Consider the following 57,003-nt stretch of genomic DNA (forward strand, 5'->3'; position numbering starts at 1 on the left):
ATGAGTCCGATCGTAGAGGCTGAGCGCGACACCGGGGAGGCTCGTGACACCTCGACGTTGCTGGCGATGAAATTGACACTCCAGCAATCCGCCGCCATGCTCGTTTGCAGGGCGGGATTGTCAACCGAGGGCTGGTTGTTGTGAAAAACGTGAGCAGAGCACTGGCATGTGGTGTGTCCGCTGTCGCCGCGGTTGCCGGCGTTCTTGTTGCTTCACCTGCGCTTTCGGCCGCCGATCCAGTCTCTGAAACTGCTCCCAAGATTGTCGCTTTCCCGGGCATGTCGATTGTTCAGGGGGACAGTCGGTGCACTCTTGGCTATGTCGATCCGGTATCTCGGATCGGCCTGACGGCAGGTCACTGCAATGCCACCGGATCGATTGTCGATCTGGCAGGCAATCGCGTCGGCGAGGTGCTGTTGATGAGCCGGAACCTGCCCACCGGTGGTGCGATCGGCCCCGGCGATGTCGTCTCGGACTATGAGGGCATGGCTTTCGCACCTGGTGTGGAGCTGAGCAGCAACTTGCCCAATGGTCTGGCGCTGCGGATGGCGCAGAATGCGGGTCCCGAGCCAGGCCTGCCGGTATGTCTGATGGGATCGGTGTCCGGCGAGACCTGCGGCAAGGTCGACGCGATCAACAACGGTTGGTTCACCATGACGGATGTCGGTGGGCAGCACGGTGATTCAGGCGGACCGGTGTACACGATCACCCAACCCGGCCAGGCGCTGTTGGTAGGTATCTATTCGTTGCGCTGGGGCGGGAGGCCCGCCGCCATGTCGTGGTCGGCGATATCGGCTCAGATGCAGTCGCAATTGGTGGCGCAGATGCCGGCCGCCGGGCCTGGTAACGGTGGTCCGGAACTGCCTGCCCCGCCTGTCCCGTCGGCGGTCCCCGCGGCTTCGTAGGTTTCGCCTACTCGTTTTCACGGTCTGCAGGTTGGGCGCATTGCGCTTTTCCTTCTGATATTGTGGCGCCGTTCTGGGGCCATATTACAATTTGCTGAGCCTTCAGATATTGCACAATGTCAACCATTGTGATCACGCTGAATTTGAAAGGCTGACATGAAGCGCATCGCTATTTTTCTTGCCGCACTCGCGACAGTCATGGGAGGTGCCGCGTGCTCTGGTAGCGATGGAGGCGGTGGAAACATCGTGCGTATCGGGACAACTGAGGCGGGGAAGGACTCGTGGGACGTCTTCGTCGACGAGGCAGGGAAGGCGGGAATCAAACTCGTCACCACTAACTTCACGGACTATGGCCAGCCGAACGTGGCACTGACGCAAAAACAGATCGATGTAAATTTATTTCAGCATCTTCGTTTCCTGGGTGAATACAACGTCGCCAGTAATGCAACGCTTGCACCGGTGGGCGCCACCTATGTGGTGCCGCTTGGTCTGTATTCGCAAAAGCACCGGGCACTCGCCGATATCCCTCAGGGCGGGCAGATAGCGATCCCCAACGATCCGCCGAATCAGGCCCGCGCCCTGTTTGTGCTGAAAGCGGCCGGACTCATCGCCCTCAAGGGTGGACGTGCGACACCGAGTGCCGCCGATATCGACAAGGGGGCCTCGAGGGTCACGGTGGCACTTGTCGACGCGGCTCAGACGCCGTTGTCGCTGAAGTCGATTGACGGTGCCGTCATCAACAACACCTATTTGGCGCAGTCGGATATCGATCCGAAGAGTGCGCTGTACGCGGACGATCCGACAAGTCCAGGCGCCGAGCCTTACATCAACGTCATCGTGGCGCGCGCCGAGGAGAAGGACAACCCCACCTATCAGAAACTCGTCGATGTCTTCCATTCTCCGGCCGTCACCGAGGCATATGCCAAGGAAAGCAAGGGAACTCAACTGACGGTGACCAAGAGTGGGCCGGACTGCGCGGCGATCCTGGGAAGGATCGAACAGCAGATCCGCAACGAGAAGTGATCAGGGAAATGACCGGCACCGCGCCGCTCATCCGGTTCGAGAACGTCACCAAGACCTTCCGGGTGGGCAAGAAAACGGTGGCCGCGATTGATGACGTATCCCTCGATATTGCCGGAGGCGAGGTGTTCGCCATGATCGGCTACTCCGGGGCGGGAAAGAGCACGCTGGTGCGCCTCATCAACGGGCTGGAGCGGCCCACCTCGGGTCGCGTTATCGTGGACGGCGCCGAGGTGAGCGCGCTGCGAGAGCGTGAATTGCGTCGCCTGCGTCGCGATATCGGCATGATCTTTCAACAGTTCAATCTGTTCAGGTCGCGCACGGTGGCGGGAAACATTGCCTATCCGCTCCGGGTGGCCGGATGGGCCGCCGAGAAGCGAAATGCGCGGGTCGCCGAGCTGCTCGAGTTCGTCGGGCTCGGCGACAAGGCGAAGAGTTATCCGGACCAGCTCTCCGGCGGCCAGAAGCAACGCGTCGGCATCGCACGGGCGCTGGCGACATCGCCTTCGGTCTTGTTGGCCGACGAGGCCACCAGTGCCTTGGACCCGGAAACCACCGGCGATGTACTGCGACTGTTACGCGCGGTCAACGATGAGTTCGGGGTGACCATCGTGGTGATCACCCATGAAATGGACGTGGTTCGCACTGTTGCCGATCGTGTGGCCGTGCTCGCCGACGGCAGGGTGGTGGAGACCGGAAGCGTCTTCGACGTCTTTTCCGCACCGCAGAGCGAGGCGGGCAAGCGGTTCGTCGGAACGGTGCTGCAGAACACTCCGAGCGGTGCCGATGTAGAACGAATAACACAGCGGCACAAGGGAAATATCGTCTCGGTCGAGATCAGTGAGGGTGTGCACATCGGCCCGGCGCTAGCGCACGCCACTGAGCTGGGTGTGCGTTTCGAAGTAGTTTACGGCGGCATCACCACGTTGCAATCCCGCTCCTTCGGCAATCTCACACTCGAACTCGAAGGTGCCGATGATCAAGTGGCTCAGGTTATCTCGGACCTATCCGAAGTGACGACGGTTCAACAGGTGGCACGATGACGACAAATTGGGACCGGTTGCGACCGCAACTGTTCGAGGCGTTTGGCGACACCCTGTACATGGTGTCGATCACCCTGGTGGTGGGCGGCCTCATCGGTTTGGGGCTGGGAGTGTTGTTGTACACCACCAGGTCCGGTGGGCTGCTGCAGAACCGGGTATTGCACACCCTGCTCAATGTCGTGGTGAACATCATCCGGCCCATACCGTTCGTGGTGCTGATCGCCGCGCTTGGTCCCATCACCCTCGGGGTGGTGGGGACGACGATCGGTACCACGGCGGTGGTGTTCGTGATGATCGTCGCGGCATCCTTCGCGATTGCCCGCATCGTCGAACAGAATCTGGTGACCATCGACCCCGGGGTCATCGAAGCGGCTCGCGCCGTCGGTGCCGGACCGTTGCGCATCATCCTGACGCTCTTGGTGCCGGAAGCGCTGGGGCCGTTGATCCTCGGCTATACCTTCGTGCTGATCGGCATCGTCGATATGTCCGCGATGGCGGGGCTGGTCGGCGGCGGCGGCCTCGGTGACTTCGCCATCGTGCAGGGTTACCAGCGCTTCAATTGGCAGGTGACGATCGTGTCTACTGTCATCATCATCGCGCTGGTCCAGGCGGCCCAATTCCTCGGAAACTATCTGGCGCGCAAGGCGCTGCGGCGGTAGTTACCCGGCAGGAGCCGGCGCGGGCGGTGCCGCGGGAGGCGGGGGTGTGCCAGGTGCTGCCGGCGCTGCTCCCTCGGGAGCCTCGGGGGGTGTCCAGTGCCATTGCTCGGGTGGAGGCGCCTGAGAGTCGTCGCCGAGGCCCGGAATCCGGGTGCCGGGCGGCGGGGCGGTGCCCGGGAGCGGCTCGTTGAGTGTCTCTTTGTTCCCGCGGTTGACGAAGCCGCCTCGATACTGACCGTTTTGGTATCCGTGCCAGAGGTGCTTGAGGGCCTCGGTCTTGGTCAGGTCGGCGTTCTCCTCGCCGGGCTCGACGTCAAACAGCTGTCCCTGCCCGGGTGCCGCGGGCTTGATGTTCTGCGGCATCAGGTATTGGTTGTTGAGCGCATTCGTATTGGGCGCTTGTTGTGTGTCGGGCGATGTGCCGGGTGCGGACGGGGTGCTGTTCTGCGCCAGCACGAATTCGTTGACCGCACCCTGCTTGAGGTCCGGCAGCGGCGTCGGCAGGCCGGCAGGCCCCTCGCCGCGGCCGGTGCTCTGTTCGAGGGGAGAGAAGAGGCCCTGCTGCGGCGGCAGATTCGCCGGCACATCGGGTGAATAGGCATCGCTGGTACCGGTCATGCCGGGCACCGGGGCCGGCGGGGGAGCCGGGTCGGCGGATGCAACCGCCGGGAACGCGAATATCGAACCCAGGGCGAACGCCCCCGCCGCCATCCGTGGGGTAGGTGACTTCCTGGCTGAGCGGCGGTGACTGCCCGTCACTGGCTTCTCCTCTGGGTTCGATACACGCTGTGTCTTCTGTTCTCCGTGAAAATCGAAAGACGTTGTATCAGAACGTCTTTGTCACACCGTAGTAGGCGACGATGTCATCGTTGTCCTTCGACGAGCTGGTCATCACCGCGTAGGAACGCAGGAAGGACTGCCCGACGCAACCATCGATCTTGATATGGACATCCTTCAGCGTGACGCGGGCTTCCTTGCCCTTGTACTTCTTCTTGTCGACGCTGACGTTGATGACCTCACCCGGCTGCGGGTGGACTTCGATGGAACCGGTGATACCCGCGCTCAGTGTGGGGACACCGGCGGCGCTGATCGCCGGTGTGATGCTGGCACCGCCGTTGAGCTTGACCCACGCCAGGCTGATACCGCAACCGATCTGGTAGCCGGCTTCCAGGGTGCCGCCGCCCAGGGTGGTGCTACCCGCTCCGGTCACCGACCCGGTGAAGGTACCGCCCACCAGGTACTCACGCGAGGACAGCGAGGTGGTCAGCGGGGGGATGGGCAGCTGGGTTTCGTCCTTGGCGGCGACCTTCAGGTTCCAGCCGTCGGGCGTGGTGACGATGCCCGGGTCCTCCGAGGCGACGATGCCGTTGTCCGGTGGCGGACCATCGGCGACCGGTGGCGCGTCGGCGACCGGCTGCACCGGGGCCGGTGGATCGCCGGGATCTGCGAGGGCGAACGGCGCGGTAACGGCCAGCGCGCACACGGCGGTGGCGGCGGCAAGGCTCTTCAACATGGGGGTGGCACCTCTCGTGCTCAGGAATGAGGAGTTCTGATGTGTGTCGTTCATCTGTCAGACAGCCTTGGTGACGCCCATGTAGGTGACCACGTCGTCGGTGTTGTCAGTGGAGCTGGTCATCGTCGCGTACGACCGGATGAAGGATTGACCCACGCAGCTATCGATCTTGATACGGAACCCGGTGATGGTGGTTCGGGTGGTCTTGCCCTCAAAAGTCTTCTTGTTGACCGGGACAATGGTGACCTGTCCCGGCTTGAGGTCGACCTTGACCAGGCCGTTGATCGGGAGGGAAACGCTCGTCAGGCCACCGGTTCCGAAACCGCCGGTGAGGCCGATACCGGCGGTCAGCTCGACGGGGCCACCCATGATGCCGCAGCCGATCTGGTAACCGGCTTCCAGCGATCCACCGGCGAGCTTGGTCTTGCCGGCACCCGAGACGGCACCAATGAAGCTTCCGCCCACGATGTACTCGCGGGACGAGAGCGCCGTGGTCAGCGGCGCGACCGGCAACAAGGTCTCGTTCTTTCCGGCAACGGTAACGGTCCAGCCGTCGGGGGTGATCAAGTTTCCTGGCTCGGCAGAAGCAATGAAGCCATCCGGCGGCGGAGGCGCATCATTGGCAACAGGCTGTGCGGGAACTGGGGCCGGATCTTCGGGATCGGCAAACGCGAGGGGCGCTGTCAGCGCGAGCGCGCAAACAGTAGTCAGCGAGACGAGACTTTTCAGCATGGGCGATAGGGCCTCTCAGGTCCGTTTGTCCGATATGGGAGCTGTCCCGACGAATGATTGGGTGGCTTTATGTCGGAACGGTAAAGGGACAGATAACAGTTAGCGCCCAATGTCTATCTATTTCGAACGTCTGCCCACACCGTTCGAACCGGCGTGATCGGAAGTTGAAAACTCATCTGCCTGGGAAATCATGTTCAAGGTGACAGATACCTCACTGTAAGCAATGTGACTGCTGAGGACGCTGGGGGTGCTAGTCGCAGATCACTTTCAACGCGTAGTGGAAATCCTTGCTGCCATCAGTTGTTAATTTGGCATTCAGGCTAGCGCCAGTCAGGGCGCCGTGGATTCCCTATAGTCAGATCCGAACGGCATCGCGTGGGTCCCACTTATGTGTCTTATGGTCTGTGGGCGGCGAGGCCGCTGGTCTGTCACGCAGTGTCGCGGAGTCCGCCCTCGTGCAGCCGATCATCTGGAGAGGAATCGATGAGGCTACTGAATATCCGCCGCTACCTGGCGGTTCCCGCCGTCGCCGCGTTTGCCGCGGGTCTTGCCGTAGCGCCCGGCTCTTATGCGGATCCCAACGACACCGGCCCCGGCGTGCCCATCCCGCCTCCGGCTCCCGCGCAGGTGGTGGATCAGCCCATCGCCGCGGGGCAGCCACCGGCCAGCGCCGAAGCTCCCGCGCAGCCTCTCGAGGTCCCGGCCGGCGACAGTGACGCGGCTGTCATCGCGTGTTCGAAGATGTCCAACGCAATGGCCTACGCCGCCACCAACTACTCGGATTTCGCTAACGAGATGTCGGTAGCTCAGGGTGACTACTCGAACGCCATTGCCGCCAATACGAATGTGGTCGGCCGGACCGCTGTGCGCGAAGCCGCAGAGGTGGCCAACGATGCCGCTAACACGCCCGGATTGGCTCCAGAGCTTGCGACACCCATGCACGCGTGGTCCGGTGACGCGTACAAGCTCGTGGTCCTGATGGGCCTGCGCATTGGGCAGGACTCTGTCAACGGCAAGGCCGGCGACCTCAACAAGGATGCCAACGATGTGCAGGTCGCCTGTGCCGCGGCGGGAACCCGAGCCTGAACGGGATTGCCCGATAAGGCCATCAAGAGGGGCGTGGCGGCAACGCTAGGCTTGTCGAATGTTCACAGGAATCGTTGAGGAGCTGGGCGAGATCCTGGGCAGGGAAGATCTAGGCGACGCTGCCCGTCTCACCGTGCTCGGCCCCCTCGTCGTCGAAGACGCGAAACATGGCGACTCGATCGCCGTCAACGGCGTCTGCCTGACGGTGGTCGACGTGCGCGAGGGAGGCGTCTTCACCACTGACGTGATGGGCGAGACGCTGTCGCGGTCCAGCCTGGACAAGATCGATACGGGCGCCAAGGTCAATCTGGAACGGGCGGCGGCGGTGAACAGCCGCCTCGGCGGCCACATCGTCCAGGGGCATGTCGACGGCACTGCGAACGTGCTGTCGCGCACACCGTCGGAGAACTGGGAAGTAGTGCGGGTCTCACTACCCGAGTCGGTGGCCAAGTATGTCGTCGAAAAGGGCTCGATCACCGTGGACGGGGTGTCGCTGACGGTCTCGGCGCTGGGACGGGACTGGTTCGAGGTGTCGCTCATCCCCACCACGCTGGGCTTGACCACCTTGGGGGCCGCGGTGGTGGGAACCGCGGTCAATCTCGAGGTGGATGTGATCGCCAAGTACGTCGAACGCCTGCTCGAACACCGGTGAGGCGCCCAACCCCCGGCGCACGCGGAAAGCATCAAGCCCGCTGCTAGTTCCACTGAGTGAACAGCGCGCGAATCGACGAAACCGCGGTGGTTCATAATTGAGATGCCCACACGCCCCTAACGAGAGTGGTCCCCATGACCAGGTTGGACAGCATCGAACGCGCTGTCGCCGATATCGCCGCCGGTAAGGCCATCGTCGTCGTCGACGATGAGGATCGGGAGAACGAAGGCGATCTGATTTTCGCTGCCGAGAAAGCCACCCCAGAGTTGGTGGCCTTCATGGTGCGGTACACCTCGGGGTACCTGTGCGTACCGCTGGCGGGGGAGGATTGCGATCGCCTCGGCCTGCTGCCCCAATATGCGGTGAATCAGGACAAGCACGGCACCGCCTACACCGTCACCGTTGACGCGAAAAACGGTATCGGAACCGGGATTTCGGCTTCCGACCGCGCGGCCACCATGCGACTGTTGGCAGATGCCGCAAGTGCCCCCGATGACTTCACGAAACCCGGGCACGTGGTTCCATTGCGCGCCAAGGAAGGTGGGGTGCTGCGTCGCCCCGGCCACACCGAGGCATCGGTTGACCTCGCCAAGCTCGCGGGACTACGTCCGGCCGCGGTGATTTGCGAGATCGTCAGCCAAAAGGACGAGGGCGCGATGGCCCAGACCGAAGAGCTACGGGTCTTTGCCGACGAACACAACCTGGCGCTGGTGTCGATCGCCGATTTGATCGAGTGGCGGCGCAAGCACGAGAAGCATGTGGAGCGGATCGCCGAGGCGCGCATCCCCACCCAACACGGTGAGTTCCGGGCAGTGGGATACACCAGCATCTATGACGACGTGGAACACGTGGCCTTGGTGCTCGGAGATATCTCGGGCCCCGAGGGCGACGGAAACGACGTGCTGGTGCGCGTGCACTCCGAGTGTTTGACCGGTGACGTATTCGGTTCGCGCCGTTGCGATTGCGGTCCGCAGTTGGATGCCGCGATGGAGATGGTGGCCAAGGAAGGCCGCGGCATTGTGCTGTACATGCGCGGCCACGAGGGCCGCGGCATCGGTCTCATGCACAAGTTGCAGGCTTACCAGTTACAGGATGCCGGCGAGGACACCGTGGACGCCAATCTGAAGCTCGGCCTGCCTGCCGACGCACGCGATTACGGTTTGGGTGCACAGATTCTGGTCGACCTGGGCGTGAAGTCGATGCGGCTGTTGACGAACAACCCCGCCAAGCGTGTGGGGCTGGACGGCTATGGATTGCACATCATCGAGCGGGTACCGCTGCCCGTGCGGGCGAACTCGGAGAACATCCGCTATCTGCGCACCAAGCGGGACCGGATGGGGCATGACCTCGCCGATCTCGACGATCACCCCGAGGCTGATGGCGCGTGAGCGGCGAGGGAATCCCGTCACTGAAGGTCGGTGACGCGTCCGGTATCAGTCTGGCGATCGTGGCCAGCACGTGGCATGAGCAGATCTGCACCGCGCTGCTTGAGGGCGCACAGCGGGTGGCCACCGAGGCGGGTATCGATCGTCCGACCGTGGTGCGGGTGCTGGGCGCCATCGAGATTCCGGTGGTCGCGCAGGCGTTGGCGCGCACGCACGACGCGGTCGTCGCACTCGGAGTTGTGATCCAAGGCGGGACACCGCATTTCGGCTACGTCTGCGACGCGGTGACCACAGGTCTGACGCGAGTCTCCTTGGATACCAGTACGCCGGTCGCCAACGGTGTGCTCACCGTGAACAACGAACAGCAGGCGATCGACCGTGCCGGACTGCCGGGCTCTGCCGAGGACAAGGGCGCCCAGGCGGCGGCCGCCGCTCTGGACACCGCGCTGACCCTGCGCCGGCTCCGTCAGCCGTGGGTGTGAGGCGTGGCCGACGCTGACTGGGACATTGTCCTCAAACCGCACTTGTCGCCGTATTTCGTGTACGGGGCCGCCTTCATCATCACGGCGGCGCATATCGCCGTAGGTGTGTTGTTGAAGATCTCGCCCAGCGGCGTCATCTTCAAGACCTCGGACCAGGTTGGCATCGCCCTGGTGGGCATCGTCATCGCCTGTGTGGTTCTGATGTTCGCGCGTCCGCGTGTGCGCGCTGGGGCGTCCGGCATCGAGGTGCGCAACGTGTTGGGGCCCAAGCTCATTCCGTGGCCCGAGGTGGTCGGGGTGTCGTTTCCGCCGGGTGCGCAGTGGGCGCGCCTGGATTTGGAGGACTTCGAGTACGAGCCGATGATGGCCATCCAGGCGATCGACAAGCAACGCGCTGTCGACGCGATGGATGCGCTCCGGGAAGTACTGGGCAAGTACCGCGGCTAGCTTCGCGGCCACCTGTGCGGAGGTTCTCCTATCCGCGGCCGATCAGTTATCTCGTGCAGTTTCCCCTCCCGGCGCCGAGGGCCAAGTATCGTGTGAATACCGGCCGTGCCTGCAAGAATGACAACGGCAGAGAGCTTGGAGATCGTGGCGACTACGAGAACAACAGGGCGTCGTGGGTTTGCCCGCGCGTCGCTGACGTCCGTACGTGACGCGCACGACCTCTTCGTGGCGGGCCGGGTAGATGGTTCGTACCTCGAGTCGATACCCCTGCCGCGTCTGGTGACCGAGAGCTGGCAGCGCAGCCTCGCGACCGGGGTCGACCCCGATCGCGGGCCTGGTGAAGCGGCTGCTGCGACGCACCTGACCGAATTGCGCAGCAGTCACCCGCTTGCCGGGGCCCTGCCCGTCATCCGTCGCCTGCTCGTGGATCACGCCACCGATTCGGGTGTGCTCGTCGGGGTCACTGCTGCCGACGGCGCGCTGCTCTGGGTGGAGGGTGATTCCGGGGCGGGCCGTAAGGCCGCGGCGATGAACTTTGTACCCGGTGCCGACTGGAGTGAACGAGCGGTGGGCACCAATGCCCCGGGTACCGCCCTGGCGCTGGATCGCGAGGTACAGATCAGCGGTAGTGAACACTTCTGCAGGCTTGTCCGGCCGTGGTCGTGCACCGCAGTCCCGATACATGATCCGCTGACCGGGACGCCGTTGGGCAGTCTCGATCTGACGGGCGGCGTGGAAGTGGCTTCGGCCCAAACCTTGGCCCTGGTGCGCGCCACCGCGGTTGCCGTCGAGCATTTCATCGCCCTGGAGTACCCCCGAAGCAGCCGACCAGAGGCCGAGACCGGCCCCCGGCTGACCGTGCTCGGCGCCAACCGTCCGGTTCTGCATATCGCCGACGGTGGGCACGCACATCGTCTATCCGGACGTCATGCCGAGATCTTGGCGCTGTTACTCCGGCATCCCGAGGGGCTGAGTGCAGACCATCTCGCGATGCTGCTCGACGAGAACGATCTCGACGTGGTGACCATCCGCGCGGAAATGTCGCGACTGCGCCGCATCGTGGGCGATGAGTTGATCGGGTCCCGGCCATATCGGCTGCTCAAGCACGTGCGAAGCGATATGGGCGACGTCTTCTCGGCGCTCCGGGCCGGTGATATCGCCACAGCCATGGATCACTACGCGGGGCAGCTGTTGCCTCGTTCGGCCGCACCGGCGGTGGGGCGGCTACGCCTGGAACTGAGTTCGAGCCTTCGCGGCGCCGTCCTGGTCAGCGGTGATCTGCATCTGCTGCGCCGGTGGCTCGACCTGCCTGAGGCGCGTGATGATCGCGAGGGATGGCAGGGGTTATACGACCATCCCGGCGTAGGCGCGATCATGCAGTCGGAAGCCCGCGGTCACCTCATCGCCCTGGATTCCGATCTGGCCTGAGTGCGGGCCCGAGCCGGGCCTAGAAAGTTGCAACCGTGCTGCAACGGGCCGAAACCTACCTTCAGTGATCACCGACACATCTGTCGCTTGAAGGTAGGAGACCTCCGTGACTGTTTATGCCCGCCCGGGTGCGCAGGGATCGCTGATGACTTTCGCATCCCGCTACGAGAATTTCATTGGCGGGCAATGGGTTCCCCCGGCCGAGGGGCGGTACTTCGAAAACCGCACCCCCGTGACAGGGGAGGTGTTCTGCGAGATACCGCGCTCGGGTGAAGTCGATGTGGAGAAGGCACTCGATGCCGCGCATGCCGCCGCGCCAGGCTGGGCCAAGACCTCACCGGCCGACAGGGCGCTCATCCTCAACCGGATCGCCGACCGAATGGAATCCAACCTGGAGTCCATCGCCGTGGCCGAGTCGTGGGACAACGGCAAGCCCATCCGCGAAACCCTGAACGCCGATATCCCCCTGGCCGTCGATCACTTCCGGTACTTCGCCGGTGTACTTCGGGCACAGGAGGGTTCACTATCGGAAATCGACGAGGACACCGTCGCCTACCATTTCCACGAGCCCCTCGGCGTCGTCGGACAGATCATCCCGTGGAACTTTCCGCTGTTGATGGCGAGCTGGAAATTGGCCCCCGCCATTGCCGCGGGCAACACGGTGGTGCTCAAGCCCGCCGAACAAACCCCGGCGTCGATTCTCTACTTGTTCTCGCTCATCGGCGATCTGCTACCGCCGGGTGTGGTGAACATCGTCAACGGATTCGGCGTGGAAGCGGGCAAGCCGCTGGCCTCCAGCAGCCGGATCGCCAAGATCGCGTTCACCGGCGAGACCAGCACGGGCCGCTTGATCATGCAGTACGCCAGCCAGAACCTGATCCCGGTCACCCTGGAGCTCGGTGGCAAGAGCCCCAACCTGTTCTTCTCCGACGTGATGTCTGCCAGTGACGATTTCCAGGACAAAGCCCTGGAGGGGTTCACGATGTTCGCATTCAATCAGGGCGAGGTCTGCACCTGTCCCTCGCGCAGTGTGATCCAGGCTGACATCTTCGACGACTTCTTGGGGCTGGCCGCCATCCGCACCAAGGCCATCCGTCAGGGCAATCCGCTGGACACCGAGACCATGATGGGTGCGCAGGCGTCTCATGAGCAGCTCGAGAAGATCCTGTCCTACATCGATATCGGTAAAGCCGAAGGGGCGCGGCTGGTTACCGGCGGTGAGCGCGCGGATCTGGGAGGCGACCTGGCGGGCGGGTACTACGTCACGCCGACGGTCTTCGCCGGGAACAACTCGATGCGAATCTTCCAGGAGGAGATTTTCGGGCCGGTGTTGGCCGTGACCTCGTTCGCGGATTACGACGACGCCATCTCCATCGCCAACGACACCCCGTATGGGTTGGGGGCGGGCGTATGGAGCCGCAACGGCAACATCGCCTACCGCGCCGGCCGGGATATCAAGGCGGGCCGCGTGTGGACCAACTGCTATCACCAGTACCCCGCGCACGCTGCCTTCGGTGGATACAAGCGGTCCGGCATCGGCCGCGAGAACCACAAGATGATGCTCGACCACTACCAGCAGACCAAGAATCTGCTGGTGTCCTACAGCTCCAAGGCCCAGGGATTCTTCTGATAGCCATGCGCAATATAGCCCGAAAGTGAAGTCATCCAACTGAATTGATCTGCAGAGAGCAAGGAAACAATATGGCGACCACCAGGAACGGCCTCGTCGAGGAGCATCTCGAGAGCGCGGACTATCTACGCAAGCGCCAACTCAAATCGGGCAGCGCGGGCTGGCTGCTGCTCGCCGGCCTCGGCGTGAGTTATGTGGTGTCAGGCGACTATTCGGGCTGGAACTTCGGTCTTGGCCAGGGCGGGTTCGGCGGGCTGGCCATCGCCACCGTGGTGATCGCCGGCATGTACCTGGCACTGGTGCTGGGCATGGCGGAGCTCTCGTCGGCGCTACCGACTGCCGGCGGCGGCTACACCTTCGCGCGGCGTGCGCTGGGGCCGTGGGGTGGATTCGCCACGGGTACAGCCATTCTCATCGAGTACTCGATCGCCCCAGCCGCCATAGCCACCTTCATCGGCGCCTACGTGCAGTCTCTGGGGCTGTTCGGCATCACCAACGGATGGTGGGTCTACCTGGCGGCCTACGCCCTTTTCATCGGGATCCATTTGTCGGGTGTCGGAGAGGCGCTGAAGGTGATGTTCGCCATCACGGCCATTGCCTTGCTCGGCCTGCTGATCTTCGCGGTCGCCGCCGCCGCTCATTTCGATATCCACAACCTGACCAACATCGCGGTGGACGAAAGTGCGGCCGGGGCCTCCAGCATCCTGCCGCACGGATACCTGGGTATCTGGGCCGCCATTCCGTTCGCCATCTGGTTCTTCCTCGCGGTGGAGGGTGTTCCGCTGGCCGCCGAGGAGACGGCGAACCCGGAACGCAATGTGCCGCGCGGGATTATCGCTGCCATCGCGGTGCTATTGGTTACCTGTGCGACGGCGCTGGTGCTCACCACCGGAGCAGGTGGTGCGGAGCAGATGTCGGATTCGGGCAATCCGCTGGTTGAGGCGCTCGGTCACGGTACCGCCGCCAAGCTGGTCAACTACATCGGGCTGGCCGGGCTCATCGCGAGCTTCTTCTCGATCATCTACGCGTACTCACGGCAGCTGTTCGCACTCTCTCGCGCGGGTTATCTCCCGACGGTTCTGTCGGTGACCAACTCGCGCAAGGCGCCCACGCTGGCCTTGATCGTCCCCGGCATCGTCGGATTCGCGCTGTCCTTGACCGGACACGGTGACCTGCTACTGAACATGGCGGTCTTCGGTGCCGCCCTCAGCTATGTGCTGATGATGGTCAGCCATATCGCGCTGCGGGTGCGTGAGCCGAATATGCCGCGGCCCTATCGCACGCCGGGTGGAATCGCGACCACCAGCTTCGCCCTCGTGGTCGCGGTGTTGGCCGTCATCGCAACATTCCTGGTCAATCCGGTCGCGGCGGGACTGTGCCTGGCAGTGTTCGCGGCGTTCATGCTGTACTTCGCCCTGTACAGCCGCCATCGGCTGGTGGCGAACTCGCCGGACGAGGAATTCGCGATGCTGGCGGAGGCGGAAAGCGAGCTCACGTGAAATATCGGCAGCAGGTCGCCGGGGCGAACTACGCCTTCGACGGGCTTGTGGATGTCATGGCCAAGGCGACGCCGCTGCGGTCGGGTGATGAGCTTGCCGGATGTGCGGCGGCCTCGGATGCCGAACGGGCCGCCGCGGCCTGGGTTCTCGCGGACCTGCCGCTCGACACCTTCCTCAACGAGGCGGTGGTGCCCTACGAAAGCGATGAGGTCACCAGGCTGATCATCGATAGCCACGACCGCCGGGCCTACGGTGCCATCTCGCACCTGACGGTCGGTGGTTTTCGGGATTGGTTGTTGGACAACGCGTCCCGAGATGATGGCGCCGAGCGGATTACCGCCGCCTCCGCGGGAATCACCCCGGAGATGGCGGCGGCGGTCAGCAAGATCATGCGCAATCAGGATCTGGTCGCGGTGGGCGCCGCCATGCAGGTGAGTGCGGCCTTCCGCACCACCGTCGGCGGCAAGGGCACACTGGCCACCCGCTTGCAACCGAACCACCCCACCGACGATCCGCGCGGAGTCGCCGCCGCGGTGCTGGACGGGCTACTTCTGGGATGTGGTGACGCCGTCATCGGCATCAACCCGGCGACCGATTCACCGGAGGCCACATCGGATTTGCTTCATCTGCTCGACTCCATCAGATCGCGTTACGAGATCCCGACCCAGTCATGCGTTCTCTCGCACATCACGACGACGATCGGACTCATCGAGCGGGGAGCGCCGGTAGATCTGACGTTCCAATCGATTGCCGGCACCGAGGGCGCCAATTCTGCTTTCGGAGTGGATATTGCGCTGCTGCGCGAGGGGCGCGATGCCACCAGGGCCCTACACCGGGGGACCGTCGGGGACAATGTCATGTACCTCGAAACCGGTCAGGGATCGGCCTTGAGTTCAGGTGCTCACCTGGGTACCAGCGGTAAACCCGTCGACCAGCAGACCCTGGAGACGCGCGCTTACGCGGTGGCCCGTGACCTCGAGCCGTTCCTGGTCAACACCGTCGTCGGATTCATTGGGCCCGAATACCTCTATGACGGCAAACAGATCATTCGCGCCGGATTGGAAGACCATTTCTGCGGCAAGCTGCTGGGACTGCCGATGGGTGTCGACGTCTGCTACACCAATCATGCCGAAGCCGATCAGAACGATATGGACACGCTGCTGATCCTGCTCGCCGCCGCGGGCGTGGCGTTTGTCATCACCGTTCCCGGCGCCGACGACGTCATGCTGGGCTATCAGAGTCTGTCGTTTCACGATGTCCTGCAGGCGCGCCGGACGCTGGGCCTGCGCCCGGCGCCAGAGTTCGAGCAGTGGCTGCATACCATCGGAATGGTCGACGATGACGGTCGCCTGACACCCTTCGACGTGACCAGCTCACCGTTGCGCGCACTGACCATGTCGGGCGCTCGATGACAACCGGTGATGTTGACCGCCAGAGGTTTTGGACAGAGCTGAGACTGAACACCCAGGCCCGGATCGGTTTGGACAGGGCGGGCAACGCGCTGCACACTCGCGACGTGCTGGACTTGGCTGCCGCCCACGCGACCGCTCGAGACGCTGTGCACGTGCCGCTGGATGCCGAGCGCCTCGCCGCCGAGGTCACCGGTATCGGCTTGGGGACGCCCGCCGTGGTCACCAGCCAAGTGAGTTCTCGGGCAGAGTATCTGCGTAGACCCGACCTCGGCCGGTTGCCCGCCGATTTGTCCGCGGTGCCGCCTCAGGCTGCTGACATCGGAATCGTACTGGCGGACGGTCTTTCGCCCACCGCCCTCATGCGCCACGGGGTTCCGCTGGTGCGCGAGCTCGTGCTGCGGCTTGGCGACTCGTACACGCTGGCCGCACCGGTGATCGCCACCCAGGCCCGGGTCGCGCTGGGCGATCACATCGCCGCGCAAGGGCGGTACCGCACGCTGATCGTCGTCATCGGGGAGCGGCCCGGGCTCAGCGTTGTCGACAGCCTCGGCATTTATCTCACGCATCTGCCCCGGCCCGGTTGTACCGACGCGGACCGCAATTGCATCTCCAACATCCACCCACCCGACGGGCTCAGCTATCGGGAAGCCGCGCACATCGCGGCCAGCCTGGTCAGTGGCGCGCGCCAGCTGGGGCGGTCCGGGGTGGCGCTCAAGGACACCTCGCGCGCCTCGGCCATCGACGACGCCGGGCAGGGCGCGCTGGGCTGATCGGACTGTTAGCCGGTGTCGCCCATGACGAGGCCCTCGCGGCGAGGGTCCGCACCGCCAATCCAGCCGGCTCCCCGCCGCACCAGTGCGGACAGGCCGCTGGATTGATCGGCGACGTCAACGGTATGCCCACGTGCGCGCAGACCTTGGACCAGTGAATCGTTGGCGCCACCATCAGCGGCATCGATATTGGGGTGCTCACCACCGACGTTCGTCTTGGGGGAGTTGTTGGCGCCGAAATCCACCATCGACACCGCCTGCTGTGGATCGAGTCCCCAGTCAAGAATGCCGACAAGGGTTTTCACGACGAACTGGATGATGACCGCGCCGCCCGGCGACCCGAGTGCCAACAACAGCGCGCCCCGCTTGCCGGACTCCGTGCGTTCGAAAACCAGGGTAGGCGCCATCGAACTGCGCGGCCGCTTTCCTGGTTGCAGTCGGTTGGCAACCGGAAGCCCGTCCTTGCCCACGGGCTCGACCGAGAAGTCGGTGAGCTGGTTGTTGAGGAAGAACCCGTCGACCATATGGAACGAGCCGAACGCGGATTCCACTGTCGTGGTGAGCGATGCGGCGTTGCCCTGGGCGTCGACGACGGTCACCTGGCTGGTGCCGTGTTCGGGGGTGGATACCGCGGCCGATGCCGGTACATCGAATTCACCGGGCTTGGCCACACCCATCGTCTTCTCGCCGGAGATCAGTTTCGCCCGTCCGGCCAGGTATGTCGGGTTGAGTAGCGTGGTCGGTGAATTGCCGGGTAGCGCAACAAAATCGGTGTCCGCAACGTACTTGTCGCGGTCGGCATAGGCCAGGCGTTCGGCCTCGGCTATGTAGTGCACCCCGTCAACTGTCGGCTTGCCGCCGTCGAGGTCGATATCGGTGGGCCGAAAGGACGCCATCGGGAAGTTCTGCAGGATCCCCAATGTCGCGGCTACCGCGATACCGCCCGAAGAGGGCGCCGGCATTCCACAGATTTCGTGGTCGCGGTACGTGGTGCACAGCGCTTGCCGTTTCTTGGTGGTGTATCCGGACAAGTCGGCGGTGGTCATCATGCTCGGGGTGCGCCCCGACGAAGTGTCTGCCGCCGCGGCGACGATGCCCTCGGCGATGGCGCCTTTGTAGAAGGCGTCGGGGCCATTGGTAGCAACGGCACCAAGGGTTTTCGCGTATGCGGGGTTGGTGATTCTTGTTCCCGCGGACTTGGCCGATCCGTCGGTGTTGAGGAAGTACGAGTCGGCTTCGGGGTCGAAGGCAAGGCTGGCGGCGGAATCTGTGATCGCGGCGGCGAGCCGGGGACTGATCTCGAAACCATCATCGGCCAACTGGACTGCCGGAGTGAACAAGTCGCGCCACGGTGTGGTGCCGTGCTCGGCGTGGACGTCGTGGAGCATCCGAAGGATTCCGGGTACCCCGATCGAACGTCCCGATGAGCGCACATCGGGCTTGGGCGTGGTCCGGTTGGCGTCGTCAACCCACCGCAGATAATTCTCGGTCGCGGCGGCAGGTGCGACCTCCCGACCGTCGTAGGTCTGCACGGCTCCGGTGCCGGCGTCGTAGTAAACGAGGAAACCGCCGCCCCCGATACCCGAGGACTGCGGTTCGACCAGTCCAAGCACTGCTTGCGCGGCGATAACAGCATCGGCGGCCGACCCTCCATCGCGCAGCACCTTGCATGCGGCCTGCGTGGCCAGCGGGTTGGCGGTGGCGACCGCATAACTCGCGGTACGTACCGCGGTCATCCCGGTTCGATAGCCCGTTGCCACTTCGGGGTTGGTGGAGATGTCTCGTTCGGGAGTGGCCTGGGCCGCACCGGTTTTCGTGATGGGGACACCGTTTGCGGTGATCCCGCAGGGTTCCGTCGTGCCACCCGGCCTGGTCTTCACGTCGCTGGCGCAGCCCGCGGACGCTAGGAGGGTGATCGAGGCGATGGCTAGCGCTCTGGTCAGGGCTCTCACAGTGCCATCACGTTATGCCATGGCGGGGTGAGTGGTCGACCTCCGTGATAGGTTCCGCGCGTGTTCGGAGGCGTGCCCCAGAGATCCGGATTCTCCGGACGGCAGCGATCAGCGTCCATCGCCGCGGTGCTGGCGACGGCTCTTGTCGTCGCGGGGTGTGGTTCGTCGCCCGCGCCCGCCCCAACCACGCGCCCCGGTGATGCGGGCGAGGTCGGCGGTGCCGCGGTCCCGATGACACTGCGTGTATCGGTCGACCAGCCGATGCGGGCCGTATTCAGTGAGCTGGCCAAACGATTCCAGATCGACCACCCGGGCACCCAGATACAACTGACGTTCAAACGCTCGCAAGAACTTGTCGACGCGCTGGATCAGGGCCCGGCCCCTGATGTGCTTGTCGTGGAAGAGCCCGACATGAACAAGGCGGTGCACGCGGGTCAGGTGAGTGATCCGGCAGCGTTCGCTGCCAACAGACTGGTGCTGGTCACGCCGCCCGGGAATCCGAATCACGTGGCCACGCTCAACGACGTGGCCCGGCCCGGGACGCGGATTGCCGTGTGTGCGCCGGAGCTTGCCTGCGGCGCGGCCACGGCGCGCGTTGCTTCGTCGCTTTCGGTTCAGCTCACTCCGGCGCTGACCGCGGATACCGCGAGTGCGGTAGTGGATGCGGTAGCCGAGGGACGGGCCGACGTGGGGCTCACCTACTCGTCCTATGCCAAGGGTGCCGACACCCGTGTGACGACACTGAGCTTTCCCGGTGACGCGGTATCGGTGGAGCGGTACTCGATTGCCGTCACCACGAAGTCGGAGAATCAAAACCGGGCCAAGCAGCTTGTCGACTCGGTGCGCAGCGGCGACGGCCACCGGTTCATGGCGAGCTTCGGTTTCGGTGCGCCGTGACCGGCGCTTCGGTGACGGGTTCGGCTACGTCGTGACGTCCACGGGGTGGTAGGAGAAACCGATCTCAACCGGCGTGTTGACGAGTTCGGGGCTTCGCGCGGAAAGCTTCACCCCGGCATCGGGATCGATCTTGACGGTCAAGGGGATATCAGTCCCACGGTCGGTGGTGACCTTGGGTGAGGCGAACATTCCCACCAGCGTCGACGGGCTTTCCCCCGCACCATCGGATTCGATCAGCAAGGTGGTGCCGTAGCGGACCCAGTGGGTGCCGGCGGGCAACTCGAGGCGCAGGTTGTATTCGAAGGAATCGGTCGGGTTCTTCTTCGCGATGGTGAAATACTCGCCGCCGTCGATCAGGGGTGTGATCGTGTAATCGGTGTCCGTCGACCGATACGTCGCCTCCCCGTCGGGTCCCCACTGTGCGGGAGACAGCGGAACGTCGTCGGGCAACTGGATCGTCAGCAGCTCGCCAGGCTTCCCGGTTCTCACGCGGATACCTTCCTGCGCAAAGACCGGGAGTATCGCTGTCCGGGAGGCGGTTTCGGATGCCGGTGCCGGCGTGGGGATTTCCGGGTCGGCCGAACCGATCGCGGGGGACGCAACAATCCCGCCCATCGCGATCAGGGCAACTGCCAGTGGGCCAGCGCTGAATTTCATCCAACTCGTCCTTATCTGTCAGCACGCCAGCGTGACGTGAGCGACCTTGGTGGACACGGGAACCGATGTGGGTCGATTGCGCATATCGCGTGCACCGGCCACATTGGATACGGGCGACTGCTGATTGACGGACTGGACTACGCAGTTGTCCTGATGTCCCGAGCCGATCCTCGTCACCGTCACGCGGTAGCCACTGGCCTGCAAGCTGTTGATGACGGCGTCGGCGTCATTGGCCGGAACGGCCAGCGCCTGAACCGCCGTGACGAGAGACAGGCCCGCCACCGCGGCGAGCAGTACGGGTATGGACCCCGCGGCGTATCTACGCACCGTTGCTACTCCTTCGCCCCTGCGTTGAGGTACCCCCCGAGGGTAGCAGTGGATCGCGGAAATAGTGCGCCGCCTGGTGAGTGGGGTTGTCGGTCCGTCGATGGGATTGGTCGTCGGACCACCGGACTAGCCTGGATACGTGCCCGATCCCTCGACCTATCGACCGGCTCCCGGCTCGATACCCGTCGAGCCGGGCGTTTACCGATTCCGTGATCCGCACGGACGTGTCATCTATGTCGGCAAGGCCAAGAGTCTTCGCAGCCGCCTCACCTCGTACTTCGCCGACGTCACCAGCCTGCATCCGCGCACCCGGCAGATGGTCACCACTGCGGGCAGCGTCGAGTGGACCGTGGTGGGCACCGAGGTCGAGGCCCTGCAGCTCGAATACAACTGGATCAAGGAATTCGATCCGCGCTTCAACGTCCGCTACCGCGATGACAAGTCGTATCCGGTGCTGGCTGTCACCCTCAATGAGGAGTATCCACGGCTGTTCGTCTACCGGGGTCCTCGCCGCAAGGGTGTGCGCTACTTCGGTCCGTACTCGCATGCGTGGGCCATCAGGGAAACGCTCGATCTGCTCACCCGGGTGTTCCCGGCGCGCACCTGCTCCAATGGAGTATTCAAGCGGCACAAGCAGATTGACCGTCCCTGTTTGTTGGGGTACATCGACAAGTGCTCCGCGCCGTGCGTGGGGCGCGTCAGCGCCGAGGAGCACCGCGAGATCGTGCTGGATTTCTGCGATTTCCTGTCGGGTAAGACCGATCGTCTGGCCCGCGACATGGAACGTGAAATGAACCGTGCCGCCCAGGAACTGAACTTTGAGCGGGCTGCCCGGTTGCGCGACAACATCTCCGCGCTGCAGCGGGCGTTGGAACGGCAGACCGTGGTGTTCGGCGATGGCACCGATGCCGATGTGGTGGCCTTCGCGGACGACGAGCTGGAAGCCGCCGTCCAGGTGTTCCACGTGCGCGGAGGCCGGGTGCGTGGCCAACGCGGCTGGATTGTCGAAAAGACAGGGGATCCGGGCGATTCCGATCTCGAGGGTCTGGTTGAGCAGTTCCTCACCCAGTTCTACGGGGATCAGGCCGATCTCGCCCGTGCGGCAGACAAGGATGCCGATGTGGTGCCGGTGCCGCGCGAGGTCCTGGTGCCGGTTCTGCCTCGGGACGCCGACGGGATGACCTCATGGTTGACCGGGCTGCGGGGTTCGCGGGTCTCCCTGCGGGTGCCGCAGCGCGGCGATAAGAAGGCGCTGGCAGAGACGGTGGAGCGCAACGCGAAAGAGTCGCTGGCGCAACACAAGCTCAAGCGCGCGGGAGATCTCACCACGAGATCGGCGGCATTGCAGGAGCTTCAGGACGCACTCGGTTTGGAGCAGGCGCCGCTACGCATCGAGTGCATCGACATCAGCCATGTCCAGGGCACCGACGTGGTGGCCTCGCTGGTGGTGTTCGAGGACGGGCTGTCCCGGCGATCGGACTATCGCCACTACAGCATCAAGGAGGCTGCCGGTGACGGTCGCTCCGATGACGTCGCCTCCATTGCGGAGGTCACCCGGCGCCGATTTGCCCGGCACGTGCAAGACGCACAACTCGATACCGCCGAACAGGCTCCAGAAGGTAGATCGCGTAAGTTCGCCTATCCGCCAAACCTTTTCGTTGTCGACGGCGGGGCGCCACAGGTCAATGCGGCCGCTGCGGAATTGAGTGAGCTGGGAGTCACCGATGTCGCGGTGATCGGTCTGGCCAAGCGACTCGAAGAGGTGTGGGTGCCGGGGGAGCCAGACCCGGTGATCCTGCCGCGAACCAGCGAGGCGCTGTACTTGCTGCAACGGGTGCGTGACGAGGCGCACCGATTCGCCATCACGTTCCACCGCAGTAAGCGGTCCCGGCGGATGACGGCTTCGGTGCTCGACGGCATTCCGGGGCTCGGGGAGGCGCGCCGGGCCGCGCTTGTCTCGCACTTCGGCTCGGTGGCGCAGCTCAAGAAGGCCAGCGTGGAGGAGATCACCGCGGTGCCGGGCATCGGCGCGGCAACCGCCGTCGCGGTGCGCGAGGCGCTCGTCGGAACTGACAGCTCGCCGGCGACTTCCGGTGCAACCGAAGCGGCACTGCCCGTCATGGTCGAAAATGGAGTCGATGACACTCGATCCCCCTAATCTCGCCAGCGCACCCGCAAACGCCGATATCGACGTCGTGCTGGTCACGGGCCTATCGGGCGCGGGACGCGGCACCACCGCCAAGGTGCTCGAAGACCTCGGGTGGTACGTCGCCGACAACCTTCCGCCGGAACTGATCACCCGAATGGTCGATCTGGGCCTGGCGGCCGGATCACGCATCACCCAGCTCGCCGTGGTGATGGACGTTCGATCCAGGGGCTTCACCGGCAACCTGGAGTCGGTGCGGGCTGATTTGGCCACGCGCGGAATCAGCCCTCGGGTGTTGTTCCTGGAAGCATCCGACGAGAGCCTGGTCCGGCGATATGAAAACAACCGGCGCAGTCACCCGCTACAGGGCGGCCAGACCCTAGCGGAGGGCATCGCTGCGGAGCGCGCCTTGCTCTCCTCAATACGGGCCTCCGCAGACCTGGTGATAGACACCTCGTCACTGCCCGTCCCGGCGCTGCGTGCGGCGATCGAGCGCGCTTTCAGCAGCGAGTCCGTCGCCCATATCAGCGTCACGGTCGAATCTTTTGGTTTCAAGTACGGCCTGCCGATGGACGCGGATATGGTCGTCGACGTCCGTTTCCTACCGAACCCGCACTGGGTGGATGAGCTGCGACCGCACACTGGCCAGCATCCTTCAGTGAGCCAGTACGTGTTGAGCCAACCCGGCGCGGACGAGTTCTTGGACACTTACCATCGGCTGCTGAACCTCGTGATCGACGGCTACCGGCGAGAGGGAAAGCGCTACATGACCATCGCGGTGGGCTGCACCGGCGGCAAGCATCGAAGTGTCGCGATCACCGAGGCGCTGGCCGCATCGTTGGCGCCCGATGATGACTTGTCGGTGCGTGTACTGCACCGCGACCTGGGGCGCGAATGAGCTCCGGTGTCGGTCAGGACCCCCAGCTGGCCCGGCGCGAGCCGCGCATCGTCGCACTCGGCGGCGGGCACGGTCTCTACGCGACGCTTTCGGCGGCGCGGCGGCTCACCCACGACATCACCGCCGTGGTCACGGTCTCCGACGACGGCGGTTCGTCCGGGAGAATCCGCTCCGAGCTGGGAATCGTTCCACCGGGCGATCTGCGGATGGCGTTGGCGGCGCTGGCCTCCGACAGCCCCCGTGGGCGGATGTGGGCCACGGCGATCCAACACCGGCTGGGCGGCAGCGGTGGCCTGGCGGGGCACCCCATCGGGAACTTGATTTTGGCCGGCCTCACCGACATGCTCGCCGACCCCGTCTCCGCGCTCGACGAGATGGGCCGCATGCTCGGTATCACCGGGCGGGTGCTGCCGATGTGTCCGATTCCCTTGCAGATCGAGGCCGATGTCTCCGGCCTGGAGTCCGACCCGCGGATGAGCCGGGTGATTCGCGGCCAGGTGGCATTGGCGACCACACCGGGCAAGGTACGCCGGGTGCGTCTGCATCCGGGCAATCCGCCGGCCACCCGGCAGGCGATCGACGCCATCATGGCCGCCGACCTGGTGGTTTTGGGGCCGGGATCTTGGTTCACAAGCGTGATCCCGCATGTGCTGGTGCCCGAGCTCTTCGCCGCGTTGCAACAGACACAGGCCCGCAAAGCATTGATCTTGAACCTTGCTCCGGAGCCGGGGGAGACGGCGGGCTTTTCCGCTGAGCGGCATTTGCACGTACTCTCGCAACACGCTCCCGAGTTCGGAGTGCACGACATCGTTGTCGAATCCGCATCGGCAGATGACACTGAACGCGATCATCTGACCAGGGCAGCCGCCTTGTTCAATGCGCAGGTTCAATTCGCTGACGTGTCGCGCCCTGGTACACATTTACATGACCCTGCGAAACTGGCGGCGGTCTTGGATCGGGTACGGACAGGTAGTGCGGCCGCGGCCGCTGGAACAGATGCCGAATCCACGGTGCGCCTGGCCGCGGGTGGCGGACGCACACAGCATGGAAGCCAGAGAGGGGACGCCACGTGGCGATGACCGCCGAGGTCAAGGACGAACTGAGCCGCCTGGTGGTGACTCAGGTCAGTAGCCGTCGCGCGGAGGTTGCGTCGCTGCTGCGGTTTGCCGGCGGACTGCATATCGTCAGTGGCCGCGTCGTCGTCGAGGCGGAGGTCGACCAGGGCAGCATCGCGCGCCGTCTGCGCAAGGACATCTTCGATCTGTACGGCTACAACGCCGTGGTGCATGTGCTGTCTGCCGGTGGTATCCGCAAGACAACGCGGTATGTGGTGCGCGTCGCCAAAGACGGAGAAGCGTTGGCGAGGCAAACAGGGCTGCTCGATCTGCGGGGTCGCCCGGTGCGCGGACTGCCCGCGCAGGTGGTCGGCGGCAGCGTCGCCGACGCGGAAGCCGCGTGGCGCGGAGCGTTCCTGGCGCACGGATCGTTGACCGAACCCGGCCGGTCCTCCGCACTGGAGGTCAGCTGCCCGGGACCCGAGGCCGCGCTGGCGCTGGTGGGCGCGGCCCGACGGCTCGGCGTGAGTGCCAAGGCCCGCGAGGTGCGGGGGAGCGATCGCGTGGTGGTTCGCGATGGTGAGGCCATTGGCGCCTTGCTTACCCGGATGGGCGCTCAAGACACCCGGCTGACGTGGGAAGAGCGCCGCATGCGCCGTGAGGTGCGGGCAACGGCGAACCGGCTGGCCAATTTCGACGACGCGAACTTGCGCCGGTCTGCGCGTGCCGCGGTCGCGGCCGCCGCGCGTGTGGAGCGGGCGCTGGAAATCCTCGGTGACACCGTCCCCGACCATCTGGCGGCCGCCGGGAAACTGCGTGTCGAGCACCGGCAGGCATCACTTGAGGAGCTGGGTCGCCTCGCCGAGCCGGTGATGACCAAAGACGCTGTCGCCGGCAGAATCCGGCGTCTGCTGTCCATGGCCGATCGAAAGGCCAAGACGGACGGCATCCCCGATACCGAATCGGCGGTCACCCCGGAACTGCTGGAAGACGCCTAACTGCTTGTTTTTTCGGTGTCCCTCGGGCGCTGTCGTGATCTTGTACTGTGTGGCGACGAAACGGTCGCCAAACCCGGGATGAGGCAACGGTCGCGATGAGATTGATCCTCGAACTGATCCGGCCCTATCGAAGGCTGATTGCCTGGATTTTCGCCGTTCTGGTGGTGCAGATCGCCGTGGGTCTGGCGGCTCCCTGGCCGCTGAAGGTTGTGCTCGACAGCGTGGTCGGGAACCACCCGCTGCCGGGTTGGTTGCACGGCCTTCTGCAGCCGATGCTCGGCGGCGAGGGACGGATGCACGTTGCCGGACTGGCCGCGATCATGTTGGTCGCCATTGCCGTGGTGGCCGCGATCGCGACATACGCGGCCAACTATCTGACCGAGACGGTCGGACAGCGCATCGGTAACGACCTGCGGACCCGGGCATACCACCACCTGCAGCAGCTGTCCCTGAACTATTTCGACACCCACCGCGTCGGACCCATCCTGAGCACCCTCACCGACGATGTCGACACCATCCAGGACTTCGCCTCGGCCTCCACGCTCGGCATCGCGACAGACCTGCTGACCATCGCCGGAATGTTGGTCCTGATGCTGTGGCTGCAGTGGGATTTCACCCTCGTGGCACTCGCGGTCGCGCCGCTGCTGTTGTTGTTCGTGTCTCGCATCCGCAAGTCCGTCAAGGCAGCCACTCATGAAGTGCGTCAACGGGAATCGGACATTGTGGCGGTCGCCGAGGAAGGCTTGCAGTCCATCCGCGTTGTCAAGGCATTCGACAGGGAAGAACTTCAGGAGCGTCAGCTGGCCATCGTCGGCCAGCAGGCGGTGAACGCGGCGCTGAACGCGCGACGGGTGAAATCGGTGGTGTCGCCCATTGTCGCCGTCGTGGTGGCCGCCTGCACCGCACTGGTGCTGTGGCGGGGATCGGCTCTCATCCTGGCAGGGGTGATGACCGCGGGGACCCTGACGGTGTTCATCGCCTATCTGACCTCGTTCTTCAAACCCGTGCAGGACCTGGCCAAGCTCACCAACACCATCGCCATGGCGTCGGTCGGGGTCGACCGCGTCAATGCCCTCCTCAACGCGGAGACGGCGATAGAGGAGAAGGCCGACGCGGTCGATCCGGGGCGTATCAGAGGCGCACTCAGTTTCGAGCGCGTGGCATTCAGCTACGACAGTGCAACCCCGGTGTTGCGTGACGTGACCTTCGAGGTGGAGCCCGGTCAGCTGGTCGGCGTCGTCGGGCATACCGGAAGCGGAAAATCCAGTCTGGTCAGTCTGATTCCGCGCTTCTACGATCCGAGCATGGGCACCGTCCGGATCGACGGTGTCGACTTGCGCGACTACAAGCTTCACGAGCTTCGCCGCCACATCGCCTACGTACTGCAGGACACGGTGCTGTTCCGCGGGACCATCCGCGACAACATTGCCTTCGGCCGGCCCGACGCCGATCACGAAGAGGTCGTCGAGATGGCCAAACTGGCCAACGCACACGAGTTCATTTCGGAGATGGCGCAGGGCTACGACAGCCCGGTCGGGGAGCGTGGACTAACCCTTTCGGGCGGGCAGCGGCAGCGCATCGGTATCGCCCGCGCACTCATCCGGGACAGTCCGATCCTCATCCTCGATGAACCGACTGCCGCGCTCGACGCGGAGTCCGAGCGCCTGGTCATGTCCGCGCTACAGCGGCTGATGCGAGACCGCACGGTGATCACGATCGCCCACCGCCTCAGCACGATTCGCGAGGCGGACAAGATCGTCGTGTTGGAGGAGGGGCGTGTCGTGGAGCAGGGCACGCATAAGGACCTGCTGACCGCGGGTGGCAGATACGCTGACCTGCATCGCATCCAATACGAGGACGAGACACCGTGACACGTTCGCTGATCATCCTGCCTGACGACTCCGCGAAGCCGGTTCTCGACGCGATCCACGCTTCCACCCGGTCGGTGCGCATCAAGATGTTCGCCTTCAGCCATCTGCCGCTGTTGGACGCCGTGGTCGCGGCCCACCGGCGTGGTGTCGACGTGAAGGTGATGCTCAACCCGGAACGTCGGGACGGAGAGACAGATAATGACGCCGCCCGGGACATGTTGCGGCAGTTCGGGATCGATGTGCGGGAGAGCAATCCCGCCTTCGATCTGACGCACGAGAAATCAATGGTCGTGGACGATGAGCATGCTTTCGTCGAATCACTGAACTGGACCGAGGAGAACTTCACCGTCACCCGCGACTACGCCGTCGTCACCCCCAGCGCCTACGAGGTCGCCGAGATCGTCGACTGCTTCGAAGCCGATTGGGCGCGTGAGGATTTCGATCCCGGCGCGGGGGCGCACCTGATCTGGTGCCCGTTCAACGGCAGGCACCGCATCGCCGATTTCATCGACAGCGCCAAGCACACCTTGTTCCTGCAGAACGAGCGTTACCAGGACCCGGTGATTATCGAGCGCCTGGTGCGGGCCGCGCATCGCGGGGTGAAGGTGCATGTCATGGCGCGCGCGGCGCATCACCTGAAGTCGGGAAAGCTACTCGAGGGCGTCAGTGGGATGCGGATCCTTGACGATGTGGGCATCAAGATCCACCGCCTCAAGCATATGAAACTGCACGCGAAGATGATCCTCGCCGATCACGAGCGGGCGGTGGTGGGTTCGATCAACTTCTCCCCAGGCAGTTTCGATCATCGACGCGAACTCGCCATCGAGGTGACCGACCACCACCTGATCAAGCGGTTGAACGAGGTGGCGCACCACGACTGGAAGTTCTCCGAGCCGATGGATCTGTCGGACGCCGGGTTGATCGCCGACCTGGTCGGTAGCGATTCGCGCGATGTCGACCAACTCGCCCTGCACGACCAGGACATCGATGGGTGAGCGGTAACTAAAACTATTGGCGAATTGTCGGAGCGCTTTCGTACTCTGGGTTGATGGGCTCCGCCAAGCAGTTGAAAACTGAAGGGGTCCTTGGGGAAATCCCCGGGGGCTCTTCGGGCGAGGAGCCACACCATCAGGCGTCTCGGCTCCCGCGCGCGTTGCGGCCCATGAGGCACCGTGATTATCGACTGTTGACGCTCGGCCTGGCGGTCACATTGCTGGGCAACGGAATGTGGACGGTCGCGCTCGTCTGGCAGGTCATCCGGATGGGATTGGGGCCGGCGCAGGTGGCTGTTGTCGGGACCACGTTCAGCGTGGGCCTGCTGATCAGCGTGCTGCCCGCGGGTGTGGCGGCCGATCGCCTGCCCAAGCTGTGGGTGATGCGGTGCTCACTGGCCATGCAGACCGCGTTGATGTTCACCACCGCGACGCTCGCTCTGACCGGCGTGGCGCACATCTGGCATCTGGCACTCAACTCGCTGTTGTTCGGTATCGCCGAGGGCTTCTACATCCCGGCCTACACCGCGTTGTTGCCACGCTTGCTTCCCTCCGAGGAATTGTTGGCCGCCAACGGTATTGAAGGTGTTCTGCGGCCGGTGATGCAGCTGGCCGCCGGGCCCGCGGTCAGTGCGGCCATCGTCAGTGTGTGGTCGCCGGGTGGGGCATTTCTGCTAGAGGGCATGCTCGTCGCCGCAGGACTGTGCTGTCTGCTGCTGGTTCGGCAGAAGCACGAGCCGCCGGCGTCGGCGGATGTGCGTCAGCATCCGTTGCGCCGGGCCCTCGCCGATTTGGCCGAGGGGTTCCGATACATGGTGCACACCACCTGGTTCTTCGCCATACTGCTGTTCGCGATCGGCTATGTGCTGGTGGTCGTCGGCCCCATCGAGATCCTGCTGCCGTTCGTCATCCGTGATCATGGCGGTGACCCCGGCACCCATGCCACGGTGCTGGCGCTGTTCGGTCTCGCGGGGGCGGTCGGTTCGTTCATCGTGTCGTCACTGCCGCTGGCCCGCCGATACTTGACGGTGATGATCCTGATGTGGGGAGCCGGCTCGTTGCCCCTGGTGTTCATCGGATTCACCGGACATGTCTGGATGATGGCCGTCGCCATGATCATCGTGGGCGGCACCATGCAGTCGGCCAACGTCATCTGGGGCACGTTGATGCAGCGCCGGGTGCCCGAGGAGATGCTGGGTCGCGCCGCCAGCATGGACTTCTTCGTGTCCCTGGTCGGTCTGCCGGCGTCCTTCGCGCTGGTGGTTCCCGTGGCCCATGTCATCGGCAACACGACGGTGTTCTTCATCGCTGGAGCCGCGCCTCTGGTGTTGGCGGTCCTCGCCCACATCGTCGCGCGACTGGGCCGGGACGAAATGGCACACCCCCTGGGCTAATGTGAGTGCCGATAACGGGTACACCACATCTCACACCGACAAAGAGGGAGCGCTACGTGACTGTCCGGGTAGGCGTAAACGGGTTTGGCCGGATCGGCCGGAACTTCTTTCGGGCACTGGACGCGCAGAAGGCTCAAGGGATCAACACCGACATCGAGATCGTCGCGGTCAACGACCTGACCGATAACGCCACCCTGGCCCACCTGCTGAAGTTTGACTCCATCCTGGGCCGGCTGCCGTATGACGTCAGCCTGGAGGGTGACGACACCATCGTTGTCGGCGACCACAAGATCAAGGCCCTGGAGGTCCGCGAGGGCCCGGCGGCACTGCCCTGGGGCGACCTGGGTGTTGACGTCGTCGTCGAATCGACCGGCATTTTCACGAAGCGTGACAAGGCGCAGGGCCACCTGGACGCGGGAGCCAAGAAGGTCATCATCTCCGCGCCGGCCAGCGACGAAGACATCACCATCGTGCTGGGCGTCAACGACGACAAGTACGACGGCAGCCAGAACATCATCTCCAACGCCTCGTGCACCACGAACTGCCTCGGACCGCTGGCCAAGGTGCTCAACGACGAGTTCGGCATCGTCAAGGGCCTGATGACCACCATCCACGCCTACACGCAGGACCAGAACCTGCAGGACGGCCCGCACAGCGACCTGCGTCGCGCCCGCGCCGCGGCCCTGAACATCGTGCCGACCTCGACCGGTGCCGCCAAGGCCATCGGCCTGGTGTTGCCCGAGCTCAAGGGCAAGCTCGACGGCTACGCCCTGCGCGTCCCGATCCCAACCGGATCCGCCACCGACCTCACTGTCGAACTCGCCAAGGCAGCCAGTGCCGACGAGATCAACGCCGCCATGAAGGCTGCCGCCGAGGGCAAGCTCAAGGGCATCCTGAAGTACTACGACGCACCGATCGTGTCCTCGGACATCGTCACCGACCCGCACAGCTCGATTTTCGACGCGGGATTGACCAAGGTGATCGACAACCAGGCCAAGGTGGTCTCCTGGTACGACAACGAGTGGGGTTACTCGAACCGCCTCGTCGACCTGGTCGGCCTGGTCGGCAAGTCGCTCTAGCCTCATGAGCATCAAGTCGCTCAACGACCTGCTGGCCGAGGGAGTTTCGGGCAAGGGCGTGCTGGTCCGGTCGGACCTGAACGTCCCGCTCGAGTACCTGGACGGCAACATCGCCCATATTTCCGATCCCGGCCGCATCGTGGCCTCGGTCCCGACCATCCGTGCACTCGCGGGTGCCGGGGCCAAGGTCATCGTGACCGCGCACCTGGGCCGCCCGGACGGCAAGCCGGATCCGAAGCTGTCGCTGGGGCCGGTCGGGGCCGCGCTGGGTGAACTGCTGGGTCAGCACGTGCAGGTGGCCGGCGACGTCGTCGGGACCGATGCGCTGGCGCGAGCCGAAGGTCTGACCGACGGTGATGTGCTGCTGCTGGAGAACATCCGCTTCGATCCTCGCGAGACCAGTAAGGACGACGCACAGCGGCTGGCGCTTGCGCAGGAACTGGCCGAGCTGGTCGGTGGCCCCACCGGTACCGGCGGCGCGTTCGTCTCCGACGGTTTCGGGGTGGTGCACCGCAAGCAGGCGTCCGTGTACGACGTGGCGACCTTGCTGCCGCATTACGCCGGCGGCCTGGTGGCCGCCGAGGTGGAAGTTCTGCGGGTGCTCACGGCCAGTACCGAGCGGCCATACGCGGTGGTCCTCGGCGGGTCGAAGGTCTCCGACAAGCTGGCTGTCATCGAATCACTGGCCACCAAGGCCGACAGTCTGGTCATCGGTGGCGGCATGTGTTTCACGTTCCTGGCCGCACAAGGGCTGCCGGTGGGCAAGTCGCTGGTGCAGCCCGAACAGATCGAGACCTGCCGCGACCTTCTGGACAGGTACGCGGACGTCATCCATCTGCCGATGGACATTGTGGCTGCCGACGCCTTCGCCGCTGATTCGCCTTCGGAGATCGTTGCTGCCGATGCAATTCCGGACGGCAAGATGGGCCTGGACATCGGGCCGGAGTCGGTCAAACGATTCGCTGCCGTGTTGTCCAATGCCAAGACCATCTTCTGGAACGGTCCCATGGGTGTGTTCGAGTTCCCGGCATTCGCCGCGGGCACTCGGGGGGTCGCCGAGGCGATCATCGCGGCCACCGAGAAGGGTGCGTTCAGCGTGGTGGGCGGTGGAGATTCGGCCGCCGCGGTGCGCGCGCTGGACCTGCCGGACGACGGCTTCTCCCATATCTCCACCGGTGGCGGCGCATCCCTGGAATACCTTGAGGGCAAAGCGCTTCCGGGTATCGAAGTACTCGAAAGCTAGAGGAGCTCCGCATGAGCCGCAAGCCGCTGATCGCTGGCAACTGGAAGATGAACCTCAACCATTTTGAGGCCATCGCCCTGGTCCAGAAGATCGCGTTTTCCTTGCCGGATAAGTACTTCGACAAGGTGGACGTGACGGTCATTCCGCCGTTCACGGACATTCGGAGCGTGCAGACCCTGGTCGACGGCGACAAGTTGCGTCTTACCTATGGCGCGCAGGACTTGTCGGTGCATGATTCGGGCGCTTACACCGGTGAGATCAGCGGTGCGTTCCTGGCCAAGCTGGGCGTCACCTACGTCGTCGTCGGACATTCCGAGCGTCGGCAGTACCACGCCGAGGATGACGCGCTGGTCGCCGCGAAAGCGGCCGCGGCGCTCAAGCACGGCCTGACACCGATCGTGTGCATCGGCGAAGCCCTCGATATCCGCGAAGCCGGGGACCATGTCCAACACAATGTGGACTCCCTCCGTGGGTCGCTGGCGGGGCTGAGTGCCGATCAGGTCGCGCAGGTTGTGATTGCCTATGAGCCGGTATGGGCCATTGGTACCGGCCGGGTGGCCAGCGCCGCCGACGCCCAGGAAGTGTGTGCGGCGATCCGGGCGGAGCTGGCACAGATCGCGAATGCCGATGTGGCGGCGTCCGTGCGAGTCCTGTACGGCGGCTCGGCCAATGCCAAGAACGTCGGCGAGATCGTCTCGCAGGATGATGTCGACGGCGCGCTGGTCGGCGGTGCCTCACTGGACGGTGAGCAGTTCGCCCAGATGTCGGCGATCGCCGCGGGCGGGCCGCTGCTGTAGCTCAGTGGTGCGGCAGATTTCGTAGGTGCGCACTGCGCGCCAGCACCCCGTCGAGTGTGGTGAGGAAGGCAGGCAGATTCGCCGTGATGTCGGCGGCGTCTGCTGAGCCCTCCTCGTCGCCGGAAGTGATGTCGTACCAATCGATTCCGGGTGAACCGTCGGCGGCGCTGTCGAGCGTTTCCATTGCCCTGAGCCATGGGCCGAGCTGCCCGAGGACGATGGCATAGGGTGCGGCCCGGGTCAGTACGATCTCGCGGTCGGCGGCCTCCAAGCCCTCAAGATTGAGCTCGCCCAGGTAGCGGCGCAGCGCGGCCACGTGCGCCACCAGCAGATGACCGCGTGCGGTGCGGACCGGAAGTAGCATGCCGGCCAGCGCGCAGACGGTGCCCACTCCGCATATCGCGACGCCGATCAAGGCGCTGCCGATGCTCAATGCCAACACGGCGGTGACCACGAGACCGGCCAGCAGCACGCCGATTCCGTAGCGAGTCAAGGTGCCGAGGTGCTCGGGTGCGCGGCGGAACCATCGATTGAGTTGCGCGTCGGCATACATCGTCTCGGGGATGCCGCTGAGATCCAGTCGCGATCCCGGTATTTGGAGGCTGGACAGGAACATCGTCGGGCTGTCGTCGGGAAGCAGTACGCCCAGCAGTCGGGTCTCGTAGGCGGTCAAGAGGCCGTCCGCCGCAGCACGGCGAGATATCTGCCAATCGGGTTGCGCGCCAGGGCCGGTGGTTTCGGCGATCCACAGATATCCGCGCACTGCCAGATCGACGACGGTCGCGGTGAGGTCCACGGCATCGACATGCAGATCGATGACGGTGCCCACCTGCCCGGGAAGAACGCCGTCGGGTGCCGCGAATCGTGTTCCCGCGCCGTCGCGCAGCAAGGGATCGGCCATGGCCACCACGATTTCAGTGGCACCCGCATCACGGCGGCGCGCGACGATCACCCAGCCGGTCATGGCGACCGCGAGGACACCCATGGCCACCAGCGCGGCGATCGACGGCGATGTCAGGGCGAACCGGCCCTGCGGACCGGGAGCGGTGGAGAAGGTGGCATTCGGCGGGACGGTACCGGGCGGCACCATGACGGTGAAGGTTGTCGTCGCGTCCGGCGGCAGCTCGTCTTGCTGGACGCGGACCACCCCGGTGTGATCGACCTGAGCTGCGGTGCAACGTATTTGGGAACCCGGCACGCCGAGAGCGCACGCGGGGGAGCTGGGCTTGGTGCTCGGTGAAACGAACGAGGCCGTTACCTGGTGCAGGCCTGAATCCCAGCCGGAGGCAAACGGCCAGGCCACCTGCTGATGATCGGCGGTATCGGCGACAGTGCCGCGAACCGTGTATGTGACGGTCGCCGGTCCGCGGGCGGTGATGGTTAGCGCGTTCCCGGCGAGTGCGGCCGTCGCGTCACCGGTACTGGCTACGGCGCCGACCTCGAAATGCTGAATCCTGTTGCCCTCAACCGGCATATCGAGGGGGACATGCCGTTGCAGCACATGGTCTTTCGCGGGCGTAATGGTCTCGGCGACCTTCAGCGTGCCGTCGTCGGACAGGTCCATCGCGACAGCGACGGTGCCTTCGGGACCGTCCGCGCCCGCAGGTGCCGCGGTGAGAAGCCATCCGACGCACACCGATAAACACAACGCCCACCGCGACGCCGCCCCGCGACTCATCTCTCCCACGGCGGTAACCCTAGGTGAGGGTCTATATGCTGGCGCGCATTCACAGAATGTGTTCGGGGGGTGTACGACGTGGGGCCGCAGCCGTACTACCAACCCAGGTCGGTACCGGCCTGGGCCGCGCCGTTGCCACCGCCCGCCCGAACCCAGCTGACGCCACCTCCACGAGGTTGGCGTCCGCCGCCCTTCCCGGCCTTTCCTGGATACCCGGTTGCTCAACCGCCGCCCGGATATCCAGTGCCGCCGGTGCGTCCGGTGTATCTGCCGCCTGTTGCGTACGGGCAGCGTCCGAAGGTGCGGCGCCGCTCGTATCGCGGTCTGGTTATCGGCGGCGCTGCCTTCGTGTTAGTCGCGGTATTGATGCTGGGAACGGCGGTGCTCTGGGCTCTCCATTCGGGCCCCGGGAGACGCCAACCGGTGCGGGCCACCGCGACATGGCAATACCCCGCGACCACACCTCGCGGCGTATCCGCGTGGACCCCATCGCAGACCAGTCCCACTGTGGCGCCGACGGAGTCGGCGCCACCGCTGCCTCCGCCCGCGCAGCCGGTGTTTGCGCTCGGCGATCACCCGCTGTTCCGGAACCGGGACGCGGGATTCACCAACGCGCCGTGCTCGACCAGCACATGGCCGCAGAATGCCGCCCAGGGTGAGGTGTTCTACGGGGAATTGCGTGCGTGTCTGGATGTGGAGTGGCGGCGGCAGCTCGACGCACTCACGCTGCCGTGGTCACCGCCGGGCCTCGTGGTGGCGCAGGGTGACTACGTCGACTCACCCTGCGGGGGTAACTCCTTCGAACCGGGCGGTTCGGCGGGTTTTTACTGCTCGTCGAACAACACCATCTACATGTCGATTGTGGCGCTGTCGCCGGGCAGGTATGGAAATCACGATGGTCCCTATTTGGCCGCCTACGCCCACGAATACGCACATCACGGGCAGGAGTTGAGCGGGATGATGGGCGAGCAGTGGCGCCGGCGCAGAGCGGCGGGAATTGATTCGCCGGCGGGCCTGGAGCTGTCTCGACGGTTGGAACTCCAGGCTCAGTGCTTTTCCGGAATGTTTGTAGGGTCTCGGCGCGGGGGGACGATCACCGAGGACGAGTACCAGCGGGCCGGCGCCGATCAGTATCGGGGTGACCGTCCGGGGGATCCACGTGATCATGGCACCTTCCAGCACGGTTCTGATTGGTGGTGGCACGGGGCGATGAAGAACCGCAATTGGGAGTGCAACACCTGGATGTCGCCGAGCGACCAGGTGAGCTGAACCGGCGCCGTGATATCCCTGCGCGGTTGACCGGCGGGGAGCCGGTAGGCTAACCCCCATGGAATTGGCGTTGCAGATCGTCCTGGTGATCACGAGCTTGCTGGTGGTCCTGCTGGTGCTGTTGCACCGCGCGAAGGGTGGCGGTCTGTCCACGCTGTTCGGCGGCGGTGTTCAGTCCAGCCTCTCCGGTTCGACCGTGGTGGAGAAGAACCTGGATCGGCTCACGTACTTCGTGACCGCCATCTGGGTGATCTCGATCATCGGTGTCGGGCTGCAGATCAAGCTCGGCGGATAGCGCCAGAACGTTTCACCACAGCGGACTACTGCACAGGTAGTCCGCTGTTTTGTCTCTGTGGCGGGTGTTCTTGCAGGTAATTGATGTTTCATCCATTTGCCGAGAAATTTCTTCAAAATTCATGGAACCGATTCACGTCCTCGACCCATCAATCTCTATGTATGGCACAGAAGTCGACAGATGCCATCAGCGATTGGTGGACCGGGGACGCGGAGGGGACGTTCCCGTTTCACCGATCGTGTCCCCGGAAAGGAGCCCCTCGTCATGTCGGAATGCCGTGGTGACCCCCGCCAATGGATTCGTGAGTATCAGGATCGCCTGGAGGTTCTTGGGCAACGCGCCCAGTATGTGCAGCAGACCGTGGGGTTGGTCCGCGGCCATGCGAAGGATGACGTGGGGGTAGCGGTGACCGTCGGGTCGGGGGGCCGCATCGAGGCACTGGACCTTGATGAATCGACGCTGTCGATGGATGCGAGGGATCTGTCGGCCATCATCACCAGGACGATTGCCGCGGCGCAGGTCAATGCCGCCAGCCAGATACACAGCACACTGCATGACCTCACCGGCGACGGGCCGGCGATGGACTACGTCAAGGGCTACCTGGACGGGGGGCACCTTGGGGAGGGTGAGCATCTGGGAACGACCTCATGAGCGATGAGACGAGTGGAACTCTCCGGTTTGACCGCGATGTGGTGTTGCGTGAGGCGGCGAATCTGGAAAGCGCCGGAGAATCGGTGCGGTTCCTGCTCGATCATCACGGAGAGGGGCTCGGTGAGCGAGACCTGGGGGCGGTCTCGTCGGACTTCGTGACGTCGGTGCGGGGGAGCGTTGACCAGCTGACCGATGCGATCCGGACCCTTGGCGACGTCATCGTGGAGACGGGGCAGCGTCTGCACGATCAGGCCCGGCGGATCGCCGAGAACGAGGATCAGGCCGTCGCCGCAATGACGAAGATTGGTGAAGGGTTCGGTGGACACCCTTGATGCCGAGCTGAAACCGCTCACTCGCCTATACGACGCCGGATTGGGCTTCGTGGTTGAGCATGTGCAGTTCCTCGAAGAGCCACTGGATGCGTTACGCGGTGATCCGGCCGCTGCTTCTGTCGAAGCAACCTTCTGGCGGTACTGCATTGCCGACGTGACCAACGTCCAGCAGGAACTCTCCGCTGTTCTCAGTGCGCTCGGCGACGGCCACAGTGGCGCGGCAGCAACAGGATTCAGAGAAGCATCTGGTCCGATCGACGATGCTCTGCAGGAGCTACGTCTTGTCGCGGCCAACATCAATCAACGCATCAACGTGGTGACGGATCTGGTCACTCACACTCGAAGCATGCTCGGGCAGTGGGTTGAAGGTTACGTCGATGACGTGATCACCGAGTTCACCGCAGCGCGTGCGGCATCGCCCATCACCCAGGGCGGCAGCGTCGCGACCACGATCGCTTCCGTCGTGGCCGACGCCTCCGAACTCGGAAACAAGATGGGGCGCACGCTCTCTCAGCTCCTTGACCGTCTTGACGAGCACGCCGCCGCGATCCGGGACGGCGTCGCCGAGTTCGCGATCAACGTAGAGCGCCTGCGAACCCCGGCGCCTGGGCCCGCAGTTGCCGCTCCGGTCCCGGTCGCCGCGGTCAGTCACTCACAGCCGGCGACGGCACCGACCGAACATGGTCTTCCCGTCGATCCTGATGCGCTGTTCGCGGCGGGCCAGGGGAACGAGAGCTAGATCGCCGCGCACAGGGTGTACGTCAGGATTCCGAAGACGACGATGCCCCAGGCGGCACACAATGATTGCAGCCACCCCGGGGCGCGGCTGATCTCCATGTAGGACGCGATGATCAGCGCCACCTTGATTGCGGTCAGCGACAGCACGATCAGAATCACCAGAGTCGAAGGACGCCCTGCGGGACTCTCGTACCATGACAGCACGGTGCAGCCCGCCAATATCAACCAGGTGGGCAGTGCGATGCCGCGCATATGTGTCGTAAGCGTGGAGATGGTCATTGGTTGCTCACTATCTAGATCAGGTAGATCAACGAGAACAGCACGACCCACAGCACATCCACCATGTGCCAGTACACGCCGATCCCTTCCAGCAGGGCAGTGCTGTAACGACGCGGCGCGTGGGGGCGCATCGATCGCGCGGCGGCGCTCAAGCCGAGCAGACCGACCAGCACATGCAGCAGGTGGATTCCGGTGAAAACGAAGTAGTACATGTAGAACTCGCCCGCAAGCGCATGGGAGCCGACGCTCAGATGGTGACTGTATTCAATGGCTTTCAACACCACGAACACGGCGCCGAATCCGATCGCGGCCAGATACCAGCGATACGCGCGGGACCATTGTTCCCATCGTGCATGAGTAAGGGCGATCACCACCGCAGCGGAACTGCTTATGAGGGTGAGGGTTTCGGCCAACCCGATCGATTGCGACATGCTCGCGCGGCCGAGCTCGAACAGTGCGGGATGCTGGGCATAGTTCCATCCCCAGATTGCGAAGAAGACGCCGAATACGGTGAGGTCTCCCAAGATGAAGATCCACAGCTCGGCTTCGCCGGGTACGTGGCCGGCGGTGCGGAGTCGGTGAACTGACGCCCGCGGACGGGCTTCTACGGTCACGAAGCGTATTCCGCAGCCGGGGCCATTTCTGCGGACTCAGACGCCAGCCGCCGTACCGCGGGGACCAGGATTACCGGCGAGACAGCGAAATAGATGATGAAGAGGATCGCGGGAATCCAGAATCCCACGACGCCATTCCATGCGAAGGGGCCGGAATGGAAGAAGAACACCAAAAGCTCAGGCAGATAAAGGATTGCGATCCACAGGTTCAGGTATCCGAACCAGCGGGGAACCAGGGGATCGTGGCGAGGGCTCAAAACGAGGACGGCGTACGCGGTCAGCACCCAGACCATCAGAAACATCGGGATGCCGCCGATGAACTGCAGGAATCCGTAATCGCTCGCGTACTGAACAAGGGCCGGGTCGCGCTCTGTTCGAAAGGCGGCCATGGCGAACGAGAACGGCGTGTAGAAGTTCATGACGAGGTATGTCGCCAGGGTCAGACCCATCATCACGGTCACCATGCCAACGTGGCGCTCGATCCTGCGTGCGATCAGCACCAATAGTGCCGAGACGGGGAGCAGGGCAAACGTAGAACACATCATCAGCACCGCTGCCAGCATCAGCCAGACATGCCGCTGCGTGAACTGGGACGCCACTTCCGCGGGCCCAGCAGCGGGGGGAATCGGCGGCATGAAACGTGCGACCAACAGCCAGCCGGTGCCGAATAGAAGCAGGTAAATCAGGCCAGACCATGCGCTCGCGCGCTCCAGCATCCGGTTTTGCATCCGTCGAACTCCTTACCAGGTAGCCGCGATGGGCGCGGCTGTTGACCCGGCATGATCCGGTTGTGGCGTCCGTGCCCGCAATACGCCGCCAGAGCGGCAGCGAATTGAATAATCGGTAATATATGCCGCCTGGCTTCGGCAGGTCAATACCCTGTTGCGGTGATCTGAGGACGCCGAATCTCTCTTGGGTGTGCCTACGGCACTCCCAAGAGCGGCGTTCAGCGCGGTGCGGCCTACCCCGCGCAAGGGAGATCAGCGAATGTTGTTGCCCGAAATGTTCGCGGGCTAGCCCAGCTGGCTTGCGGCCGCGTCATCGAGCAGCCACACCGTACGCTCGGTGCCCTTGGCGCCGGCGGCGGGCACATCGATCGGGTCGGCGCCGCCGATGGCCGCAGCTACCGCCTCGGCCTTGGCCTCGCCGGACACAACCAGCCACACCTCACGGGAACGCTGAATGGCAGGCAATGTCAACGTGATCCGCTGCGGCGGCGGCTTGGGGGAGTCGGGCACCGCCACCACAAGCCGTTGTGTCTCCTTGACGGCGTCGGTGTGCGGGAACAATGAATTGATGTGGCCCTCGCCGCCCATACCCAGCAAGTGGACATCGAAGGCGGGGCAGTCCTGGCCGGGTTCGGCATTGGCCGCCAGCAGCTGTTCGTATGCGAGAGCGGCCGCGTCCAGGTCGGTGCCGTACTCGCTCTCGCTGTTGGGCATGGCATGCATGTTGCGCAGTGGGAAGTTCACATGCTCCAGCAGGGCCTCCCACGCCTGCCAGGCATTGCGTTCCGGATCGGTCTTGGGAACGTACCGGTCATCGCCCCAGAACACGTGGACATTGTCCCAGTCGAGATCGCTCGCGACATCACGCAAATGCTTGAGCAGGGCAATGCCGGTACCGCCGCCGGTCAGCACGATCATCGCCTTACCGCGTTCGGTGAGGGCACCGGCGATTGCCAATGCCAGCCGATCACCGGCTGCGGCCACTAAAGCATCAGTGTCCGCGTACTTTTCGATGATCGTCTCACTCATACGTATTGCACCTTCGCGATTCCCTCGAGCGCCGTACGGTAGATCTCGTCGGGATCGAGGCGGCGCAGATCCTCGGCCAAACAATCTCGTGTCTCCCTGCGCGGCAACGGAAGTGATGCCGATGGGCGTCCGGTGCGGGCCAACGTTGCGATGGCTCCGGTCTGCGGACGGCTCAGCGTGACGATCTCGCTGTCCCGGTGTAGTTCCACCTTCAGGTCGCCGACCAGCCGGGTGACGGGTCCGTTGATGCGTGAGGCCAGCCATCCCGCGGTGACATCGAGCGCGGGTTCGTTGGCCAGGCCGGATACCACCGCCGAATTGATGCCCTCGTACGGCGGCTGATCCAGCGCCGAGGCGAGCAAGGCCCGCCAGTAGGTGATGCGGCTCCATGACAGATCGGTGTCGCCCGGGGTGTAGCCGGTGAGGCGGTTCTTGATGGCGGTCAGGGGATCCGGTGCGGTCGTGGCATCGGTGATCCGGCGAATCGCCAAACGACCCAGCGGATCTTGCGCGGGAATGGCAGGAGCCTGGTTCGGCCACCACGCCACCACGGGCGTGTCTGGCAGCAGAAACGGAATCACCACACTGTGTTCGTGAGCGGCGAGCGGACCACGCAGCCGCAACACGACGACCTCCCCGGCCCCGGCATCGCCGCCGACACGGATCTGTGCGCTCAATCCGGTATCCGGGGCAAGAGGATTGCGTTCCAGCACGATCACCCGACACGGATGCTCGTGGCTGGCGCCGTTGGCTGCCTCGATCACCTCTTCGACATTGTCCCCGGCGTCGGTGATGACGACGAGGGTCAGCACACGGGCCATGGTGACGGCGCCACCGGTCTCGCGCAGCTCCACCAGCTTCTTGTTGACGTCGTTGGTGGTGGTGTTGGGTAGGTCGATGATCATGGCCGCCTCCATTCCCGGCCACTGCGGGCCAGCATTTCCACGGCCGACTGCGGCCCCCAGGTACCCGATTCGTACGTGTCCGGTTTGCCTTCCGATGCCCAGAAGTCCAGTGCGGGATCCAGAATCCGCCAGGACAATTCGACTTCGGCGTTGACCGGGAACAGCGACGGTTCTCCCAACAGCACGTCGAGGATCAACCGCTCGTAGGCCTCCGGTGATTCCTCGGTGAAGGCCTGTTCGTACGAGAAGTCCATGTTGACGTCCCGCACCTCCATGGCGGTACCGGGGACCTTCGAGCCGAACCGCAGTGTGACGCCCTCGTCGGGCTGCACCCGGATGACCAGCGCATTGGCGCCGAGCTCCTCGGTCATCGTGGAGTCGAAGGGCAGATGCGGGGCCCGCTTGAACACCAACGCGATCTCCGTGACCCTGCGGCCCAACCGCTTTCCGGTGCGCAAGTAGAACGGGACCCCCGCCCAGCGCCGACTGTCCACTTCCAGGGTGATGGCCGCGAACGTCTCGGTGGTGGAGGTCTTGGAGAAGCCTTCCTCCTCCAAGAGGCCCGGAACCTGCTGACTGCCTTGCCATCCCGGTCCGTACTGGCCACGGGCGGTGGTTTCGGCGAGCGGTTCGGCCAGCCGGGTGGCCGAGAGCACCTTGATCTTCTCGGCCTGCAGCTCGGCGGGGGAGAAGTTGATGGGCTCTTCCATCGCAGTGAAGGCCAGCAGCTGCAGCAGATGGTTCTGGATGACATCGCGGGCTGCTCCGATGCCGTCGTAATAGCCTGCGCGCCCGCCGAGCCCGATGTCTTCGGCCATGGTGATCTGCACGTGGTCGACGAAGTGTGCGTTCCAGATGGGGTCAAACAACTGGTTCGCGAAACGCAACGCCAAAATGTTCTGCACTGTCTCCTTGCCGAGGTAGTGGTCGATGCGGAAGACCGACTCCTCGGGGAACACCTCGTTGACCACCGCGTTCAGCTCGCGGGCGCTCTTGAGGTCATGGCCGAAGGGTTTCTCGATCACCACCCGGCGCCAGGCCCCGTCCACTGGTTGTGCGAGGCCGGATTTGGACAGCTGCTCGCAGACCGTGGGAAAGGCCTTCGGCGGAATCGACAGGTAGAAGGCGTGATTGCCGCCGGTGCCGCGCTCCTCGTCGAGCGTCTGCAGCGTCTTCTTGAGCTGCTCGAAGGCCGCGTCATCGTCGAAACTGCCTTGTACAAACCGGATTCCCTCGGCAAGGCGATCCCATACATGCTGGCGGAACGGCGTGCGCGAGTGTGCCTTGACGGCGTCGAGCACGATCTGCCCGAAGTCCTCGTTGGCCCAGTCGCGGCGGGCGAATCCAACCAATGCGAACGACGGAGGCAAGAGCCCGCGATTGGCCAGGTCGTAGATGGCCGGCATCAGCTTCTTACGGGCCAGATCGCCGGTGACGCCGAAAATCACCAGCGAGCAGGGTCCCGCAATGCGGGGCAAACGCTTATCGCGCTTGTCCCGCAACGGGTTTTTCGCGGACGAGCCGTTCGCGGGGAGAACATCAGTCATGGATGAGCCTTTCGTGTGAAGACCGTCATCCACGCTCAGTCCTTGGTGGATACCGCGTCGAGTTGGGCTTGGGTGGCGTCGATGAGCTCGTTCCATGCGACCTCGAACTTCTCGACACCCTCGGTTTCGAGCACCTCGAACACGTCATCGAGATCGATGCCGGCGCGAGTCAGCTCATGGAACACCGCGTGCGCACCGTCATAGGTGCCGTGAATGGTGTTACCGGTGACAATGCCGTGATCGGCAACTGCCTCCAGTGTCTTCTCGGGCATGGTGTTCACCGTGTGCGGAGCCACCAGGTCCACGACATACATTGTGTCGTCATACTCGGGGTTCTTGACTCCGGTCGAGGCCCATAGCGGACGTTGCACCCGAGCACCGGCGCCCTTGAGCGCGGCGAAGCGGTGTCCGTGGTCGAAGACCTTCTCGTAGGCCTGGTAGGCCAGTCGGGCGTTGGCGACGCCGGCCCGGCCGCGCAGCGAGAGTGCCTGACCGCTGCCGATGTCTTCGAGGCGCTTGTCGATCTCGGTGTCCACTCGCGATACGAAGAACGAGGCCACCGAGTGGATCTTGGACAGGTCGCGGCCGGCTTCCTTCGCGGCCTCCAGGCCGGTCAGGTAGGCGTCCATGACTTCCTTGTGGCGGTCCACCGAGAAGATCAGGGTGACGTTCACCGAGATGCCCTCGGCGATCACGGCCGAGATCGCGGGCAGGCCCGCCTTGGTCGCCGGAATCTTGATCAGCACGTTCGGCCGGTCGACGATCTTCCACAACTCGATCGCCTGCAGGATGGACTTGTCGGTGTCATGAGCCAGACGGGGGTCCACCTCGATGGAAACCCGGCCATCCACACCCTCGGAGGCCTCGTACTGCGGGGCCAGCACATCGCAGGCGGCGCGCACGTCGTCGGTGGTGGCGGTGCGAATTGCCGAATCGACGTCGGCGCCACGCTCGGCCAGCTCCGCGATCTGCGCGTCGTAGGCCTGTCCCTTGGACAGGGCGGCCTGGAAGATCGCCGGGTTGGTGGTCACCCCGACGACGCTCCTGGTCGCAATCAGCTCGGCAAGGTTGCCCGAGTTGAGCCGGTCCCGGGAGAGATCGTCGAGCCAGACGGCGACTCCGGCCTCGCTCAGTTCGGCGAGATTAGCGTTCTGATCAGTCATCGATCTATCCCTTCAGATTCGGGTTATTGAGCTGCTGCGATTGACCTTTCGGCGGCCGCAGCCACTGCATCCGGGGTGAAGCCGAACTCGCGGAACAATGTCTTGTCGTCGGCGGAAGCCCCGAAGTGCTCCAGGGAGACAATCTGGCCGGCGTCGCCGACGAACTTGTACCAGCCCTGAGCGATTCCGGCTTCCACCGAGACACGCGCGCGTACTGACGGCGGCAGCACGCTGTCGCGGTATTCCTGAGACTGCGCCTCGAACCATTCCACACAGGGGAACGACACCACGGACGCCGAGATTCCCTTGGCGGCGAGAAGTTTCTTCGCCTCCACTGCCAGCTGCAGTTCCGAGCCGGTCCCGATGAGCACCACATCGGGAGTGCCATCAGCGGCGTCCAGCACATAACCGCCCTTGGCCACACCGTCGCGGCTGGTGCCCTCCAGGATCGGCACGCCCTGGCGCGTCAACGCCAGACCGACCGGACCGGTGCTGGAACGACGCTCGAGAATGGTAGCCCAGGCGTAGGCCGTTTCGTTGGCGTCACCGGGACGGACCACCGACAGGTTCGGGATCGCACGCAGGGCTGCCAGGTGCTCCACCGGCTGGTGCGTGGGGCCGTCCTCGCCGAGACCGATCGAGTCGTGCGTCCAGACGTAAATCGGGTCGATGTTCATCAGCGCGGCCAGACGCACCGCGGGACGCATGTAGTCGGCGAACTGCAGGAACGTTCCGCCGTAGGCGCGGGTGGGACCGTGCAACACGATGCCGGACAGAATGGAACCCATCGCGTGCTCGCGGATACCGAAATGCAGTGTGCGACCGTATGGCTGGGCATTCCAGTCGGACGTCGCGATGGACCGCGGGCCGAAGGAATCGGCGCCCTTGATGGTGGTGTTGTTGCTGCCGGCGAGGTCCGCGGAGCCGCCCCACAGCTCGGGTAGCTTGGCCCCGAGCGCGGAGAGGGTGTCGCCGGACGCGGCACGGGTGGCGACGCCCTTGGATCCGGGCTCCCAGGACGGCAGATCTGCGTCCCAGCCTTCGGGCAGCACGCGCGCCTCAAGCCGATCCAGCAGTGCCTTGCGCTCGGGCTCGCGGGCGGCCCAGGCGCCAAAGCCCTTGTCCCACTCGGTGTGTGCTTCCTTACCGCGCTGCACCAGCTCGCGGGTGTGGGCGATGACCTCGGGGGCCACATCGAAGGATTTCTCCGGATCGAAGCCCAGGATCTTCTTGGTGGCGGCCACCTCGTCGGCCCCCAGGGCCGAGCCGTGCACGCCACCGGTGTTCATCTTGGTGGGGGCGGGGTAACCGATGATCGTGCGCAGCGCGATGAACGACGGCCGGTCCGTGACGGCACGCGCGTTGGCCAGTGCTTCCTCGATGCCGGTGACGTTCTCTCCGCCGACAACGGTCTGCACGTGCCAGCCATACGCCTCGTAACGGGCCGCGGTGTCCTCGCTGAGCGCGATCTTGGTGTCGTGCTCGATGGAGATCTTGTTGTCGTCCCAGATGACGATGAGGTTGCCAAGCTGCTGGGTACCCGCCAGGGAAGATGCCTCGGAGGTGACGCCCTCCTCGATGTCGCCGTCGGAGGCGATGACGTAGATGAAGTGATCGAACGGGCTGGCGCCGGGCGCGGCGTCGGGATCGAACAGGCCGCGCTCGTACCGAGAGGCCATCGCCATGCCGACCGCAGAGGCCAGGCCCTGGCCAAGCGGGCCGGTGGTGATCTCCACACCCTTGGTGTGGTGGTACTCCGGGTGGCCGGGAGTCAGGGAACCCCAGGTACGCAGCGCCTCGATGTCGGAGAGTTCCAGGCCGAACCCGCCCAAGTACAGCTGCAAGTACAGGGTCAGACTGCTGTGCCCGCAGGACAGCACGAATCGGTCGCGGCCGATCCAGGTGGTGTCACTGGGGTCGTGGCGCAGCTGCCGCTGAAAGAGCGTGTACGCCAAGGGCGCAAGGCTCATCGCGGTGCCGGGGTGGCCGTTGCCGACCTTCTGCACGGCGTCGGCCGCGAGCACCCGCGCGGTGTCCACCGCACGCGTGTCCAGCTCTGTCCAGTCATCCGGGTGGTTGGCCCGGGTGAGGGTTGGGATATCGGTCGGGATTTCCGCCAGTTCATGCGAGATCGCGGTCACGGGCCCATCGTAGTGCTGCCGATTTCCCGCCGCTGCCTCAAGGCCGGGTGACGCCGCGCCAGCAATGTGATAGTTCGATGGTGGACAACCTATGTTCACTTCAATGGGCCGACCTTGGTTGTCGACGCCCGACCCTGGCGGTCTACCATCGTGTGTAGTAGAGCGCTCAGTGCCGCGGGTCGGCTGGCTCACCAGAAAAGCTACCCAGGAGGATCAGCGCGGTGCGGATGCGAGAGACGCAAGACGCGCAAGGCCATGGCCGTAACGCACCGCCCTTTCTCCGCATGATCCTCGCCTATGTTGCGCTGACCAAGCCGCGGGTGATCGAGCTGTTGCTGGTCACCACCATCCCGGCGATGTTGTTGGCCGATCGCGGTCACGTGAATCCGCTGCTGATCCTGAATACGCTGCTCGGTGGAATCATGGCCGCGGCCAGCGCCAACACCCTGAACTGTGTCGCCGACGCGGATATCGACAAGGTCATGAAACGCACCGCGCGGCGGCCGCTGGCTACCTCCTCGGTGAGCACTCGCAACGCCCTGATCTTCGGGGTTGTGCTCGGTGTCGGGGCGTTCGCATGGCTGTGGTGGACCGCGAACCTGCTTTCGGGCGTACTTGCGGTGGCCACCATCGCGTTCTACGTCTTCGTCTACACGTTGGTGCTCAAGCGCCGTACTGCCCAGAACGTGGTGTGGGGCGGGGCCGCCGGATGTATGCCGGTGATGATCGGCTGGTCGGCGGTTACCGGCACGATTCAGTGGCCGGCATTGGTGATGTTCGCGATCATCTTCTTCTGGACGCCGCCGCACACCTGGGCTCTAGCGATGCGGTACAAGGAGGACTACCGCGCTGCCGGCGTCCCGATGCTGCCCGTGATCGCCACCGAGGAGAAGGTCACCACACTGATCCTGGTCTACACCTGGCTCACGGTGCTGGCGACGTTGGCGCTCGCGCTGGCTGCCGGCGTCATCTACGCGGTGGTCGCGTTCGTGGCCGGGGTGTGGTTCCTGGCGATGGCGCACCAGCTGTACTCGGGTGTGCGCAAGGGTCAGCCCATCAGGCCGCTACGTTTGTTCCTGCAGTCGAACAACTATCTGGCCGTCGTGTTCTGCGCGCTGGCGGTCGACTCCGTTGTCGGCTGGCCGACGCTGCTCGGCTACTAGATTCCAGATCCCCGTCGCAAGCATGACGCTCAGCGGCCCTAGGGAATCAGAACCACCGACCCGGTGGTCTTGCGTGCCTCGAGGTCGCTATGGGCCTGCGCAGCCTGATCCAACGGGTAGCTAGCGCCGACGGTGATCTTCAACGTGCCGCGTGACACCAGGTCAAGGACATCATCGGCACGCCACGCGAACTCTTCGGGGGTCCGGATGAAATGGCCCATCGTGGGACGAGTCAGCACCGCCGACTTGGCGGTGAGGCGCTGCGGATCGAAGGGCGGCACCTGACCGCTGGCGGCGCCGTACAGAGCTATCAGACCGCGCACACGGACGGCTGCCAAGCTGGCTTCGAAAGTCGACTTGCCGACGCCGTCGTAGGCCACTGCGACGCCCTCGCCCGAGGTCAATTCCAGGATGCGTGAAGCGAATTCAGATGGGTCGGCAGGATCCGGATAGGGCAGCACCTCTGCGGCGCCCGCTTCGCGGGAAAGTTTCTCCTTGGCCTCGCTCGACACCGTGGTGATGACCCGGACACCGCGATAGGTCGCCCACTGCGTCAGCAGCAAGCCCATGCCGCCGGCGCCGGCATGCACCAACACGGTGTCGCCGGCCGCGACGGGATAGACCGAGGTGAGTAGGTAATGCGCGGTGATTCCCTGCAGCAGGGCGCTCGCCGCCACCTCGCCGGACAGTCCCTCGGGCACCTTGGCGGTGAAATCGGCTGGCGAGGTGGTCAATTCGGCGTATCCCCAGGCTGCTACCGGGCTGGCGACGCGGTCTCCTGGGACCAGGTTCTCGACGCCTTCCCCGACTGCGCTCACCACTCCGCTGACCTCCGACCCGGGGATATGGGGGAGCGGGGCCGCGTAGCTGCCGTTGCGCAGATAGACATCGCGGAAGTTGACACCCACGGCCTCGACCTCGATCAGCACCTCGCCGGGACCCGGTACCGGGTCTGCCTTTTCGACGAGGGTGAGGACGTCGGGTCCGCCGGTCACTGGTACTTCGATGGCGCGCATAAGTACCAGTATCCAGGCCACGTACGCTCTACCTATGACCGACGAAGCTCAGCCGGCCGCTCAGGAGCGGAAGGTGTCTGTCCCGTCAACCGTGCACCGGGCGCTCACCGCATTCGTGAAGGCGCACCACATGCCCACCAAGGCGGTGTTGCAGCCGGTTGGAGAGGCCGGTGTCCGGATCACCCTCGTGGGCGCCGACGGGATCCTCGGTGATCAGGTTGTCGCCGATCTTGCCACCGCGCATGCTGCCGTGGCGGCGGTCGAAGGCATAGAGATCGCCGAGGGATGGGACCGTGAACTGGTCAGCACGGCCAACCCGGCACCGGGTCACGCCAAGAAGATGGCCGGGTGGGTCGCCCGGACGTAAGGCTGGGACGGCCGGATATCTTCCATCCGCGCATCGTTCTGGCCGGTTGTCCTCAGCTCGTCTCCGGTGACGGTGACGACGCCGAACTTGTTTCCGCGCTGCGTGTTCGCGATCTGCATGCACGGTGGCTGTCCTGGGACGACCCGGAGGTCGCACAGGCAGATCTGGTGATTTTGCGTGCGACGTGGGACTACCCCGAACGCCTGGATGAATTCCTGTGTTGGGCCGGATCGGTCCGCAACATACTCAACCCGCTGCCGGTGGTGCGTTGGAATACCGACAAGCGTTACTTGAATGACCTTGCTGCCGCCGGTGTTTCGACGGTGCCGAGCACGTTTTTCGCGCCCGATGAGCCCATCGTGCTGCCCGACGGGGAACTCGTCATCAAGCCTGCGGTAGCGGGCGGTTCTCGAGGTGCGGGCCGCTTCACCTGCCCGGAGACCGCGCGCGATCACGCGGAGGCACTGCAGGACGAGGGCCGCACGGTGCTCATCCAGCCCTACGATCCGCGGGTCGATCAGCATGGTGAGACGGCTCTGGTCTTCCTCAACGGTGAACCCTCGCACGCGTTCACCAAGGGTGCGCTGTTGCCTCCGCCGGGTACCGCGGCCAAGGTCGACGACTCTGGGCTGTTCCATTCCGAACACTTGGCGCCGGTGAAGCCGTCGTCGGCGCTGTGGAAGTTTGGTGCTACCGCGCTGGCGGCGGCGGCGACGAGATCCGGTGTGGCCATGGGCGAGTTGCTCTACGCACGCGTTGATGTGATCGGTGGGGTGCATGACAACGATCCGCGACTGTTGGAGCTCGAGCTGGTCGAGCCGTCCCTGGGCTGGCGCCAGTTGGAGACCGAGGAACGTGACCTCGCGCAGCGAAAGTTCGTGATCGGTGTCGAGGAGGCGTTAGAGCGTTTGGGTCTTGGCCCGCTGGGGCAGGGCGGTCGCGGCTAGCTCCGGAGTGGTGAGCGCGGCCCAGAGCGCGGCGGTGGCGGCGGTGCAGGCTGCGGCACCCGCGACGTGAACCGCGACGAGCACGGCGGGCACCCCGGTGTAGAACTGCACGATTCCGATCAGCGCCTGCGCCGCGGTGAGCGACAGCACTACCGTGAAGCGCGCCCACACATTTCGGGTCACGCCGACGGCGGCCAGGCCGAATCCCAGGCCTAGTAGCAGCGCCAGGTAGGCGACGAGCAGTGTGCCGTGCAGGTGCACCAATGTGGTGATCTCGACCTGCAGCCGGGGAACCACGCGGGTGATGCTCTTGTCTCCGGCGTGCGGTCCGGCACCGGTGACCAGCGTTCCGGCCACCAGAACCCCGGCCAGCGTCACGCCGATCAACGCGGTGAGCCGACTCAGCGGTGCGGGAGGCGGTGGCACGGTGGGTAGATCGGAAACAACATCGGGCTCACCGACTTTCACGTACAGCAGCGTCGCCAACCACACCATGCCCATCGAGACGAGCAGGTGGATCGCGACTGTCCACCACAGCAGGCCGGTGCGCACCGTGATGCCGCCGATGATCGCCTGCAGCACGGTAGAGGCCGGCATCAGCCAGGCGTACACCAGGACTTCGCGACGGCGGCGCGCGCGGGTGACCGCGAGTACCGCCAGCGCCGCGGTGATAACCACCAGGAAACTGATCATCCGATTGCCGAATTCCACGGCCTGATGGATACGTGGCACCTCCGCGACGGCGACGGGAGTGAAGCTCCCCGGGAAGCATTGGGGCCAGGTGGGGCAACCAAGCCCGGAAGCGGTCACGCGCACGACGGCGCCGGTGACGGCAATGCCACCTTGCGTGAGCACCACCGCGGCGGCGATGAGTCGCTGCGTCCGCAGGCTCGGCATCGGCAGCAGATCGACTACCCGCAGGAACGCTCGATATAGCACGTGCTGAGTCTATGCCACACCCAACTACGCCCTGTAGTAATCACTGCCCATCTCGTGTGCGTGCGCGGTTCGGGCGGGTGGATCGATTGGTTGACGCTTGACCCCTTGACGTAAGCGATTCCATCCTGAATCCTACGCTGTGTAGAAAAATCCTACAGACCGTAGGATTGCTGGCGCAGAGGGAGCGGGCCTGTGAGTGTGATCCGGGAGTGGCTGTCATTGCCGAAGGTTGAACCTGCTGAGGACTACGGCTTCTTTGGCCCCGAATCGGTGTCCTGGCGTGTGTGGAGCTATCCGACGTCGCTGTCCATTGGATTTCAGCGTGCCGTGGTAATCGAGGAACTCGATCCCGGACTGATTGCGGCCGTGGACAAGACCCATGAAATCTATGCGCGGCCAAGGACTCGTTACGACCGAACCTTGCGATACTTCGCGATGGTTGCATTCGACGACAGCAGGTCGACAGCCAGGGCGGCCGATGTCCTGGTCAAAATTCACTCCAAGGCCATCGGTGTCGATCCGGTGACCGGAGAAAACTACGACGCGAACAATCCCGAATCGCAGTTGTGGATCCACCTCACGGCCTGGCATTCGATTCTGCTCGCCTACGAGAAGTACGGCCCAGGGCGGCTTTCCCACAACGAAGAAGCCCAGTTCTGGAGTGAATGTGCCCGTGCGGCGGAATTGCAGACCTGCGACCCGGGCGATATCCCCCGAACGCGTGAGGGGATAAGCGAGTACTTCGAAAAGATGCGCCCGCAGCTCATCGGCTCTGATATCGCCCAGCAGGCCATGCGGCACTTGCTCAGTGCCGAGGTGATGCTGCCGCCGATGCCACTGCTGTTGCGGCCGTTCACCAAGGTGATCACATGGTTTTTGCGCCGGGGCACCCTGGCCACCATGCCCCGGTGGATGCGGGAGATGGCGGGGCTAAGCGTTGCACCCGTGCTTGATGCGGTGATCGTGCCACCGATAAGTGCCGCATTCACCGCGATCAGCATGAGCAAGCGGCTGCAATTGATCCTGCTCCGGTTGATCTCACCAGCCACCGTGCCCATCGGCGCCCGCGTGCTCCTGTCGATCCCGCCGAAAAGCTCGATCACCATGACGCCCAGACAGGCTCAGGAACTGTACGGCTATGAGATTCCGAGCCGGGCGCATCGCGACCTTCGGGAACGGCAGAAAGCCCGTGTGTTCGGAGAGGGACAAGCTCCCAGCGACGAGGGAATTAGAGAGTCCGAGCCGATTCTCGGCACCGTTGGATGATTCAGAAGGAACACGCCATGATCAAGGACCTGCTCGACCGCCGTCTCAGCATCCGCCAGCTGGTCTATCTGGCGATCGTCATCGGTTTGCCGTACTTCGTGATCGGGTTGATTTGGGCAATGACCCACCGTGGCCACCTTGAACAACTCACCGGATTGGACTGGCTCTTCTCTATGCTGGGAGAAATTGTCGCCTGGCCGGTGCTCATCATCGCCAACGTGTATCTGCAGTAGCCGGGCCAGTCGTGCCAGCCGTAGGAGGACACCGTCACTGCGCCGCCAGCCTCGACCAATCCCCGCGCCCGGGCCGAACACCTCGGACCGGAGCGGAGGCGGGCGCAGGTGCTGGACACGGCCCTGCAGATCGCCGCTGAACAAGGCGTGGCGAATGTGACGATGGCTGCCATCGCCACGCGCATGGGCGTCACCCGCCCCGTTGTGTATGCGTGCTACAACGGGCGAAGTGAGGTACTGACGCAACTGCTGGAACGCGAAACGCGACGAGCCCTGGCCAGCTTGCGTGCGGTACTTCCGCCACCACGGACGGGCTCCGTTGAGCAGATGTTCGTCGACGGATTCGGCGCCCTGCTCGCCGACGTTGGCGCGCGCCCGGCCTCATGGCAGATCATCGCGGCGGCGCAGTCAGATCCCGTTCTGGCCGAGGCTATTTCGCAAGGGCGGTCCCAGATCCGGGCACAGATCTGCGAAGTCATGCGACCCCTGCTGCAGCGCTGGCAGGTCCGCGATGTGGACTTCGTGATGCCCCCGCTGGTCGAAACACTCCTGGCGATCAGCGAGGGGGCCATACGGTTGATGCTGAGCCCCGAGCCGCGATGGTCAGCCACGGATCTGGCCGATATCGTCGGCCGGGCCGCGTACCGGGCATTGCGGGCGACTCCTCCCAATCTTCTTGACGGCCATAGGGTGTGAGGTCGAGCAGCATGAAGTCCAGGCGCATCTTGTCCCCGCCCCTGTCGGTGCTGAAGTGGCTCAGGTGAATTTGAACCAGCGCAGCGCTCCGTAACTCGCGAGCGCACCCCATACCGCGAGCACAGCGATGGCGAACCAGTCCACCGACAGGGTCATCGCGGCGGCCAGCGCCTCCGAGAGAGCACCGGAGGGAGACAGCCGTGCCAACAGCACCACGGCATGCGGAATGGCATCGGTGGTGCGACCGTCTTCGAGTGTCAGTGCACCCAACCCCGCGAAGATGAACCACAGCAGATTCGCCAGCGCCAGCACGATTTCCGCACGCAGCGTGCCGCCCAGCAGCAGGCCCATCGCGACGAACGTCGCGGTGCCGATCGCGATGACTACCGCGCCGAGCAACAGCCCGACCGGGGGCGGGCGCCAGCCCAGTGCGCCACCGATCGCACCGATGACGGCTGCCTGTAGCACCACCACCGTGACCACGGCCAGTGCCTTGCCGGCGATGATTCCCCACACCGGTAAGGCGGTGGCCCCCAAACGTTTCAGCGCGCCGTATCGACGATCGAACCCGACCGCGATGGCTTGCCCGGTGAAGGCGGTGGAAATGACTGCCAGGGCCATGATGGCGGGCACGAAGATATCGGTGCGCGAGCCGGGAAATTGGCCCAGCGGCAGCAGCGTCAATCCGATGAGCAGTGTTATCGGAATGAACATCGTCAATAGCAGCTGCTCACCGTTGCGCAGCAGCAGCTTGAGTTCCAGCCAGAACTGCGCGAAAAGCATGGTGTGCACGGCGCTTGGCCGGGGATCGGGAGCGAAGGTGCCCGGATCGAAGCGGGGTGTGGTGGTGTCGGTCATCGCAATTCCCTGCCGGTCAGATCGAGGAACACATCCTCAAGGCTGCGCTTCTCCACGCGCAGATCGGTGGTCAGCACATCCATCCGTGCGCACCACGCGGTGACGGTGGCCAGCACCTGCGGGTCGACGACCCCTTCGACCCGATACTCGCCCGGAGTCACCTCGGCGACCTTGTAGCCCTCGGGCAGCGCGGAAGTGAGCAAGGTCAGGTCCAGTCGCGGTGGCGCGGAGAAGCGCAGTTGGTTCTCTGCACCGGATTGCATCAGCTCTGCGGGCGTGCCGGCGGCCACCACCGAACCGTGGTCGATGATCATCAGCTGATCGGCCAACTCCTCGGCCTCCTTCATGTGGTGCGTGGTCAGCACCACGGACACGCCGTCACGGCGCAGGCAGTCGATCAGCTCCCACACCACCAGCCGCGCGTGTGCGTCCATGCCGGCGGTCGGCTCGTCGAGGAAAACCAGCTCGGGTCGCCCGACCAGCGCGCAGGCCAGCGCGAGGCGCTGTTGTTGCCCTCCGGAGAGCCGCCGGTACGGGGTGCGGGCAGCGTCGGTCAGCCCGAGAGTGTCCAGAAGCCACTGTGGGTCAAGAGGATTGGCGGAGTAGGAGGCCACCAGTCCAAGCATTTCGCTGGCCCGGGCGGTGGGGTAGGCGCCGCCGCCCTGCAGCATCACCCCGATACGTGCGCGCACCGCTGAGTTCTTGGCGACAGGATCCATCCCCAACACCTCGACGGTGCCCTCGTCGGGATGTAGGAAACCCTCGCACAACTCGACGGTCGTGGTCTTTCCGGCGCCGTTGGGTCCGAGCAGCGCGAAGACCTGCGCCTCCTGGACCTCAAGATCGAGGCTGTCCAACGCTGTGATCGGGGCCGTGGCCGTCCCGTATCGCTTCGTCACTGACCGCATTCGCACTGGTGGTGCTGTCCTGGTCGGTGGTTGCGTCACGGTCAGTCAGAGTATGCGGCGCGTCTTGGTGACCGTTAGGCAGCCGACGCCATGGCAGATAGTCGTGCGTGATAGCGATGAGCAAGACGGCGATGATCGCGCTGGCAACGGTGGCGTCGATGATCTGGAACAGAGCGAATCTGTCGCCGTTGGCGGTGGGCCCGAAAATGCCCACGAGCAGGGTGATCCCGATCGCGGTGCCGCGGAAGGCGGGCCGGGTGGCCCAGGCTGCCAGCGGGATGATCGCCCACAGCAGGTACCAGGGCTGTACCACCGGGAACAGCAGCACCGTGATGCCGAGCGCGACGCCCAGCCCGCCGACGGGGTGCAGCCGTCCACGCAATACGGCGAACAGCAGCCATGAGACCGCGATGGCGATGATGCCGATGCCGATGCCACGGGTCAGCGACAGGATGGCGGTGGTGTGATCGCCCAGCCCGAGCAGGATGCCGACCTGTCCGGTGCCCAGGGCGACGAGTGTCGGTGGTGACATCCAGCTGCGCACCGCGTTCGCGGTGCCGAGCGTGTAAATCCAGCCGAAGCCCAGGCCGCTGGCCCATCCGATCAGCACCGTGCAGGCGCCGGTGATGATGCCCAGCAACGCTCCGGCTTGGAAGAGGCCGCGAATCCCGCCACCCCACCTGCGTGCCAGGGCCATCCCGACGAACCCCAGCGCCAACAGGGACGGCAGTTTGACCTGTGATGACGCGGTGATCAGCACGGCTCCGGCGAGGAGATTGCCCATCGGCGCCCAGCTGGCCCATTGCGCGCGTGTGCGTGGCCGCAGCGGATTCAACCTGGGCGTGACGCCGGCGAGTGAGCGGGTGGAATCGATACCCCGCATGGCCAGTTCGGTGCCGGCCAGCATCAGGCCCAACATGAGGGCCTCGTTGTGAATCCCGGCGACCAGGTGCATCAACAACAGTGGATTGGCGGCTCCCAGCCACAGCGCGCTGACCTCCGCGACGCCACAGCGCTGGGCCAGCCGCGGCGTGGCCCAGATGATCAGCAGCACGCCGAGAAGCTCGACGAGTCGATGGCAGAGCGCCCCCGCGACGATGTCGTCGCCGGTGAGCCGCGAGATGCCCTTGCCGATCCACAGGAACAACGGACCGTAGGGGGCGGGTGTTTCTCGCCACAGGCTCGGTACGGACAAGGTGAAGACGTGGTCAAGGCCAAGGGCTACCGCTGGACCTTCGGTATACGGGTCCTTGCCCAGCCTCGCGATCTGGCTTTGCGCCAGATACGAGTACACGTCTTTGGAGTACATCGGCGGGGCGATGAGCAGCGGCAGGATCCACAGCAGCAGGGTCCGGTCGAGCTGGCCCCGCGACATCCTGCGCACCGGACCTCTGGGCCCATCCGGACGCCCGTCCGGACCTTTGTTGCGCAGGCTGCCGATCGCGAAGCGGCCCAACATGAGCCAGGCCAGCGTCATCATCACGGCGCCGGTGGTCGTCATCGTCAGTGACACCGTTTGGATCCGTGACGGCAGGTTCAGCAGCCGGACCCCGAAGATCGGATCCTGGATGACGGGGCGTGCTCCGGCCCCGAGCGCGCCGATGGCCATCAGGGCGGTTCCGGTGGCACCGAACAGCCGCGTTCGGTTCATGGCCGTGAGCTCGCGCTCATTGAGGGGAGCCGACGAGCGCTCGTCGTCATGCAGATGCGAGAGCGACGAGCTCAGCCATTGCCCACGTACCGACACGCCAGCAGCGTATCGGCCCGTCGTGCCCGCTCCGTGGAACCGGCCGGGCAGGGCCTGTCCAGCCGGCACGGCGCCGCTCAACATAGGTAACCCTTGCTAGACGCGGCATTCCGAATTGCGTCACACTGGTGTTGTGAAATTCGGTTCGGGTGTCTCAGCTGGGGCTGCCGCCACGGCAGTGCCGCCGCTGGACGCTGCGCCGGCCGCATCCGCGGAGGGGCAGACCCGGGCCGCGGTGGTTCGCCTGCTGCTCGAATCTGGGCCCGTTACCGCAGGTGAGATCGGTGAGCGGCTCGGCCTGTCGGCCGCGGGCGTGCGCAGGCACCTGGACGCACTGATCGATGCCGGTGACGCGGTGGCCAATCCCGCGGCTGCCTGGCAGCACAACGGACGGGGACGTCCGGCAAAACGCTTTCAGCTCACGGCCGCTGGCCGGGCCAAGCTCAACCACGCCTACGACGATCTTGCCTCCGCGGCCATGCGCCAGCTGCGCGAGATCGGCGGCGACGATGCGGTGCGCACGTT

General features: G+C 64.6%; 58 protein-coding genes (2 of these 58 cut by a window edge). 37 read left to right on the forward strand and 21 right to left on the reverse strand.

Features of this window, described 5'->3' with window-relative positions:
- Positions 1–2, reverse strand: a 2-nt sliver of a protein-coding gene (locus BKG76_RS20525; RefSeq protein ID WP_070940024.1) for an LppX_LprAFG lipoprotein. 673 nt of this gene lie to the left of the window's left edge; only 2 of the gene's 675 nt are visible here; its start codon straddles the left edge of the window (only 2 of its three bases are visible, at positions 1–2); its stop codon lies beyond the left edge, outside the window.
- A gap of 171 nt (positions 3–173) precedes the next feature.
- Here BKG76_RS20525 and BKG76_RS20530 point away from each other — a divergent pair, with 171 nt between their 5' ends.
- The 4 genes from BKG76_RS20530 to BKG76_RS20545 all read left to right on the forward strand — a co-directional run bounded on the left by BKG76_RS20530 (position 174) and on the right by BKG76_RS20545 (position 3,627).
- On the forward strand, positions 174–905 hold the full coding sequence (locus BKG76_RS20530) for an Rv1815 family serine proteinase (RefSeq protein WP_070939553.1): 732 nt from the start codon (positions 174–176) through the stop codon (positions 903–905).
- A gap of 156 nt (positions 906–1,061) precedes the next feature.
- The gene (locus BKG76_RS20535; RefSeq protein ID WP_070939554.1) at positions 1,062–1,928 is read left to right on the forward strand and encodes a MetQ/NlpA family ABC transporter substrate-binding protein; all 867 of its coding nucleotides are present in this window, start codon (positions 1,062–1,064) and stop codon (positions 1,926–1,928) included.
- 8 nt (positions 1,929–1,936) lie between these two features.
- Positions 1,937–2,968: a methionine ABC transporter ATP-binding protein gene (locus BKG76_RS20540; RefSeq protein WP_070939555.1), complete on the forward strand. Its 1,032-nt coding sequence runs from the start codon at positions 1,937–1,939 to the stop codon at positions 2,966–2,968.
- On the forward strand, positions 2,965–3,627 hold the full coding sequence (locus tag BKG76_RS20545) for a methionine ABC transporter permease (RefSeq protein WP_070939556.1): 663 nt from the start codon (positions 2,965–2,967) through the stop codon (positions 3,625–3,627). Before BKG76_RS20540 ends, BKG76_RS20545 begins: the two co-directional genes overlap by 4 nt.
- Here BKG76_RS20545 and BKG76_RS20550 read toward each other — a convergent pair whose 3' ends face one another.
- The 3 genes from BKG76_RS20550 to BKG76_RS20560 all read right to left on the reverse strand — a co-directional run bounded on the left by BKG76_RS20550 (position 3,628) and on the right by BKG76_RS20560 (position 5,872).
- Complete coding sequence (locus BKG76_RS20550) at positions 3,628–4,338, reverse strand: hypothetical protein (RefSeq protein WP_070939557.1); 711 nt, start codon at positions 4,336–4,338, stop codon at positions 3,628–3,630.
- Positions 4,339–4,453: 115 nt separating this feature from the next.
- A complete protein-coding gene (locus tag BKG76_RS20555) occupies positions 4,454–5,140 on the reverse strand; it encodes an MspA family porin (protein ID WP_070940025.1) in 687 nt (228 codons plus the stop codon).
- A gap of 57 nt (positions 5,141–5,197) precedes the next feature.
- Entirely contained in the window at positions 5,198–5,872 is a 675-nt protein-coding gene (locus BKG76_RS20560; protein WP_070939558.1) for an MspA family porin, read from the reverse strand.
- Between the two features lie 483 nt (positions 5,873–6,355).
- Here BKG76_RS20560 and BKG76_RS20565 point away from each other — a divergent pair, with 483 nt between their 5' ends.
- From BKG76_RS20565 to eutC, 10 genes are all read left to right on the forward strand, one after another.
- Positions 6,356–6,958, forward strand: a complete 603-nt coding sequence (locus BKG76_RS20565; protein ID WP_070939559.1) for a hypothetical protein — start codon at positions 6,356–6,358, stop codon at positions 6,956–6,958.
- Between the two features lie 58 nt (positions 6,959–7,016).
- The gene (locus BKG76_RS20570) at positions 7,017–7,610 is read left to right on the forward strand and encodes a riboflavin synthase (RefSeq protein ID WP_070939560.1); all 594 of its coding nucleotides are present in this window, start codon (positions 7,017–7,019) and stop codon (positions 7,608–7,610) included.
- A 134-nt stretch (positions 7,611–7,744) separates the two neighbouring features.
- The gene (locus BKG76_RS20575; protein ID WP_070939561.1) at positions 7,745–8,998 is read left to right on the forward strand and encodes a bifunctional 3,4-dihydroxy-2-butanone-4-phosphate synthase/GTP cyclohydrolase II; all 1,254 of its coding nucleotides are present in this window, start codon (positions 7,745–7,747) and stop codon (positions 8,996–8,998) included.
- Entirely contained in the window at positions 8,995–9,477 is a 483-nt protein-coding gene (gene ribH / locus BKG76_RS20580; RefSeq protein WP_070939562.1) for a 6,7-dimethyl-8-ribityllumazine synthase, read from the forward strand. The genes BKG76_RS20575 and ribH overlap by 4 nt, the downstream gene beginning before the upstream one ends.
- A 3-nt stretch (positions 9,478–9,480) precedes the next feature.
- Positions 9,481–9,924, forward strand: a complete 444-nt coding sequence (locus BKG76_RS20585; protein ID WP_070939563.1) for a PH domain-containing protein — start codon at positions 9,481–9,483, stop codon at positions 9,922–9,924.
- Positions 9,925–10,068: 144 nt separating this feature from the next.
- The gene (locus tag BKG76_RS20590; protein ID WP_070940026.1) at positions 10,069–11,352 is read left to right on the forward strand and encodes a helix-turn-helix domain-containing protein; all 1,284 of its coding nucleotides are present in this window, start codon (positions 10,069–10,071) and stop codon (positions 11,350–11,352) included.
- 106 nt (positions 11,353–11,458) lie between these two features.
- Positions 11,459–12,982: an acetaldehyde dehydrogenase ExaC gene (exaC, locus tag BKG76_RS20595; protein WP_070939564.1), complete on the forward strand. Its 1,524-nt coding sequence runs from the start codon at positions 11,459–11,461 to the stop codon at positions 12,980–12,982.
- 71 nt (positions 12,983–13,053) lie between these two features.
- Positions 13,054–14,481 carry an ethanolamine permease gene (gene eat / locus BKG76_RS20600; protein WP_070939565.1) on the forward strand — a complete coding sequence of 476 codons (1,428 nt, stop codon included), beginning with the start codon at positions 13,054–13,056 and terminating at the stop codon, positions 14,479–14,481.
- A complete protein-coding gene (locus tag BKG76_RS20605; protein ID WP_070939566.1) occupies positions 14,478–15,893 on the forward strand; it encodes an ethanolamine ammonia-lyase subunit EutB in 1,416 nt (471 codons plus the stop codon). The genes eat and BKG76_RS20605 overlap by 4 nt, the downstream gene beginning before the upstream one ends.
- A complete protein-coding gene (eutC, locus tag BKG76_RS20610; protein ID WP_070939567.1) occupies positions 15,890–16,663 on the forward strand; it encodes an ethanolamine ammonia-lyase subunit EutC in 774 nt (257 codons plus the stop codon). Before BKG76_RS20605 ends, eutC begins: the two co-directional genes overlap by 4 nt.
- 8 nt (positions 16,664–16,671) lie before the next feature.
- On the opposite strand, the gene BKG76_RS20615 is transcribed toward eutC, so the two are convergent.
- The gene (locus BKG76_RS20615; RefSeq protein WP_070939568.1) at positions 16,672–18,615 is read right to left on the reverse strand and encodes a gamma-glutamyltransferase family protein; all 1,944 of its coding nucleotides are present in this window, start codon (positions 18,613–18,615) and stop codon (positions 16,672–16,674) included.
- 60 nt (positions 18,616–18,675) lie between these two features.
- On the opposite strand from BKG76_RS20615, the gene modA reads away from it, so the two are divergent.
- Positions 18,676–19,512, forward strand: coding sequence for a molybdate ABC transporter substrate-binding protein (gene modA / locus BKG76_RS20620; protein ID WP_070939569.1), 837 nt, complete (start codon positions 18,676–18,678; stop codon positions 19,510–19,512).
- Between the two features lie 24 nt (positions 19,513–19,536).
- Here modA and BKG76_RS20625 read toward each other — a convergent pair whose 3' ends face one another.
- The gene (locus tag BKG76_RS20625; protein WP_070939570.1) at positions 19,537–20,169 is read right to left on the reverse strand and encodes a hypothetical protein; all 633 of its coding nucleotides are present in this window, start codon (positions 20,167–20,169) and stop codon (positions 19,537–19,539) included.
- Between the two features lie 18 nt (positions 20,170–20,187).
- Entirely contained in the window at positions 20,188–20,472 is a 285-nt protein-coding gene (locus BKG76_RS20630; protein ID WP_070940027.1) for a hypothetical protein, read from the reverse strand.
- Between the two features lie 163 nt (positions 20,473–20,635).
- Between BKG76_RS20630 and uvrC the strand changes: the two genes are divergently transcribed.
- From uvrC to tpiA, 10 genes are all read left to right on the forward strand, one after another.
- Complete coding sequence (gene uvrC / locus BKG76_RS20635; protein WP_070939571.1) at positions 20,636–22,654, forward strand: excinuclease ABC subunit UvrC; 2,019 nt, start codon at positions 20,636–20,638, stop codon at positions 22,652–22,654.
- Entirely contained in the window at positions 22,626–23,540 is a 915-nt protein-coding gene (gene rapZ, locus BKG76_RS20640; RefSeq protein WP_070939572.1) for an RNase adapter RapZ, read from the forward strand. Before uvrC ends, rapZ begins: the two co-directional genes overlap by 29 nt.
- A complete protein-coding gene (locus BKG76_RS20645; protein WP_070939573.1) occupies positions 23,537–24,619 on the forward strand; it encodes a gluconeogenesis factor YvcK family protein in 1,083 nt (360 codons plus the stop codon). The genes rapZ and BKG76_RS20645 overlap by 4 nt, the downstream gene beginning before the upstream one ends.
- Complete coding sequence (whiA, locus tag BKG76_RS20650) at positions 24,616–25,593, forward strand: DNA-binding protein WhiA (RefSeq protein WP_109420967.1); 978 nt, start codon at positions 24,616–24,618, stop codon at positions 25,591–25,593. The genes BKG76_RS20645 and whiA overlap by 4 nt, the downstream gene beginning before the upstream one ends.
- Before the next feature lie 95 nt (positions 25,594–25,688).
- The gene (locus BKG76_RS20655) at positions 25,689–27,464 is read left to right on the forward strand and encodes an ABC transporter ATP-binding protein (RefSeq protein ID WP_070939575.1); all 1,776 of its coding nucleotides are present in this window, start codon (positions 25,689–25,691) and stop codon (positions 27,462–27,464) included.
- A complete protein-coding gene (locus tag BKG76_RS20660) occupies positions 27,461–28,459 on the forward strand; it encodes a phospholipase D-like domain-containing protein (RefSeq protein WP_070939576.1) in 999 nt (332 codons plus the stop codon). Before BKG76_RS20655 ends, BKG76_RS20660 begins: the two co-directional genes overlap by 4 nt.
- Positions 28,460–28,626: 167 nt before the next feature.
- Complete coding sequence (locus tag BKG76_RS20665) at positions 28,627–29,850, forward strand: MFS transporter (protein ID WP_070939577.1); 1,224 nt, start codon at positions 28,627–28,629, stop codon at positions 29,848–29,850.
- Positions 29,851–29,906: 56 nt separating this feature from the next.
- Complete coding sequence (gene gap, locus BKG76_RS20670; protein ID WP_070939578.1) at positions 29,907–30,929, forward strand: type I glyceraldehyde-3-phosphate dehydrogenase; 1,023 nt, start codon at positions 29,907–29,909, stop codon at positions 30,927–30,929.
- Between the two features lie 4 nt (positions 30,930–30,933).
- Positions 30,934–32,172, forward strand: a complete 1,239-nt coding sequence (locus BKG76_RS20675) for a phosphoglycerate kinase (protein ID WP_070939579.1) — start codon at positions 30,934–30,936, stop codon at positions 32,170–32,172.
- A gap of 11 nt (positions 32,173–32,183) precedes the next feature.
- Entirely contained in the window at positions 32,184–32,969 is a 786-nt protein-coding gene (gene tpiA, locus BKG76_RS20680) for a triose-phosphate isomerase (protein ID WP_070939580.1), read from the forward strand.
- A gap of 1 nt (position 32,970) precedes the next feature.
- On the opposite strand, the gene BKG76_RS20685 is transcribed toward tpiA, so the two are convergent.
- Positions 32,971–34,647 carry a DUF2207 family protein gene (locus tag BKG76_RS20685; protein ID WP_070939581.1) on the reverse strand — a complete coding sequence of 559 codons (1,677 nt, stop codon included), beginning with the start codon at positions 34,645–34,647 and terminating at the stop codon, positions 32,971–32,973.
- A 78-nt stretch (positions 34,648–34,725) separates the two neighbouring features.
- Here BKG76_RS20685 and BKG76_RS20690 point away from each other — a divergent pair, with 78 nt between their 5' ends.
- The 5 genes from BKG76_RS20690 (at position 34,726) to BKG76_RS20710 (ending at position 37,933) form a co-directional block, all read left to right on the forward strand.
- Positions 34,726–35,916, forward strand: a complete 1,191-nt coding sequence (locus BKG76_RS20690; protein WP_070940028.1) for a neutral zinc metallopeptidase — start codon at positions 34,726–34,728, stop codon at positions 35,914–35,916.
- A 58-nt stretch (positions 35,917–35,974) separates the two neighbouring features.
- Positions 35,975–36,211 (forward strand): preprotein translocase subunit SecG, encoded by a 237-nt coding sequence (secG, locus tag BKG76_RS20695; protein WP_005076011.1) that lies wholly within the window; start codon positions 35,975–35,977, stop codon positions 36,209–36,211.
- Positions 36,212–36,475: 264 nt separating this feature from the next.
- Positions 36,476–36,862, forward strand: a complete 387-nt coding sequence (locus BKG76_RS20700) for a hypothetical protein (protein ID WP_070939582.1) — start codon at positions 36,476–36,478, stop codon at positions 36,860–36,862.
- Positions 36,859–37,194 carry a hypothetical protein gene (locus tag BKG76_RS20705; RefSeq protein WP_070939583.1) on the forward strand — a complete coding sequence of 112 codons (336 nt, stop codon included), beginning with the start codon at positions 36,859–36,861 and terminating at the stop codon, positions 37,192–37,194. Before BKG76_RS20700 ends, BKG76_RS20705 begins: the two co-directional genes overlap by 4 nt.
- Complete coding sequence (locus BKG76_RS20710) at positions 37,181–37,933, forward strand: WXG100 family type VII secretion target (protein WP_070939584.1); 753 nt, start codon at positions 37,181–37,183, stop codon at positions 37,931–37,933. The genes BKG76_RS20705 and BKG76_RS20710 overlap by 14 nt, the downstream gene beginning before the upstream one ends.
- Here BKG76_RS20710 and BKG76_RS20715 read toward each other — a convergent pair.
- From BKG76_RS20715 to tkt, 8 genes are all read right to left on the reverse strand, one after another.
- Entirely contained in the window at positions 37,930–38,211 is a 282-nt protein-coding gene (locus BKG76_RS20715) for a cytochrome C oxidase subunit IV family protein (RefSeq protein ID WP_070939585.1), read from the reverse strand. The genes BKG76_RS20710 and BKG76_RS20715 overlap by 4 nt on opposite strands.
- Positions 38,212–38,225: 14 nt before the next feature.
- The gene (locus BKG76_RS20720; RefSeq protein WP_070939586.1) at positions 38,226–38,825 is read right to left on the reverse strand and encodes a cytochrome c oxidase subunit 3; all 600 of its coding nucleotides are present in this window, start codon (positions 38,823–38,825) and stop codon (positions 38,226–38,228) included.
- Positions 38,822–39,388, reverse strand: coding sequence for a hypothetical protein (locus BKG76_RS20725; RefSeq protein ID WP_070940029.1), 567 nt, complete (start codon positions 39,386–39,388; stop codon positions 38,822–38,824). Before BKG76_RS20725 ends, BKG76_RS20720 begins: the two co-directional genes overlap by 4 nt.
- A 450-nt stretch (positions 39,389–39,838) precedes the next feature.
- Complete coding sequence (gene pgl / locus BKG76_RS20730) at positions 39,839–40,582, reverse strand: 6-phosphogluconolactonase (protein WP_070939587.1); 744 nt, start codon at positions 40,580–40,582, stop codon at positions 39,839–39,841.
- Positions 40,579–41,487, reverse strand: coding sequence for a glucose-6-phosphate dehydrogenase assembly protein OpcA (opcA, locus tag BKG76_RS20735; protein WP_070940031.1), 909 nt, complete (start codon positions 41,485–41,487; stop codon positions 40,579–40,581). Before opcA ends, pgl begins: the two co-directional genes overlap by 4 nt.
- Positions 41,484–43,034 (reverse strand): glucose-6-phosphate dehydrogenase, encoded by a 1,551-nt coding sequence (gene zwf / locus BKG76_RS20740; protein WP_070940030.1) that lies wholly within the window; start codon positions 43,032–43,034, stop codon positions 41,484–41,486. The genes opcA and zwf overlap by 4 nt, the downstream gene beginning before the upstream one ends.
- Before the next feature lie 35 nt (positions 43,035–43,069).
- Positions 43,070–44,197: a transaldolase gene (tal, locus tag BKG76_RS20745; RefSeq protein ID WP_070939588.1), complete on the reverse strand. Its 1,128-nt coding sequence runs from the start codon at positions 44,195–44,197 to the stop codon at positions 43,070–43,072.
- Positions 44,198–44,220: 23 nt separating this feature from the next.
- Positions 44,221–46,338, reverse strand: coding sequence for a transketolase (gene tkt, locus BKG76_RS20750; RefSeq protein WP_070939589.1), 2,118 nt, complete (start codon positions 46,336–46,338; stop codon positions 44,221–44,223).
- A 227-nt stretch (positions 46,339–46,565) separates the two neighbouring features.
- Here tkt and BKG76_RS20755 point away from each other — a divergent pair, with 227 nt between their 5' ends.
- Complete coding sequence (locus BKG76_RS20755; protein WP_070939590.1) at positions 46,566–47,501, forward strand: heme o synthase; 936 nt, start codon at positions 46,566–46,568, stop codon at positions 47,499–47,501.
- 38 nt (positions 47,502–47,539) lie between these two features.
- Here the strand turns inward: BKG76_RS20755 and BKG76_RS20760 are convergent, their stop codons facing one another.
- Positions 47,540–48,517 carry a quinone oxidoreductase family protein gene (locus tag BKG76_RS20760; protein ID WP_070940032.1) on the reverse strand — a complete coding sequence of 326 codons (978 nt, stop codon included), beginning with the start codon at positions 48,515–48,517 and terminating at the stop codon, positions 47,540–47,542.
- Between the two features lie 34 nt (positions 48,518–48,551).
- Here BKG76_RS20760 and BKG76_RS20765 point away from each other — a divergent pair, with 34 nt between their 5' ends.
- A complete protein-coding gene (locus BKG76_RS20765; protein WP_070939591.1) occupies positions 48,552–48,884 on the forward strand; it encodes a hypothetical protein in 333 nt (110 codons plus the stop codon).
- Complete coding sequence (locus tag BKG76_RS20770; RefSeq protein ID WP_070939592.1) at positions 48,866–49,831, forward strand: ATP-grasp domain-containing protein; 966 nt, start codon at positions 48,866–48,868, stop codon at positions 49,829–49,831. The genes BKG76_RS20765 and BKG76_RS20770 overlap by 19 nt, the downstream gene beginning before the upstream one ends.
- On the opposite strand, the gene BKG76_RS20775 is transcribed toward BKG76_RS20770, so the two are convergent.
- Positions 49,784–50,770, reverse strand: a complete 987-nt coding sequence (locus tag BKG76_RS20775) for a COX15/CtaA family protein (protein ID WP_070939593.1) — start codon at positions 50,768–50,770, stop codon at positions 49,784–49,786. The two genes, BKG76_RS20770 and BKG76_RS20775, sit on opposite strands and share 48 nt — an antisense overlap.
- A 192-nt stretch (positions 50,771–50,962) precedes the next feature.
- Between BKG76_RS20775 and BKG76_RS20780 the strand changes: the two genes are divergently transcribed.
- From BKG76_RS20780 to BKG76_RS20790, 3 genes are all read left to right on the forward strand, one after another.
- On the forward strand, positions 50,963–52,036 hold the full coding sequence (locus tag BKG76_RS20780; protein ID WP_070939594.1) for an oxygenase MpaB family protein: 1,074 nt from the start codon (positions 50,963–50,965) through the stop codon (positions 52,034–52,036).
- A gap of 17 nt (positions 52,037–52,053) precedes the next feature.
- A complete protein-coding gene (locus BKG76_RS20785) occupies positions 52,054–52,269 on the forward strand; it encodes a hypothetical protein (RefSeq protein WP_078278290.1) in 216 nt (71 codons plus the stop codon).
- Positions 52,270–52,377: 108 nt separating this feature from the next.
- Positions 52,378–52,965: a TetR/AcrR family transcriptional regulator gene (locus tag BKG76_RS20790; protein WP_070939596.1), complete on the forward strand. Its 588-nt coding sequence runs from the start codon at positions 52,378–52,380 to the stop codon at positions 52,963–52,965.
- Positions 52,966–53,025: 60 nt separating this feature from the next.
- Here the strand turns inward: BKG76_RS20790 and BKG76_RS20795 are convergent, their stop codons facing one another.
- The 3 genes from BKG76_RS20795 to mptB are packed head-to-tail and all read right to left on the reverse strand — an operon-like array spanning position 53,026 to position 56,478.
- A complete protein-coding gene (locus tag BKG76_RS20795; RefSeq protein ID WP_070939597.1) occupies positions 53,026–53,823 on the reverse strand; it encodes an ABC transporter permease in 798 nt (265 codons plus the stop codon).
- Positions 53,820–54,680 carry an ABC transporter ATP-binding protein gene (locus BKG76_RS20800; protein WP_078343325.1) on the reverse strand — a complete coding sequence of 287 codons (861 nt, stop codon included), beginning with the start codon at positions 54,678–54,680 and terminating at the stop codon, positions 53,820–53,822. The genes BKG76_RS20795 and BKG76_RS20800 overlap by 4 nt, the downstream gene beginning before the upstream one ends.
- Positions 54,661–56,478, reverse strand: coding sequence for a polyprenol phosphomannose-dependent alpha 1,6 mannosyltransferase MptB (gene mptB / locus BKG76_RS20805; RefSeq protein ID WP_070940033.1), 1,818 nt, complete (start codon positions 56,476–56,478; stop codon positions 54,661–54,663). The genes BKG76_RS20800 and mptB overlap by 20 nt, the downstream gene beginning before the upstream one ends.
- Before the next feature lie 133 nt (positions 56,479–56,611).
- Between mptB and BKG76_RS20810 the strand changes: the two genes are divergently transcribed.
- On the forward strand, positions 56,612–57,003 hold the 5' portion of the coding sequence (locus tag BKG76_RS20810) for a helix-turn-helix transcriptional regulator (protein ID WP_070939599.1). The gene runs 418 nt beyond the window's last position; the window shows 392 of its 810 coding nt (coding positions 1–392); its start codon is at positions 56,612–56,614; its stop codon lies beyond the right edge, outside the window.

The organism is Mycobacteroides franklinii (genome assembly GCF_001853795.1).
Classification (GTDB): domain Bacteria; phylum Actinomycetota; class Actinomycetes; order Mycobacteriales; family Mycobacteriaceae; genus Mycobacterium; species Mycobacterium franklinii.

What these genes read in the sequence shown, in the direction of transcription:
- BKG76_RS20535 (WP_070939554.1), top strand. Translation starts at nt 1,062, where the DNA reads ATGAAGCGCATCGCTATTTTTCTTGCCGCACTCGCGACAGTCATGGGA.
- BKG76_RS20540 (WP_070939555.1), top strand. Translation starts at nt 1,937, where the DNA reads ATGACCGGCACCGCGCCGCTCATCCGGTTCGAGAACGTCACCAAGACC.
- BKG76_RS20545 (WP_070939556.1), top strand. Translation starts at nt 2,965, where the DNA reads ATGACGACAAATTGGGACCGGTTGCGACCGCAACTGTTCGAGGCGTTT.
- BKG76_RS20550 (WP_070939557.1), bottom strand. Translation starts at nt 4,338, where the DNA reads ATGGCGGCGGGGGCGTTCGCCCTGGGTTCGATATTCGCGTTCCCGGCG.
- BKG76_RS20555 (WP_070940025.1), bottom strand. Translation starts at nt 5,140, where the DNA reads ATGTTGAAGAGCCTTGCCGCCGCCACCGCCGTGTGCGCGCTGGCCGTT.
- BKG76_RS20560 (WP_070939558.1), bottom strand. Translation starts at nt 5,872, where the DNA reads ATGCTGAAAAGTCTCGTCTCGCTGACTACTGTTTGCGCGCTCGCGCTG.
- BKG76_RS20565 (WP_070939559.1), top strand. Translation starts at nt 6,356, where the DNA reads ATGAGGCTACTGAATATCCGCCGCTACCTGGCGGTTCCCGCCGTCGCC.
- BKG76_RS20570 (WP_070939560.1), top strand. Translation starts at nt 7,017, where the DNA reads ATGTTCACAGGAATCGTTGAGGAGCTGGGCGAGATCCTGGGCAGGGAA.
- BKG76_RS20575 (WP_070939561.1), top strand. Translation starts at nt 7,745, where the DNA reads ATGACCAGGTTGGACAGCATCGAACGCGCTGTCGCCGATATCGCCGCC.
- eat (WP_070939565.1), top strand. Translation starts at nt 13,054, where the DNA reads ATGGCGACCACCAGGAACGGCCTCGTCGAGGAGCATCTCGAGAGCGCG.
- eutC (WP_070939567.1), top strand. Translation starts at nt 15,890, where the DNA reads ATGACAACCGGTGATGTTGACCGCCAGAGGTTTTGGACAGAGCTGAGA.
- BKG76_RS20625 (WP_070939570.1), bottom strand. Translation starts at nt 20,169, where the DNA reads ATGAAATTCAGCGCTGGCCCACTGGCAGTTGCCCTGATCGCGATGGGC.
- rapZ (WP_070939572.1), top strand. Translation starts at nt 22,626, where the DNA reads ATGGAGTCGATGACACTCGATCCCCCTAATCTCGCCAGCGCACCCGCA.
- BKG76_RS20645 (WP_070939573.1), top strand. Translation starts at nt 23,537, where the DNA reads ATGAGCTCCGGTGTCGGTCAGGACCCCCAGCTGGCCCGGCGCGAGCCG.
- whiA (WP_109420967.1), top strand. Translation starts at nt 24,616, where the DNA reads ATGACCGCCGAGGTCAAGGACGAACTGAGCCGCCTGGTGGTGACTCAG.
- BKG76_RS20655 (WP_070939575.1), top strand. Translation starts at nt 25,689, where the DNA reads ATGAGATTGATCCTCGAACTGATCCGGCCCTATCGAAGGCTGATTGCC.
- BKG76_RS20665 (WP_070939577.1), top strand. Translation starts at nt 28,627, where the DNA reads ATGAGGCACCGTGATTATCGACTGTTGACGCTCGGCCTGGCGGTCACA.
- BKG76_RS20675 (WP_070939579.1), top strand. Translation starts at nt 30,934, where the DNA reads ATGAGCATCAAGTCGCTCAACGACCTGCTGGCCGAGGGAGTTTCGGGC.
- tpiA (WP_070939580.1), top strand. Translation starts at nt 32,184, where the DNA reads ATGAGCCGCAAGCCGCTGATCGCTGGCAACTGGAAGATGAACCTCAAC.
- BKG76_RS20685 (WP_070939581.1), bottom strand. Translation starts at nt 34,647, where the DNA reads ATGAGTCGCGGGGCGGCGTCGCGGTGGGCGTTGTGTTTATCGGTGTGC.
- secG (WP_005076011.1), top strand. Translation starts at nt 35,975, where the DNA reads ATGGAATTGGCGTTGCAGATCGTCCTGGTGATCACGAGCTTGCTGGTG.
- BKG76_RS20700 (WP_070939582.1), top strand. Translation starts at nt 36,476, where the DNA reads ATGTCGGAATGCCGTGGTGACCCCCGCCAATGGATTCGTGAGTATCAG.
- BKG76_RS20705 (WP_070939583.1), top strand. Translation starts at nt 36,859, where the DNA reads ATGAGCGATGAGACGAGTGGAACTCTCCGGTTTGACCGCGATGTGGTG.
- BKG76_RS20715 (WP_070939585.1), bottom strand. Translation starts at nt 38,211, where the DNA reads ATGACCATCTCCACGCTTACGACACATATGCGCGGCATCGCACTGCCC.
- BKG76_RS20725 (WP_070940029.1), bottom strand. Translation starts at nt 39,388, where the DNA reads ATGCTGGCAGCGGTGCTGATGATGTGTTCTACGTTTGCCCTGCTCCCC.
- pgl (WP_070939587.1), bottom strand. Translation starts at nt 40,582, where the DNA reads ATGAGTGAGACGATCATCGAAAAGTACGCGGACACTGATGCTTTAGTG.
- opcA (WP_070940031.1), bottom strand. Translation starts at nt 41,487, where the DNA reads ATGATCATCGACCTACCCAACACCACCACCAACGACGTCAACAAGAAG.
- zwf (WP_070940030.1), bottom strand. Translation starts at nt 43,034, where the DNA reads ATGACTGATGTTCTCCCCGCGAACGGCTCGTCCGCGAAAAACCCGTTG.
- tal (WP_070939588.1), bottom strand. Translation starts at nt 44,197, where the DNA reads ATGACTGATCAGAACGCTAATCTCGCCGAACTGAGCGAGGCCGGAGTC.
- BKG76_RS20755 (WP_070939590.1), top strand. Translation starts at nt 46,566, where the DNA reads ATGCGAGAGACGCAAGACGCGCAAGGCCATGGCCGTAACGCACCGCCC.
- BKG76_RS20760 (WP_070940032.1), bottom strand. Translation starts at nt 48,517, where the DNA reads ATGCGCGCCATCGAAGTACCAGTGACCGGCGGACCCGACGTCCTCACC.
- BKG76_RS20765 (WP_070939591.1), top strand. Translation starts at nt 48,552, where the DNA reads ATGACCGACGAAGCTCAGCCGGCCGCTCAGGAGCGGAAGGTGTCTGTC.
- BKG76_RS20785 (WP_078278290.1), top strand. Translation starts at nt 52,054, where the DNA reads ATGATCAAGGACCTGCTCGACCGCCGTCTCAGCATCCGCCAGCTGGTC.
- BKG76_RS20795 (WP_070939597.1), bottom strand. Translation starts at nt 53,823, where the DNA reads ATGACCGACACCACCACACCCCGCTTCGATCCGGGCACCTTCGCTCCC.